This window comes from Nonomuraea sp. NPDC050786 (assembly GCF_040654115.1).
GTDB lineage: Bacteria > Actinomycetota > Actinomycetes > Streptosporangiales > Streptosporangiaceae > Nonomuraea.
The window spans coordinates 113,835-163,904 of the sequence record NZ_JBFAHJ010000029.1 but is presented as its reverse complement, the minus strand read 5'-3'; the positions used below and the strand labels follow the sequence as shown (position 1 = coordinate 163,904).

At 71.8% G+C, this 50,070-nt stretch carries 41 protein-coding genes (1 of these 41 cut by a window edge); 24 read left to right on the top strand and 17 right to left on the bottom strand.

Annotated elements, in window-relative coordinates; genetic code table 11:
* Positions 1 to 293: 293 nt before the first annotated feature.
* The gene (locus AB0H84_RS39795) at positions 294 to 1,313 is read right to left on the bottom strand and encodes a hypothetical protein (RefSeq protein WP_357616687.1); all 1,020 of its coding nucleotides are present in this window, start codon (positions 1,311 to 1,313) and stop codon (positions 294 to 296) included.
* Between the two features lie 132 nt (positions 1,314 to 1,445).
* On the opposite strand from AB0H84_RS39795, the gene AB0H84_RS39790 reads away from it, so the two are divergent.
* Both AB0H84_RS39790 and AB0H84_RS39785 read left to right on the top strand, forming a co-directional pair.
* Positions 1,446 to 2,624: a histidine kinase gene (locus tag AB0H84_RS39790; protein WP_357616685.1), complete on the top strand. Its 1,179-nt coding sequence runs from the start codon at positions 1,446 to 1,448 to the stop codon at positions 2,622 to 2,624.
* Positions 2,617 to 3,282 carry a response regulator transcription factor gene (locus tag AB0H84_RS39785; RefSeq protein WP_357616683.1) on the top strand — a complete coding sequence of 222 codons (666 nt, stop codon included), beginning with the start codon at positions 2,617 to 2,619 and terminating at the stop codon, positions 3,280 to 3,282. The genes AB0H84_RS39790 and AB0H84_RS39785 overlap by 8 nt, the downstream gene beginning before the upstream one ends.
* Here the strand turns inward: AB0H84_RS39785 and AB0H84_RS39780 are convergent.
* Positions 3,279 to 4,652 carry a serine hydrolase gene (locus AB0H84_RS39780; RefSeq protein ID WP_357616681.1) on the bottom strand — a complete coding sequence of 458 codons (1,374 nt, stop codon included), beginning with the start codon at positions 4,650 to 4,652 and terminating at the stop codon, positions 3,279 to 3,281. The genes AB0H84_RS39785 and AB0H84_RS39780 overlap by 4 nt on opposite strands.
* Positions 4,653 to 4,658: 6 nt before the next feature.
* Positions 4,659 to 4,922 (bottom strand): hypothetical protein, encoded by a 264-nt coding sequence (locus AB0H84_RS39775; RefSeq protein ID WP_357616680.1) that lies wholly within the window; start codon positions 4,920 to 4,922, stop codon positions 4,659 to 4,661.
* A gap of 200 nt (positions 4,923 to 5,122) precedes the next feature.
* Here AB0H84_RS39775 and AB0H84_RS39770 point away from each other — a divergent pair, with 200 nt between their 5' ends.
* The 5 genes from AB0H84_RS39770 to AB0H84_RS39750 all read left to right on the top strand — a co-directional run bounded on the left by AB0H84_RS39770 (position 5,123) and on the right by AB0H84_RS39750 (position 9,185).
* Positions 5,123 to 6,037: a helix-turn-helix domain-containing protein gene (locus AB0H84_RS39770; RefSeq protein WP_357616678.1), complete on the top strand. Its 915-nt coding sequence runs from the start codon at positions 5,123 to 5,125 to the stop codon at positions 6,035 to 6,037.
* A gap of 114 nt (positions 6,038 to 6,151) precedes the next feature.
* Positions 6,152 to 7,939 (top strand): bifunctional metallophosphatase/5'-nucleotidase, encoded by a 1,788-nt coding sequence (locus AB0H84_RS39765; protein ID WP_357616675.1) that lies wholly within the window; start codon positions 6,152 to 6,154, stop codon positions 7,937 to 7,939.
* Between the two features lie 138 nt (positions 7,940 to 8,077).
* Entirely contained in the window at positions 8,078 to 8,491 is a 414-nt protein-coding gene (locus AB0H84_RS39760; RefSeq protein ID WP_357616673.1) for a ribonuclease domain-containing protein, read from the top strand.
* Between the two features lie 7 nt (positions 8,492 to 8,498).
* Positions 8,499 to 8,867, top strand: coding sequence for a barstar family protein (locus tag AB0H84_RS39755; protein ID WP_357616670.1), 369 nt, complete (start codon positions 8,499 to 8,501; stop codon positions 8,865 to 8,867).
* A 123-nt stretch (positions 8,868 to 8,990) separates the two neighbouring features.
* A complete protein-coding gene (locus AB0H84_RS39750) occupies positions 8,991 to 9,185 on the top strand; it encodes a DUF5708 family protein (RefSeq protein WP_357616667.1) in 195 nt (64 codons plus the stop codon).
* Here AB0H84_RS39750 and AB0H84_RS39745 read toward each other — a convergent pair.
* Complete coding sequence (locus tag AB0H84_RS39745; protein WP_357616664.1) at positions 9,152 to 10,144, bottom strand: hypothetical protein; 993 nt, start codon at positions 10,142 to 10,144, stop codon at positions 9,152 to 9,154. The two genes, AB0H84_RS39750 and AB0H84_RS39745, sit on opposite strands and share 34 nt — an antisense overlap.
* Before the next feature lie 129 nt (positions 10,145 to 10,273).
* Between AB0H84_RS39745 and AB0H84_RS39740 the strand changes: the two genes are divergently transcribed.
* From AB0H84_RS39740 to AB0H84_RS39730, 3 genes are all read left to right on the top strand, one after another.
* A complete protein-coding gene (locus AB0H84_RS39740) occupies positions 10,274 to 11,407 on the top strand; it encodes a histidine kinase (protein WP_357616689.1) in 1,134 nt (377 codons plus the stop codon).
* Complete coding sequence (locus tag AB0H84_RS39735; RefSeq protein WP_357616661.1) at positions 11,347 to 11,976, top strand: response regulator transcription factor; 630 nt, start codon at positions 11,347 to 11,349, stop codon at positions 11,974 to 11,976. The genes AB0H84_RS39740 and AB0H84_RS39735 overlap by 61 nt, the downstream gene beginning before the upstream one ends.
* A gap of 235 nt (positions 11,977 to 12,211) precedes the next feature.
* Positions 12,212 to 12,583, top strand: coding sequence for a hypothetical protein (locus AB0H84_RS39730; protein ID WP_357616658.1), 372 nt, complete (start codon positions 12,212 to 12,214; stop codon positions 12,581 to 12,583).
* Here AB0H84_RS39730 and AB0H84_RS39725 read toward each other — a convergent pair.
* Genes AB0H84_RS39725 through AB0H84_RS39695 form a run of 7 tightly spaced genes read right to left on the bottom strand, consistent with a single transcriptional unit; the run spans position 12,546 to position 23,200 of the window.
* Complete coding sequence (locus AB0H84_RS39725; protein ID WP_357616655.1) at positions 12,546 to 13,298, bottom strand: alpha/beta hydrolase; 753 nt, start codon at positions 13,296 to 13,298, stop codon at positions 12,546 to 12,548. The genes AB0H84_RS39730 and AB0H84_RS39725 overlap by 38 nt on opposite strands.
* Complete coding sequence (locus AB0H84_RS39720) at positions 13,295 to 14,767, bottom strand: glycoside hydrolase family 43 protein (protein WP_357616652.1); 1,473 nt, start codon at positions 14,765 to 14,767, stop codon at positions 13,295 to 13,297. Before AB0H84_RS39720 ends, AB0H84_RS39725 begins: the two co-directional genes overlap by 4 nt.
* Positions 14,764 to 16,959, bottom strand: a complete 2,196-nt coding sequence (locus tag AB0H84_RS39715; protein ID WP_357616649.1) for a glycoside hydrolase N-terminal domain-containing protein — start codon at positions 16,957 to 16,959, stop codon at positions 14,764 to 14,766. Before AB0H84_RS39715 ends, AB0H84_RS39720 begins: the two co-directional genes overlap by 4 nt.
* Positions 16,959 to 19,841 carry a hypothetical protein gene (locus tag AB0H84_RS39710; RefSeq protein WP_357616646.1) on the bottom strand — a complete coding sequence of 961 codons (2,883 nt, stop codon included), beginning with the start codon at positions 19,839 to 19,841 and terminating at the stop codon, positions 16,959 to 16,961. Before AB0H84_RS39710 ends, AB0H84_RS39715 begins: the two co-directional genes overlap by 1 nt.
* Before the next feature lie 2 nt (positions 19,842 to 19,843).
* Positions 19,844 to 21,412: a DUF3502 domain-containing protein gene (locus AB0H84_RS39705; RefSeq protein ID WP_357616643.1), complete on the bottom strand. Its 1,569-nt coding sequence runs from the start codon at positions 21,410 to 21,412 to the stop codon at positions 19,844 to 19,846.
* Positions 21,413 to 21,440: 28 nt separating this feature from the next.
* Complete coding sequence (locus AB0H84_RS39700) at positions 21,441 to 22,307, bottom strand: carbohydrate ABC transporter permease (protein ID WP_357616640.1); 867 nt, start codon at positions 22,305 to 22,307, stop codon at positions 21,441 to 21,443.
* Positions 22,304 to 23,200: an ABC transporter permease subunit gene (locus AB0H84_RS39695; RefSeq protein WP_357616637.1), complete on the bottom strand. Its 897-nt coding sequence runs from the start codon at positions 23,198 to 23,200 to the stop codon at positions 22,304 to 22,306. Before AB0H84_RS39695 ends, AB0H84_RS39700 begins: the two co-directional genes overlap by 4 nt.
* Positions 23,201 to 23,529: 329 nt before the next feature.
* On the opposite strand from AB0H84_RS39695, the gene AB0H84_RS39690 reads away from it, so the two are divergent.
* Positions 23,530 to 24,516 carry a hydroxyacid dehydrogenase gene (locus tag AB0H84_RS39690; RefSeq protein WP_357616634.1) on the top strand — a complete coding sequence of 329 codons (987 nt, stop codon included), beginning with the start codon at positions 23,530 to 23,532 and terminating at the stop codon, positions 24,514 to 24,516.
* A gap of 235 nt (positions 24,517 to 24,751) precedes the next feature.
* On the top strand, positions 24,752 to 25,804 hold the full coding sequence (locus AB0H84_RS39685; protein WP_357616631.1) for a LacI family DNA-binding transcriptional regulator: 1,053 nt from the start codon (positions 24,752 to 24,754) through the stop codon (positions 25,802 to 25,804).
* Positions 25,805 to 25,828: 24 nt separating this feature from the next.
* Here the strand turns inward: AB0H84_RS39685 and AB0H84_RS39680 are convergent, their stop codons facing one another.
* Complete coding sequence (locus tag AB0H84_RS39680) at positions 25,829 to 27,019, bottom strand: esterase-like activity of phytase family protein (RefSeq protein WP_357616628.1); 1,191 nt, start codon at positions 27,017 to 27,019, stop codon at positions 25,829 to 25,831.
* Positions 27,020 to 27,274: 255 nt separating this feature from the next.
* Here AB0H84_RS39680 and AB0H84_RS39675 point away from each other — a divergent pair, with 255 nt between their 5' ends.
* A complete protein-coding gene (locus tag AB0H84_RS39675) occupies positions 27,275 to 29,521 on the top strand; it encodes a serine/threonine-protein kinase (protein WP_357616625.1) in 2,247 nt (748 codons plus the stop codon).
* Between the two features lie 40 nt (positions 29,522 to 29,561).
* Here the strand turns inward: AB0H84_RS39675 and AB0H84_RS39670 are convergent, their stop codons facing one another.
* Entirely contained in the window at positions 29,562 to 32,054 is a 2,493-nt protein-coding gene (locus tag AB0H84_RS39670) for a hypothetical protein (RefSeq protein WP_357616622.1), read from the bottom strand.
* Between the two features lie 106 nt (positions 32,055 to 32,160).
* On the opposite strand from AB0H84_RS39670, the gene AB0H84_RS39665 reads away from it, so the two are divergent.
* The 8 genes from AB0H84_RS39665 (at position 32,161) to AB0H84_RS39630 (ending at position 42,563) form a co-directional block, all read left to right on the top strand.
* The gene (locus tag AB0H84_RS39665) at positions 32,161 to 33,057 is read left to right on the top strand and encodes a glycoside hydrolase family 16 protein (RefSeq protein ID WP_357616619.1); all 897 of its coding nucleotides are present in this window, start codon (positions 32,161 to 32,163) and stop codon (positions 33,055 to 33,057) included.
* A gap of 157 nt (positions 33,058 to 33,214) precedes the next feature.
* Entirely contained in the window at positions 33,215 to 33,682 is a 468-nt protein-coding gene (locus AB0H84_RS39660) for a hypothetical protein (RefSeq protein WP_357616616.1), read from the top strand.
* Positions 33,683 to 33,686: 4 nt separating this feature from the next.
* Complete coding sequence (locus tag AB0H84_RS39655) at positions 33,687 to 34,814, top strand: glycosyltransferase (RefSeq protein WP_357616613.1); 1,128 nt, start codon at positions 33,687 to 33,689, stop codon at positions 34,812 to 34,814.
* The gene (locus AB0H84_RS39650) at positions 34,811 to 36,034 is read left to right on the top strand and encodes a glycosyltransferase (protein ID WP_357616611.1); all 1,224 of its coding nucleotides are present in this window, start codon (positions 34,811 to 34,813) and stop codon (positions 36,032 to 36,034) included. Before AB0H84_RS39655 ends, AB0H84_RS39650 begins: the two co-directional genes overlap by 4 nt.
* Complete coding sequence (locus AB0H84_RS39645; protein WP_357616608.1) at positions 36,024 to 37,076, top strand: glycosyltransferase family 2 protein; 1,053 nt, start codon at positions 36,024 to 36,026, stop codon at positions 37,074 to 37,076. Before AB0H84_RS39650 ends, AB0H84_RS39645 begins: the two co-directional genes overlap by 11 nt.
* A complete protein-coding gene (locus AB0H84_RS39640) occupies positions 37,073 to 39,349 on the top strand; it encodes a hypothetical protein (protein WP_357616605.1) in 2,277 nt (758 codons plus the stop codon). Before AB0H84_RS39645 ends, AB0H84_RS39640 begins: the two co-directional genes overlap by 4 nt.
* On the top strand, positions 39,346 to 40,239 hold the full coding sequence (locus tag AB0H84_RS39635) for a glycosyltransferase (protein WP_357616603.1): 894 nt from the start codon (positions 39,346 to 39,348) through the stop codon (positions 40,237 to 40,239). The genes AB0H84_RS39640 and AB0H84_RS39635 overlap by 4 nt, the downstream gene beginning before the upstream one ends.
* Positions 40,236 to 42,563 carry a glycosyltransferase gene (locus AB0H84_RS39630; protein WP_357616600.1) on the top strand — a complete coding sequence of 776 codons (2,328 nt, stop codon included), beginning with the start codon at positions 40,236 to 40,238 and terminating at the stop codon, positions 42,561 to 42,563. The genes AB0H84_RS39635 and AB0H84_RS39630 overlap by 4 nt, the downstream gene beginning before the upstream one ends.
* On the opposite strand, the gene AB0H84_RS39625 is transcribed toward AB0H84_RS39630, so the two are convergent.
* Positions 42,544 to 43,377, bottom strand: a complete 834-nt coding sequence (locus AB0H84_RS39625) for a glycoside hydrolase family 16 protein (protein WP_357616597.1) — start codon at positions 43,375 to 43,377, stop codon at positions 42,544 to 42,546. The two genes, AB0H84_RS39630 and AB0H84_RS39625, sit on opposite strands and share 20 nt — an antisense overlap.
* Before the next feature lie 300 nt (positions 43,378 to 43,677).
* Between AB0H84_RS39625 and AB0H84_RS39620 the strand changes: the two genes are divergently transcribed.
* Positions 43,678 to 44,469: a DUF1206 domain-containing protein gene (locus AB0H84_RS39620; protein WP_357616594.1), complete on the top strand. Its 792-nt coding sequence runs from the start codon at positions 43,678 to 43,680 to the stop codon at positions 44,467 to 44,469.
* Complete coding sequence (locus AB0H84_RS39615) at positions 44,466 to 46,025, top strand: phospholipase D-like domain-containing protein (protein WP_357616591.1); 1,560 nt, start codon at positions 44,466 to 44,468, stop codon at positions 46,023 to 46,025. Before AB0H84_RS39620 ends, AB0H84_RS39615 begins: the two co-directional genes overlap by 4 nt.
* Here AB0H84_RS39615 and AB0H84_RS39610 read toward each other — a convergent pair.
* The gene (locus AB0H84_RS39610; protein WP_357616588.1) at positions 46,002 to 46,676 is read right to left on the bottom strand and encodes a phosphatase PAP2 family protein; all 675 of its coding nucleotides are present in this window, start codon (positions 46,674 to 46,676) and stop codon (positions 46,002 to 46,004) included. The genes AB0H84_RS39615 and AB0H84_RS39610 overlap by 24 nt on opposite strands.
* Entirely contained in the window at positions 46,663 to 47,385 is a 723-nt protein-coding gene (locus AB0H84_RS39605; RefSeq protein ID WP_357616585.1) for a phosphatase PAP2 family protein, read from the bottom strand. The genes AB0H84_RS39610 and AB0H84_RS39605 overlap by 14 nt, the downstream gene beginning before the upstream one ends.
* Positions 47,386 to 47,459: 74 nt before the next feature.
* Between AB0H84_RS39605 and AB0H84_RS39600 the strand changes: the two genes are divergently transcribed.
* A complete protein-coding gene (locus tag AB0H84_RS39600) occupies positions 47,460 to 48,350 on the top strand; it encodes a diacylglycerol kinase family protein (RefSeq protein ID WP_357616582.1) in 891 nt (296 codons plus the stop codon).
* Here the strand turns inward: AB0H84_RS39600 and AB0H84_RS39595 are convergent.
* A protein-coding gene (locus AB0H84_RS39595) for a SpoIIE family protein phosphatase (protein ID WP_357616579.1) crosses the window boundary here: on the bottom strand, positions 48,316 to 50,070 show its 3' portion. Its footprint extends 360 nt past the window's final position; 1,755 of the gene's 2,115 nt are visible here — the last part of the coding sequence; its start codon lies beyond the right edge, outside the window; its stop codon occupies positions 48,316 to 48,318. The two genes, AB0H84_RS39600 and AB0H84_RS39595, sit on opposite strands and share 35 nt — an antisense overlap.

Below are 50,070 nucleotides of genomic sequence, written 5' to 3'. Positions count from 1 at the left end.
CCGAGCAGCCAGTCGAAAGACTCGGTCTGCAGGGCCAGAAGGTCAGGAACTTCGAGGGGCTCCTGGATGCGCGCGAAAGAGACGCGACGGGGACCGGCGGGTACGGCGGAGGCGTTGCGCGAGGCTGTCAACAGATGTCCTTCCGGGCAGCACGGATGGAATCGAACTGCGCGCACGCCAAACGCCCCGGCGGAAACCCGGGGCGTGGAAAGGCAGCGCGGACGAGCAGCATAACGCAAATGAGAAAGCAATGTCCACACTTATTATGAGTGTCAACCTCGCTGCCAAGGCCACTATTTCACGCCCGCAGCGCATTCGTCAATATCGATGCGGGCGCGGCGGCCGAGAATGGCCAGCAGGCCGCCCATGACCACTCCGAGCGCCGCCAGGGAGAGCCGGTCGGCGACGGTCTCCCCGTTGGCGATCACCCCGAACACCGTGTGCGCCACCAGCGCGCCGCTCGCCAGGGCGAGGCTGTGCCGGTCGCCCCACGCCCGCCCCCTCGTCCACCGGCCGAGCAGCCACCCTGCCGCCACCGCCAGGACCGCCGCCGCCACCATCGGCACCGGCACCCAGCCGCCCCGCGTGAAGGCCGGGTGCTCGGCACCGCCGAACGGGAAGAGCAGCGCCAGATAACCGAACACCACCACCCCGCCGAACCCGCCGACGAGCACCGGCCGGGGCGGCGGTCCCACGGCCACCGGCGGCGGGCCGGGGCGCCGCGGGTTGAGGCGCAGCGCGATCACGGCGAGCAGCGCGACCGCCAGCAGGCAGCCGATCACGACCGCCGGAGGCGCCTGGTAGCCGGGGTCGATGACGGCCGTCACCGTCAACCGCAGCAGCACGGCCCCCAGCACGAACACCACCCCGGCCGCCACCAGTCCCGCCCGTCCCAGGTACGGCTGCCGGCGCAGCCCGGGAAAGACCAGGTCCAGCAGCAGGATCGGCAGGGCCACGCTGAAGACGGCGTGGTAGGGGAGGTTCAGCTCGGTGTACGCGCTGTTCAGGCCGAGGACCCTGGGCGCCCACCCGGCCACGCCGTAGAGGGTCGGGCTGGTGAGCGCCTGCAGCGCCAGGCCCTCCTCGACGATCCCGTACGCGACCCCGAGCAGCAGGATCGCACCCCAGCCCCGCCCTGAACGGCGCACCAGCTCGCGCACCAGCACCGCGCCCGCGCCGTAGATCGGCACCCACAGGAGCAGCAGGTACGCCTGGCGGAGGGGCGGGTTGCCCAGCGTGAACTCGGCGACGACCGGGGTGACCACGGCCAGCAGAAGTGCGGCCCACCGGCCGCGTGCCTTGGATGAGACCATGCGCCCACACTCCCCGAGGAGAGAGGACGTCCGCTGCTGCCGGAAGGCCGATCCGTGGCCACTTCGGTCGCCTTCCGGTAGTGACTTCGGTTGCCTGCCGAAGGCCGGGGGCGGGGGCTACGATCTGCGGTTGTGTTCGGGGCCCGCGTGCAGGACGTGCGACCCGGCTGGATGCGGTCGTGGCGCGACTGGACGGCCGGCACCGCCAACTTCGTGCTGGCCCTCGCCGGGGCCGCCGCGGTCATCTGGGGAGACCTGGCTCCGGGCGTGCCCGGCTGGTACCTGGCGGTCGACGTGGCGGGCGGGGTCCTGGCCTGCGCCGGGCTGTGGTTGTGCCGCAGGTGGCCGGTCGCCGCGGGGCTGGCCGTCGTCGCGCTGTCCGTGCCGGCCGCCGCGGCGTCGGTGGCGGCGGGGATCGCCACGCTCATCGCGGCGGTCTACCGGCGCCCGCCGGCCGCCGCCGCGGTGGGGGCGGCGTGGGTGGCCGCGACGCTGGTCAGGTTCGCGCTGCGGCCGCCCGGCCTGGCCCCGTACGCGGTGTGGGCGCTGGTCGGGGTGCTGATCGGCGGGGCGCTCACCGGCTGGGGCATGCTGGCGCGGACCCGGCGGGAGCTGATGCTGTCGCTGGCGGAACGGGCCCGCCGCGCCGAGGCCGAGCAGCGGCTGCGCGCGGAGGAGGCGCGCCGCGCCGAACGGCTCGGCCTCGCCCGCGACATGCACGACGTGCTCGCGCACCGGCTCTCGCTGCTGGCGGTGCACGCCGGGGCGCTGGAGTTCAACGCGGGAGCGACGCCGGGCGAGGTCGCCGAGGCGGCCGGGGTCATCCGGTCGAACGCCCACCAGGCCCTGGAGGAGCTGCGCACGGTCATCTCCGTGCTGCGCGACGGCTCCTCGTCCGAGCCCGCCGGACCGGACCGGGGGCTGGGGCCGCTGGTCGAGGAGTCGCGGCGGGCGGGGATGCGGGTCGAGCTGCACGACCATGGCGTACGGCTCGCCGGCCTGCCGGAGGCGACGCGGCGTACCGCGTACCGGGTGGTGCAGGAAGGGCTCACCAACGCCCGCAAGCACGCGCCCGGCGCGCCCGTCACGGTGCTCCTGTCGGGCACGGCAGGCGGCGAGCTGGCGATCGAGGTGCGCAACCCACTCGGAGCGGCGGGGGGACTCGGTTCCACGGGACTCGGTTCGACGGGAGCCGGGGCGGGGCTGGCCGGGCTGGAGGAACGGGTCTCGCTCGTGGGCGGGCGTCTGGAGCGGGGGCGCACCGGCGACGGATTCCGGCTGCTGGCGCGGCTACCATGGCCCGGTGAGTGAGGCCGCCCCGATCCGGGTGCTGATCGTCGACGACGACGCGCTCGTCCGTGCCGGGCTGACGCTGATGCTCAAGGGCGCGCCCGACCTGCTCGTGGTGGGCGCCGTGGCCGACGGCGGCGAGGTCGAGGCCGCGGTCGGCGAGCACGCCCCCGACGTGGTGCTGATGGACATCCGGATGGCCGGCGTCGACGGCATCGACGCGACCGGCCGGCTGCGGAGCCGCCCAGGCGCGCCTGAGGTCATCATCCTGACCACGTTCGACGCCGACGAGCACGTGTTCAGGGCCCTGCGGGCGGGGGCGAGCGGGTTCCTGCTGAAGGACACGCCGCCCGAGGGGATCGTGGAGGCCGTCAAGCGGGTCGTGGCCGGCGAGCCCATCCTGTCGCCGAGCGTCACCCGGAGGTTGATCGCTCACCTGGTCCCCGAGGAGGAGAGCCGGCGGCAGGCCGACGCCCGGCGCCTGCTGGGCACGCTCAGCGAGCGTGAGCGAGAGGTGGCGCTGGCCGTCGGCCAGGGCAAGCCGAACGCGGTCATCGCGCGCGAGCTGCACATGAGCGTCGGCACGGTGAAGGGCTACATCTCGCGCATCCTCACCAAGGCCGGCCTGGACAACCGCGTCCAGCTCGCCCTCGCCGTCCACGACGCGTCGGGCCGTTAGCCGCCGGCCCTCGGATGCACCCGGCAGTTGGTGTGCAGGTACTGCGCGGCTCCGTTCTCGAAGTCGTAGATCGCGACGGTCTGGGTGTCCTCGAGCGGATCGTCCGAGGGCATCAAGAAGTGCGTCTCGCTGACCGGCAGCAGCTCGTACGTGGTGCGTTCTGGCCTGCCGAGCATGCGTGCCTGCATGGGATCCACCGCCAGGGTCAGCCAGAGCCTCCCGCCGTCGGCCTGCACTTCGTATCGGGCTCCGGGTCGCTCGTAAGCGCCTTCGTACGCGGACAGGTCGAGCTTCAGCGCCGGATCGGGTTCCGGCAGGTCCGGGATCGTGACCGCGCCGAGCTCGGCCAGGATCTCGTTCAACGCCTTCCTGGAGAAGCTCTCCCGCGGTCCTCCGTTGGTCAGCAGGGTGATGGCGATGCCGGAATCCGGCAGGATCCGCAGGCGGGCGTTCTGGCCGATGGTGCTGCCGTCGTGCGCGTAGACGGTCTCGCCGTGCCAGTCGCACACGATGAGGCCGAGTGCCCATTCAGCCCCGAACATGTACGGGTCGGGCACGGGAACCCGAGAATGCGTCATCTCGCGTACGGCCTCGGCGGAGACGATCCGCGTCCCGTTCGACGCCTTCCCCCCGTCGAGGAAGACGTGCGCCATCGCGAGCACGTCCCGGACCGTCGAGGTGACGTTTCCGCCAGGGCCGAAGGAGCGCGGCAGGTAGGCCAGCGGTGAGACGAAGGGCCCCTCGTCGAGGGAGCGGATCAGGTGGCCTGTCGCCGCCCGATCCTGGTCGACGTGCTCGGGCCGGCTGCTCGTGCCGGTCAGTCCCAGAGGGCCGAAGAGACGGTCCTTCATGATGTCGTCCCACCCCTTGCCGTCGATCACCTCCATGATGCGGGCGACGATCGCGTAGCCCAGGGCCGCGCTGTAACCATGGGTGTGACCCAGAGGATGGACCTGGGGTGCGCCCGCGATGTTCTGGAGGATGCGCTCGTAGACGTCGTCGTCCTCGCCGGGGTCGCCGTACGCCTCCTCGATGCCGTTGGTGTGGTTCAGGAGGTGGCGGGGCGTGACTTCGGCGCTGACCTGGGGGTCGGCGACCCGGAACCCGGGGAGGTACTTCCGCACCGGCTCGTCGAGGCCGGCCTTCCCCTCGTCGACGAGTTGCATGAAGGCGAGTGCCGTCCACGTCTTGGTCATGGAGCCGCACTGGTAGATGGTGTCGGTCGTCGCGGGCTCCCGCGTGGAGACGTTCCTGATGCCGACGGCGAAGTCGGTGACCTCTCCGTCGCGCAGAACGCCGACCGCGGCACTCGGGATCCCGTATTCGGCCAGGAGCTCGGAGAGCCGAGCTCGAATGCGCGTCACCTCCATGATCGCCTACTTCGGCAGGCCGACCGCGTTGGCGGCGTCGGCTTGGAAGTACTCCGTCGTGGCGAAGGAGCCCGCGTGGCCCTCGAAGAAGTCCCTGACCCCGTCGACCGAGTCGTGCACGATGACGTTCACCGCCCTGGTCCCGTCGGTGCTCGCCACCGCCAGGATCCACCTCGCCCCCTTGGGCAGCCGACCGTGCGCCTGCTTCAGGGAACCCCAGAACCGGTCTTCGTCAGAGATCGTGGAAACCGCCATGACGTGCATCCGCATGTCCTCCTTCAATGCCTTTCAGAACGGGGAAAGGCTACGTTGCATTTTAAAAGTCGTCAACAAAAGAACCGCTACCTACTAGGTATTTTCGGCTATCGTTGCACCAGCAATGCCGGTAAATGCAATCCGCCGTTGCAATGTCCTGTCGGTTAACGCCACACTGGACCGGAATCCCGTCGACAGCAGGAGGAGAGGCACCGATGCCCGGAGGCAGGCTGACCCATGAGGACCGCCTGCGGATCGCGACCTGGCTGGCCGAGAGCCTGGGGTACGCCGAGATCGCCAGACGGCTGGGCAGGCCGACCTCCACGATCAGCCGTGAGGTGGCACGCAACGGCGGCCCCGGCGCCTACCTGGCCGACCGCGCCCAGCAGGCGGCCGGGCGGCGCGCCCGCCGGCGGGGGCCGGTCCAGGTCGCGGAGCCGCCGGCCGACGAGGTGGTGCGCGGCTTCGTGGACCGGTTCGCGACCCTGCTGTCCGCGACCGGGCTTCCCCGGATGCCCGCCCGGGTGTTCGTCTGCCTGCTCACCTCCGACGCCGGCAGCCTGACGGCCGCCGAGCTGGGCCGCAGGCTTCAGGTCAGCCCGGCGTCGGTGTCCAAGGCCGTCGGCTACCTCGAAGGGATGGAGCTGGTCGGGCGCGGGCCGGATCCGGGCGGGCGCCGCGAGCGCTATTTCATCGACGACGACGTCTGGCTCCGGGCGTGGCAGGCCGACACCGGGGCGCACGCCGACCTCGCGGAGGCCGCGCGGCACGGCATCGAGATCTTCGGCGCCGCCACGCCCGCCGGGACCCGGCTGGGCCAGATGGCTCAGTTCTTCGCCCGCATCAGCGACCTGATGGGCGGCAGCCGCCTCACCGACGCCGTCGTGGGCGACGCGCTGACGATGATCGCGGCGCTGCTGCACGCCGCTCGGCCGCTCACCCCGGACCAGCTCGCCACGGCACTGGACTGGCCCCGCGAGCGCGCCGTCGACGCCCTGGACGTGATCGAACAGCGTCCGGTCATCGCCGACCCCTTCGCCCTGCACCGCACCGGGCACGGCACGTACGCCGTCACCACAAGGCCGGACCGCCTGAGCCCGGCGCAGCGCGAGGCCCTCCGCGCCCGCTGACCCCTTCCCGGCTTTCCCCAGCTCTTCACCTGCTCGGCGATCAGAGGCTCGACGCACGTCATCCGCCCGTGATCGAATACCGCGGCCAGCAAGCGAGAGCAAGTGAAGGTACACATGAAGCAGAGCAGCCTCCGGCGCTGGGCCATGGTCTCGGCGGCCACGGCTATTTCGGCGATCACGGTCCTGCCGGCCGGCGCGGCCCAGGCCGCGCGGTTACCCGTGGACGTCCAGCTCCTGTCCATCACCGACTTCCACGGCTACCTGACCCCGCAGAACGACGCCGCGAACGGCACCGTGAAGGACGCCGCGGGCAAGAGCATCGTGGTGGGCGGCGCTCCGTACATCGCCACGCACCTGAAGAACCTCCGACAGGGCCACGCGAACTCGATCACCTTCACCACCGGCGACGACTTCAGCGGCTGGCCCACCGAGGTGGCCTTCCACGAGGACGAGCCGACCGTCGAGTTCCTCAACGCGATCGGCGTGGAGTTCACCGCGGTGGGCAACCATGAGCTCGACCGGCCGCTCGAGTTCCTGCGCGACCACATGGGCAAGGGCCGCTGCTCCGGCGAGGTGGACGTGGACAGCTGCTTCACCGACTCCACCGGCCGCCGCTTCCGCGGCGCGGACTACCCGATCTCCTCCGCCAACATCACCCCGAAGGGCTCCACCAAGCCGATCTTCCAGCCGTACGTCATCAAGCACGCGAAGGCGGCAGGCGGCAAGGACGTCCGGATCGGCTTCATCAACCTGACCACCCCGACCACCGTCACCGGTTCGACGTCCTACCAGCCGGCGCTGGAGAACCTGCCGCTGGTGGAGACCGCGAACAGGTACGCGGCCGAGCTGAAGCGCCAGGGCGTCGAGGCCATCGTGGTCAACATGCACGAGGGCGGGACCGCGGGAGACGTCTACGACCGCTGCAGCAGCAACCCCTCGGGCCCTGCCTTCGACTTCGCCAGGCAGGCCTCCCCCGACATCGACGCGATCATCACCGGCCACTGGCACGCGCTGTTCAACTGCGTGATCCCGGACCCGGCGGGCAACCCCCGGCCGGTGGTGGAGGCGGCCAACCACGGGCGCCTGATCAACGAGATCAACCTGAAGATCGACCCGCGCACGGGAGACGTCATCCGCTCCGCCACCACCTCGGTGAACCACCCGGTCACCCGGGACGTCACCCCGGACCCGGCGGCGGCGCGGCTCGTCGACTACTGGAAGGCCAGGGGCGCGCAGACGTACGCCCGTCCGGTCGGCAAGATCAGCGGTGACATCACCCGGACCCGCGCCGCCGACGGCGAGAGCACGCTCGGCAACCTCGTCGCCGACGTGGAGTACGCCGACGCCGTGCGCACCTCGGGCGGGCCCGTCGACCTGGCGCTGGTGGCGACGGCGCCGCTGAAGGGCTCCAACAGCCTGCGCGGCGATCTGCGCTTCGCCAAGGGGAGCAACGCCGCGGACGCGGACGGGACCGTCCTGTTCGGAGAGTCCTGGGCCACGTTCGGCTACGCGAACCCCGTGCTCACCGTCTCCCTCACCGGGCAGCAGCTCGAACAGGCGCTGGAGCAGCAGTGGCAGGCGCAGGCCGACGGCACGGTGCGGTTCAGCCCGCTGGCCGTCTCGTCCGGCGTCCGCTACTCCTATGACGCCTCGCGGCCGGTGGGTGACCGGGTGGACCCCGCGAACGTGCTGATCGGCGGTGCCCCGCTGGACACGGGGCGGACCTACCGGGTGGCCGCTCTGGCGTACACGCTGATCGGAGCGGACGGGTTCGGCGCGCTGAGCGGCTTCACCGACCCGGTGCGGTGCTCGCGCGACTACGACGCCTTCCGCGCCTACTTCCAGGCCGCCGAGACGGTCGCGCCTCCCGCGCTCGACCGGGTGACCGCGACGGCACCCTGAGGGCCGTCCACCATGGCGCGCCGCACGAGGCGATCCCGATGGGCGAAAATTCACCATACTTTCGGACTCTTTGTCTTGGTCCGGCCTGGCGTGAGCAGTGATCATTGCGGTGTCCGTCGCACCCCACATGGAGGCTTCGTGCACAATCCGCAACGCCCCGGACCGTCCTGGACGGTAAGACTCACCGTCGTCCTCGCCGCCCTCGTCTCCGTCATCGGCCTGGTCGGCATCGCCCCGGCCGGGGCCTCGGTCTACAACTCCTGCACCATCTCGCGGTGCGCCGACGCGCGCTCGGCAAGCTCGATCTGGTCCTCCAAGGGCTATCCCACCTCGAGCGGCTGGTACTCGTGGCCGGACGGCAGGTACAACTACACCGGCGGGCGCTTCTACAACCGCGAGGGGCAGCTCCCCAGCGGCGCCACCTACTATGAGTACGACGTCTACTCCCGGGCGCGGGGCGCCGCGCGTGACGCGTACCGGATCGTCGTCAACCGCGGCACCGGCGCGGTGTGGTTCTCGCCCAACCACTACACCGACTTCTACCGGCTCTAGGACTCCCATGACCTCTGCCGAACGCCCACTGCCGCGCTGGCTGACGGTGTCCGCCGGCCCGGCGCCGGCGGTGGTCGACGGGCGGGCCTGCCGGACCCGCGCCGCCTTCTTCGAGGAGGTGGCGCGGGCACTGCGCCTGCCCGGCTACTTCGGCCGCAACTGGGACGCGCTCACCGACTCCCTGCGCGACACCGGCGCCGCCGCCCTGTTCGTGGAGCACGCCGAGGAGCTGCTCGGCGCCGAACCTCCCGAGCAGTTCGCCCTGTTCCTGGCGGTCCTCGCCGACGCCGCCGAGGGCGGGCTGACCGTGACGCTCTGCACCGACCCCGCCCACGAGGCCCTGCTCCGGCAGCGCGCCGCAGACGCGCTGACCTGAGCCGCGGAAAGGGGCCCGCGTCACCCGAAAGATGTACGCGATCTCCTCAGTCCGCAGGAAGCACCGCGACCGTGCCCTTCACTAGCGTTTCCGGAGGTTCCGCACGCTAGGAAGGGAGTCCCCATGGCCTCTGCCCGCAAGACGCTGATCACCGGTTCCGCCACCTTCGTGGTGGGGCTGGCGCTGTGGCTGTTCGGGCTCGACGAGGAGATCTTCATCTTCACGCCGTCGAAGATCGGGGTGGTCCTCATGGTCCTCGGCGGGCTGGAGGCCCTGTACGGGGTCTACAAGAGCGTGCGCGGCGACGACCCGGCGTAGGCGGCGCTCCTGCGGCGCAGGTGGTACGCGACGGTGGCGGTGGCCAGGGCGGCGCCCCAGACGGGCCAGAAGCACTCCGGGAGCCAGGCGCCCCATTCGTCCAGGGCGAAGCGGCCGGCGATCGTCCACCGGATGTATGTCAGCCCGGCCACGGTGACGATGATCGAGACGAACCCGGCCGGGATGACCGCCAGCAGCGGCGGCACCCGCCTGCCGCGCAGGCCGGGGATCCACCGGGGGAAGATCTCGCCCCACGGCTGCGCCAGGCCGAGGGTGAGCAGGCCGCCGAGCGCGCCCAACGTGGCCAGGTAGGCCCCGGCCAGCCACAGACCGCCCTCGCCTTCGGCGAGGAACTCCCGGCTCACCCCGAGCGGGATGCCCAGCGCCCAGGCCCACCGGGTCAGGCAGTACACCAGCGGCACCACGGCCGCCACGTACGCGGCCCCGCGCCCCCGCGCCGGGGTGAACCAGTGGGACCGGCCCCGGCCGTAGGCCAGCGCCGCCGCGGCCAGCAGCAGGCCGCCGAGCACGCAGAGGAGCTGGTTGAGCACGGGCCACGGCCAGGCGTCGGCGAACGTGGCCCCGCCCAGGCTCCAGCCGAAGACCGGCGCGACCAGCAGCAGCGGCGTGTAGGCGACACCCATCATGAGCCGGGAGTCGGGGATCACCAGGACCAGGAGCGCGGCGATCGGCCAGGCCGCGAGGAGCGGAGCCCGGCCGCCGCCCCGGCGGGTCAGCACCAGCGCCGTCACCATGGTGAGCAGCGCCCAGGCGGCGATCCACCAGCCGAAGCGCGGCGTCGTCCCGGCCAGGACGGACAGCGCCCCGTCAGGATCGGGGTCCGAGCCGCCCCAGGGGTATCCGGGCATCCCGAGCGCCCACGCCACGCCGAGCACCCCGTAGGCCAGCGCCCACACCGCCGCCGCGCGACCGGCCCAGGACGAAGTAAGAGTTTCCATGTGCTCAGCGTCGCGGCCCGCCCCCTTCCGGCGTGAGATGCCGTTCGGCACCCTCTGCCCTCGGTGAACGTGCCGTTCGGCACCCCGTGGACGCCCGCGCGCGGGCCTATCCTCGGTGCGGTGAGCTCGATGTGGGTGGCCGCCTCCGTGCCGGCGCTGGTTCCCGTCGCGGCGGTGGCGACCGTGCTGTCGCGCCGGCGGCTCAGGTCACGGCTGCCCGCGCTGGTCTGGCCGGCCGCCGCCGTCTCCCTGGCCGTCACGCTGGCCTGCGTGTTCGGGGCGATCGAGCCCGCGCCGGAGGCCGGCGTGCTCTGGATGGTCGAGAGCCTGGCGCTCATGGCGCTGACCGGCCTGGCCGTCCGGTACGCGCCGCCCCGGCAGGCCGCCGCGGCGGCGCCGGCCGCGGGACTGGCCGCGTCCGTGTGGCTGCTGCGCTCCTTCACCCCCGCGTCGCCGCTGGAAGGAGTGGGTGTCTGCGCGTTCTGGGGCCTGGGCGCGCTCCTTGCCGCCGCCGTCGGCGGCTACCTGCGCCACGCCGAAGTACGGGAGACCCGCGCGGTGGCCGACGCCCGCACCGCCCTGCGGCTGCGGCTGGCCAGGGACCTGCACGACTTCGTCGCCCACGACATCAGCGAGATGGTGGCACACGCCCAGGCGGGCACGGTCACGGGCGATCCGCTGAGCGCGCTCGAACGCGTCGAGGCGGCGGGCCAGCGGGCCCTGTCGATGCTGGACCGCACCCTGGACATGCTCCACCACGACCGGCCCCTGTCACCCGCGGGCGACCTGAGCGGCATCCGCGAGGCCGCCGAACGCTTCTCCGCCGCGGGCGCCGCCCGGGTCAGCCTGCGCCTGGATCCGGTCGTGGCGGTTCCCCCGGAGCTCGGGGCGCTGGCGTACCGGATCGTGGTCGAGGGACTGACCAACGTACGGCGGCACGCTCCCCAGGCCACCAGGGTGGACCTCGCCGTCACCGCCGGACCCGGCACGCTCGAGATCACCATGGCCAACGACGGCGTGACAGGGGCGCGCGGCGGGCGGCCCAGTAGACGGCCCAGTAGACGGCCCGGTAGACGCCACAGCGGGACCGGCCTGGCGGGGCTGGCGGCGCTCGTCCAGGAGCAGGGCGGCGACCTGGTCGCGGAGGGCGTACGGGACGGGTGGTCGCTGGCCGCCCGCCTGCCGCTGGCACAATCGCCGGGGTGGCCATCCGCATCCTCATCGCCGACGACCAGGAAGGCATCCGCGCCGCCTTCCGGCTGATCCTCGATGCCCAGCCCGACATGACCGTCGTGGCGGAGGCCGCCGACGGCCGGTCCGCGATCGACACCGCCAGGGCGATCAAGCCCGACGTCGTGCTCGCCGACATCCGCATGCCCGGGGCCGACGGCATCGAGGTGGCCCGCGCGCTGGCCGGCACGGGCATCCACGTGGTGATCGTCACCACGTTCGGGCTCGACGAGTACGTACACGCGGCGCTGCGGCACGGCGCCTCCGGTTTCGTGCTCAAGCGCTCCGGCCCCACGCTGCTGGTCGAGGCCGTCCGGGCCGCGATGGACGGCGACCTGCTCATCAGCCCCCAGCTCACCGTCCGGCTGCTGCGCGAGCGCGGCCTGCCGCACGAGCGGCCGGACGTCGTCCTCACCGAGCGCGAGGACGAGATCGTCGCGATGGTCGCCCAGGGCAGGACCAACGCCGAGATCGCCGCGGACCTGTTCCTCTCGCCGGGCACGGTCAAGAACCACATCGCGGCCGTCCAGCGCAAGATCGGCACGAGGAACCGCGTCGGCATCGCCGCCTGGGCCTGGGCCACCGGCAGGGCCGAGCCGTGAGACTCGTGAGCTGTTCGCGGCTTCCGGCGCGAGCGCGAAACGGTCCCGCTCTGGCCTTGTGATCCGTGTAGCATCTGGGACACAGGGGGACGAAACTGCGCGGCGGCGGTGGTCTGACTGCCGTGCGGAACGGCGTGAGACTACAGGTCTGGCCATCTTCGCCGTCACTCACCACGATGAGGCGATCTTGGAACGTTTGGACGAGCAGTCACATGAGGCTGAGGGTCTTGCGCGGATGCTGGAGAAGCTGCTGGACGACTGGTCGGCGCGCTCCGGTGTCGCGGTCGAGGTCTGGGCCCTGCCCAAGGGGGACGTTCCCGGCCTGGCCGCGCGCAACGTGTTCGCCGCGGTGCAGGAGGCGCTGACCGGCATCGAGCGGCACGGCCGCGCCCGGACGGTCTCGATCGCCGTCACGTTGAGCCTGAGCGGCCTGCGCCTCACCGTCAGCGACGACGGACACGGCCTCGCCGACGGTCAGGACGACCGGGAGGTGGCCGTGATGAAGGCGTGCTTCGCCGAGATCGGCGGGGAGCTCACGGTCAACAGGGTGCCCGGCGAGGGCAGCACCGTCACGGGGATCGTCCCGGCCCGCGCGCTCCGGGGCTGACGAGCCGGGCCACGGAGTTCAGCACCAGCTCCACGAACTTGCCGGGGTGCTCCAGGTGCAGGAAGTGCCCGGCCTCCGGCCACACCACGGTCGTGGACCGCGGGTGCCCGGGCAGGCCCGCCTCCCACTTCGCGGCCTCCGGCACATTGTGTACGGCGAGCACCGGGCAGGTCCGTCCGGCCAGGTAGCGCTCGGATGCGCGGCGCACCCCGAAGGCCCCCGGCACGGTGTACATCCCGGCGTAGCACTCGGCCAGCACATGACCGGGTGTGGCCAGCAGCTGTGCCTCGACCGGACCTGGCAGCGGCCCGAGCTGACGGAGCGCCGCGGCCGCACCGTCGGCGCGCAGCGCCGCCAGCCGCCCGGGGATGAGCCGCTCCTCCGCCTCGTCCGCGCCGTACGCGGGGGCGATGACGACCAGCGCGCTGACCAGCTCCGGATGCTCGACCGCCAGCGCGGTGACCACCTGGGCGCCCATGGAGTGCCCGATGGCCACCACCGGCTCGTCCAGCAGCGGCAGCAGGTCACGGGCCAGGTCTGCAGGCCGATATCCGGCCGCCGGGGCCGGCGACCTGCCGTGGCCGCGCAGATCGGGGGCGATCACCCGGCGCGCGCCGAAGTCGAGCGCGTGCCACGCCCGATGGTCACCGCCCCAGCCGTGCACCAGGAGCAGCGGGGGCCCTTCGTGCCCCCGCGTCTCCACGTGCACGTTCACGCTTCGTATCTGATCTGCTCGAACCGCGCCGCGCAGCCCTCGCCCGCCAGGTCCTGCACCCAGAGCCCGACGAACGCGCCGGTGAAGCCGAAGGAGCGCACATGACCGTCGACGAACTCGTCGGCGTGCTCGTCCGACAGGATCGTCGCGTCCAGCTCGGGGCCGTCGTTGAAGCGCACGACCGGCCCGTCGAACTCCACCCGCAGCCTGACCTCGGGTCCCGCCGGGCCGAGCAGGTGCTCGGTGCGGGTGCCCCGGTCGCTGGTGGTCAGCACCAGGCCCTCTGTGGTCAGCGCGAGGTAGTGCCAGTTGCGCGAGTTGTAGTACGCGGTGATGCCCGCCGACTGGTGGACGCTGTCCGGCTCGAACCGCATGACGGCCTCCAGCGAGCACTTCTGCGCCGTGACCCGGCGGGCGACCAGGCTCGGGGTGCGCAGGCCGTACGGAGACTGGCCGCCCTGGACGGTGAAACCGCCGTCGTCGGCGCCCAGCCAGTCGGGTGAGGCGGGCCGCCGCAGCGTGCTCCAGTCCGGCCAGAGCCCGGTCCCGTCCTCGGCCGCCGGCCACGGATGGGCGGGCAGCGCGGGCGGGAGCACGTCGACGGCGGGCACGCCGCCCGCCACGCGCGGCCAGCCGTCCTCCCAGACCACGCGCTGCAGCGCGGTCTCACGACCGAGCACGCACCTGCGATTGTGGTACGGCCGGGCCACGAGGTGGGCGACATACCACTCCCCCGTCTGCGTCTGCACCAGGCAGCCGTGACCAGCCTTCTGCAGCTCCAGGCTCGGGTCGTGCCGCGAGGTGAGCATCGGCCCGGCCGGGTCCTCCTCGTACGGCCCGGACAGCGAGCGGGAGCGCAGCACCGAGACCCGGTGCTCGTAGCCGGTGCCGCCCTCGGCCGCCATCAGGTAGTACCAGCCGTCGATCCGGTAGATGTGCGGGCCCTCGCTGATGGTGCGGTTGGGCAGGATCAGCTCGGGCTTGCCGCCGTCGAGAGCCTGCAGCTCGATCCCGGCGAACCCGCGTCCCGGCCGGGAGTCGAAGACCATGTTGAGCAGCCAGCTCCGGCCGTCCTCGTGGTAGAGGGCGGCGTCGAAGCCGCGGCCGGGCAGCCGCACCGGGTCGGACCACGGCCCTTCGATCGACGGGGCGGTGATGAGGTAGTTGGCGATGTCCTTGTACCCGAGCGCGTAGTTGTCCATCACGCCGTAGACGAGGTGGAACAGCCCGTCGTGGTAGGTCAGGTCGGGCGCCCAGACGCCACCCGAGTCGGGCACGCCGGACAGGTCGAGCAGCCTGCGCTCGGTCAGGATGCCGCCCAGCGGCCGCCAGTTCACCAGGTCGCGGGAGTGGTGGACGCGCACGCCCGGGTACCACTCGAAGGTCGAGGTGGCCAGGTAGTAGTCCTCCCCCACCCGCACGATCGACGGGTCCGGGTGGAAACCGGGCAGTACGGGATTGCGGATCATGCGATCTCCACGCTCTTTCCAGCTGGCAGCTCAACTTCTCGGCGCAGGCCCGAGGCACGGTGGATCACGGTGACGGTCTGGGCGACCGGTGAGGTGAGCCTGGCGCGTACGCCGTCACCCCAGGTCAGCTCCTCGACCGTCACCTGGCCCCGGCAGCGGACCCCGGTGACGCGGCCCCGCGCGAGCGCCGACGGCAGCGCGGGCAGCAGCTCGACGACGCCAGGCCGCGAATACACCAGCAGCTCCAGGAAGACGCCCGGCAGGCTGATGGCCGCGTCGGCGTTGTAGATGTCCCGGCCGGGGTTGTGGGAGCTCATCAACGAGTCGAAGAACATCTCGTTGTCCAGAATTTTCCGGACATTGGCCCAGGCCAGCTCCCCGTCCTTCAGCCGCGCCGCCGCCAGCGCCCGATGCAGGCTCCCGTGCGCCGACAGGTTCTCGTCGCCCCTGAGCAGGAGGGCCACGCGGGCGGCCTCGGCCAGCTCGGGCGTGTCGTCGGGGTTGATCTCGTGCAGCGGCCAGACCGGGTACAGGTGGCTGACGTGCCGATGATCCTCGTACGGCGCCACGTCCGCGATCCACTCGGCCAGCGCGCCCCTGCCGTCGATCTTGTACGGCGCGAGCCGCCCGCTCACCGGGGAGTCGCCGAGCGCGTGCCTGGCCGCCGCGACGTCCATGGTGGCGTTGACGCAGGCGAACGGCCCGCCACCCGGCCCCGCCTCGGGCGAGAACGACGGCACCACGCTCCCGTCCGTACCGGCGAGGAAGTCCTCCCAGAACAGGCGGCTCTCCGCCAGCCACCCCTCCAGCTCGGGGACCGGCTCGCCGGTGGTCTCGGCATGCTCCACCAGCGGGTACAGCAGCCAGTCCGCCCCGGCCAGCCACATGGTCCACGGCCAGTCGGCGTTCAGGTGGAACAGGTGGCCGTTCTCCCCGTCCGTGCGGCTCGGCGCGAGGATGCCCCTGGCGCCGTAGATCTCTCTGGCGTTGGTGCGCCAGTGGTCGATCTGGCCCCGGATGAGGTTCGCGTACCCGTCGATCAGCTCCGGCAGCGCGCCGATGTTGACGCCCGACATCTGGAGGTTGAGGTTGGCGTCGGTGGTGAAGTCGCCCGACCAGGCCGCTCCCCACGCCCCCAGCCAGAGGCCGGTCAGCCGGGGCGGGAGGATGCCGCTCGAGCTCAGCAGGAGGTAGCGGCCCGCGTGGAAGATCCGCTCCACCAGCGCGGCGCCGGCCAGCTCGCCGACCGGTCTGGCGCGCTCGTCCGGGGTCGCGCCCAGGTCGAGGGTGACGCGCTCGTACAGCGGGCGGTGCCGGGCGACGTGCCTGCGCAGCAGGCCGTCGTATCTGAGCTCGGCCAGCTCGCCCAGGCCGGCGGCGGGAAGCGGCTCGGCCGGGCTTTCGTCGTGCCGGGCCACCGTGGTCAGCAGCAGCACCTCGGCCGCGCCCGTCACCGTCACGGTGTCACCCTCGACGGCGATGCTCCCGCCGCGCGGCTTGACGAGGGTGAGCCCCTCGAAGCCTGCGGCGCCCCGGCCCTCGGGCGGGTAGGAGCCGCGGATCCGCAGGAAGACCTGGCCGTCCTGCTCACCGGCCGCCGTCTCGTAGCGGACCGTGTCCGGCCTGCCGGGCAGGTCGCCGGTCAGGCGGAGGGTGACGTCACCGGCGAGGCGCTGGACGACGACGGCGTCGGCCCGCGACACGAAAGCCCGATGCGACAAGACCGGGTGCGACAAGTCCGAGTGCGACTCCGTGGTGACCTCGCCGGTGGCGAAGTCGGTGGTACGGCGGTACTCCCCGCTCGGCGCGGGCTCTCCGCTCGGCGCGGGCTCTCCGCTCGGCGCGGGCTCTCCGCTCGGCGCAGGCTCTCCGCTCGGCGCGGGCCGGGAGATCACCAGCTCCCAGCCGGGGTGGAACGGCTGGGTCCACTCCAGGCTCCGGCCGTCGGCCGCCAGCGCCTGAGCCTCGGCCGGCCGTCCGGCCAGCAGCAGGGAGCGGATCTCGGGCAGCAGGTGCGCGATGGCGGGCGGGCGGCGGTCGCGGGTGCCGTTGGGCAGCACGAACCGGTGGTGGTTGACCACCACCCGCTCCTCCCGCGGGCCGCCGTACACCATGATCCCGACCTCGCCGTTGCCTGACAGGAAGGCGTTTTCCCAGGTGAGCGCGGGCGACAGGTCGAGCAGGGAGTGCATCAGTCCTCCAGGTAGAGCACCACAGTGCTGAGCGGTCCCACCTCGATCGGGCGGCCGAGGGGGACGCGGCGGCCGGTGACGAGATTACGGGCGTGGCCGGAGCCGGTCACACGCAGGGTGCGCGAACGGTCCTCCGAGGTGTTCATCCCGATGAGGTACCGGCCGTACGAGCAGCGGTAGAACTGCGCCTTGCCGACGAAGAGCTTCTCGACGCCGGGGAAGTCCACGCCGAGCGCCGGGTCGGGCACGTCGGCGGGGTGCGGGCCGACCTTGAGCACCTCGCCGGCGAAGGCCTGGTGCAGTTCGGGGCCGGGAGGCGGGAAGCCGCCGGGCGGGATGTGCGAGGCGGCGGGGTCGTTGATGGCGAAGGAGAAGCAGACCCAGTCGGCCTCGGTCCAGGTGTCGCCGGTGGGCGTGACCTGGCACTGCTGCCGGATGGTGGCGACCCGGTGGGTGTCCGGGGTGATGTGGTGGACGCGGGCCAGGTTGTTGACGGCCTGGCGAGCGCGCCAGTAGAGGGAGGCGTAGAGGATCTCCTTGCCGTTCTTGATGGCGACGACGCCATTCTCCTCGTCGGAGAAGACGAAGCCGGGGGCGTCCCAGTCCATGGGGAAGCGCGTGCCGGCCGGGGGAAGCGCCTGGAAGGCGGGCCAGTCGCGCTGGACGAGGCGCAGGGCGTTGAGCCCGACGCGGGGCCAGGTGTTGGTGAGCAGCAGGCCGAGGTGGCCGAAGAGCTGGTTGTCGGCGACCATGCGCTGGGCGTGCCCGGCGATCGAGGGGTCGCCGAGTACGGCGGCGGCCATGACGGGGTGGCCGTCCCAGGCCAGGCGCTGGGCGTAGACGACGTCGCCGGGATAGTGGTCGTCGCGCCAGCCGACGGCGGCCTCCATGCGCATGGTCCGGTAGCCGTCGTTGTCGACCTCGGGGTAGCGGAAGACGGCCCGCGCGTTGATCATCTTGATCAGCTGCGCCTTCAGCTCCGGGTCCTCGACGCCGTCGAAGCGGGTGACGGCCTCGTAGAGCAGGATGAGCCAGTCGGTCACCTCGCCGTAGTTGCCGACGTACCCCAGCTCCCTGGTCAGCCCCTTCTTGGTGACCTGGTAGAAGTGCTCACCGAGGATCCTGCTGGGGGTGCCGGAGGCGTCCTCGTGGCCGAGGAACGGCTTCAGGCCGACGGCCTGGTGGATGTAGTCGCGGGCCTTCTCCTCGGTGAGCGGCGCCTTGCCCGGATTTATCAGCATCAGGCCGCGGTTGCAGCGGTAGATGCCCAGCGCACAGATCTGCACCTGGTTGCTGTAGTGCGGCATGTGCTGACGCCAGTACGAGATGGACTCGGTCAGCATCCTGGTGTAGGCGTCCCGCCGTACCGGGAGGTCGCCCTGGTCCGGCGGGGTGGCCCCGTCCAGCGGCGTGACCTCGACGTCGTCGAACCAGGCGGTGCCGCCGCCCTCCACCCGGACGTCGAGCCGGAGCTCGACCGCGGTGGGCGGGGTGGTCAGCTCGGCGGTGATCCGGGTCCAGTCCTGGGTGCCGGTGGGGGCGTAGACCTTGTTGTCAGTCCCGACGATCTTCCCGGCGGCGTCGTAGAAGAGCACGTCGAGGTACGCGCCGGGGGCCGCGACCTCCTCGGTTCTGACCCAGACGCCGTAGCGGTGCCTGCCCTGGCCGATGAGGGTGCGGTTCTGGGCGGTGTTCCAGCCTGCGGCGGCGCCGGCGGCGGCGGTGACCTTGACCGAGCGGGAGCCGCCGCGCTTGACCGTGTCGTCCCAGAGCCAGGTGGCCGTGCCGCGCCAGACCGCGGTGTTCCAGGAGGCGGGGGCCGTGCCGCCGCGCTCGAAGCCCGGGTTGGGCGCGCCCACGGCCCGCCCGCCGACCGGGCGTTCCAGCCGGTCGCCCAGGACGTCACGGAGCAGCAGCAGCGCCATGCCGACCTTGCCGAAACCCTCCCACTGCTGGTCGGAGGCGGTCAGCACGGCGGGGTCGGCGAGCCACCTGGTGTAGCGGGCGTCGATGGCGGCCAGCACCTGGTCGATCGCGTCGGGGTTGTGGTACGCGGGGCTCTCGGGCCAGTGATAGCCCTCGGCCAGCCCCTGGAAGGCCCAGGGGTCGAGCGCGGCGGGATTGCCGTTCAGCCAGTTGCGGTGCTCGGTCAGCACCCTCGCCTTGATCCGCTCCAGCACCTCGGGTCCCGGCGCCGGCCGGGCGGGCGCGTCGGGCACGGGACCCTGGAGGTCGTCGCCGGGGAAGTACGGCTCGGCATGGGTGTAGATCCGGTAGAAGGGGCGGCCGGGCTTGTCCATCGAGCGGTAGAACTCGGCGGCGTTCTGCCCGTAACCCCAGATCCGGCCCATCGACCTGATCTCCAGCGTGACCTGCTCGCGGTCGCGCGTCATCGCCTCGGGCAGCGGCAGCGTGTGGAAGTGGAAGCGGCCCGGCGAGTGGGCCTCCAGGCTGAGGATGTCCAGCGGGTCGACCGCGCCCAGGTGGTAGTGGCCGACCTGCCTGCCCTCGCAGAAGAGCTGCAGCCGGGACTGGTCGGCCTCGCTCGCCGCATGGTCGTCGCCCCAGAGCTTGATCGTGACGTACGTGGTGCCGCGCGGCACGCACCTGACCGTGAAGGAGATCGTGCCGCCCCACACCCCGGCGGGCTCCTGCGGGTTGAGCACGCGGGCCGGCCGGCCGAGCCCGCCCGTCACGACCTCCGACCGGTCGGCGGTCACCGCGTGGGCGGCCTCGGAGGCCTCGTCACCGAAGACCACCACGTCGAGCGGCTTCTCACGGGGTGACGTGGTGGCCGCGGCCTCGCCGTTCCATAACCACGCGGCGGCGGCCAGGGCTCCGGAGGACGCCAGCACGGCCCTCCGGCTCATGGGCTGCGTCATGGTCACTGGCCCTTCAGGTAGGCGTCGGCCTGCTTGGCCATCTCCGCCTGCACCTTGGCCAGGCCCGCCCGGTCCAGCGCCTTCTTCAGCTTGTCCAGCCCCTGGTCGACATCCACCGCGCCGATGAACAGCGGGTTGGCGAACTGCGTCATGGCGGCGGTGACCTGGGTGTTCTCCCGCTTGATCGGCTCGGGGTCGGGGACGAAGCTGGCGTAGGGGTCGATGGTGAAGTTGTCGAGGTCCTGTGCCCAGTCGAACCACTTGGTCTCGGACTCGGTCATGCCCTTGACCCGGCGCTCCAGCTTGGCCCGCCAGGCGAGGGCGAAGCCGGGGAAGGTGTAGGTGGACACCTTCTCGTACTGGTCGTCGCCGATCGGGTTCCAGTCCTTACCGGTGATGCCGTAGTTGAGCAGGTCGTGGTTCTCCTTGATCGACGCCCAGTCCTGCAGCTGCATGGCCTTCTCGTTGCTCTGGCCCTTGGCGTTGAGCACGACGAAGTTGTCGCTCTGGAAGGTCTGGTACGGCTTGGCGCTCTCGCCGCCCTTGAGCGGCATCACGTTCGCGATCATCGCCCCGGGCACGTTCTTGGTCAGCTCAGGCAGGGCCGCGGAGGACAGGCCGTCGGTCATGGCCCAGACGGTGGCGACGCGGCCGGCCTTGTACTGGGAGTCCAGCGCCTTCGAGTCCAGGGTGAGGCCGTTCTTGTTGAACAGCCCGTCCTGGTAGTACTTGCGGACCAGGCGCAGGGCGTCCACCATGCCCGGGGCCTCCCAGAACGGGATGGGGTTGGATGAGCCGGTCTGCTTGCCGTCGGCGGCCAGGACGAAGTTGAGCGAGTCGCCGGTGAAGGAGGCGACGCTCATGGTGGGGTTGTCCCACATGTAGGGGTTGAGCCAGCCGACCGGGTTCCAGGCCACCAGCAGCTTGGGCATCCGGGAGCTGATCCCGATCGGGATGATGTCCTTGTTCTTCTGCTTGACGTCGTACCAGAACTTCTCCAGGCCGGCGAAGTCCGTGATGTCACTCATGCCGAGCTTCTCCGCCAGGTCCTGGCGGATGGTGAAGTGATGGAAGCGGGCGGCCGAGTTGATCTGGGGCACGCCGTAGAGCTTGCCGCTCCACCGGTTCAACTCGATGATCTTCGGATCGATCGTGGCGGCCAGGTTGGGGTACTTGCCGCTGGACAGCAGGCTGCTCAGCTCGACGATTGAGCCGCTGGCCGCGAGCTGGGTCATGTTGAGCCAGCGCGCCTGCAGTGCGGTGTCGAACTTCTCCCCCGCGGTGAACTTCAGCAATGCCTGCTGGCCGTAGCTGCTCCACGGGATGAACTGTGGCTTGATCGTGAAGCCCAGGTCGGCCTGGAGCTTCTTGTTGACCTCGGCCAGGACGGCGTCCCAGCCGGCCGGCGCGTCGCCGGGGAGCAGCAGGCTCAGCGTGAGGGCGCCGCCGCTCTGGGCGCCGGTGGTCTGCGGCTTCTGGGAGTCGTCCGAGCAGGCGGCGAGGAGGGCGGCGAGGGAGAGGCCGCCGCCGGTGGCCAGCAGGCGGCGCCGCGACATGAGGTGGTGGGACACGGTAACTCCTGAGGTGGGGGGAGCGGACTCAGCCCTTGGTGGCCCCGAGGGTGATGCCCTTGACGAAGTAGCGCTGGGCGAAGGGGTAGGCGAGCAGGATCGGGCCGATGGTGACGGCGGTGAGAGCCAGCCGGAGCTGGTAGACGGGCGTGGCCGCCTCGGCCAGCTGCGGCAGCATCTGCGTGAACGAGATGTTGGAGATGAGGTTCTGCAGCACGAGGGGCAGCGGGAACTTGTGCACGTCGTCGATGAAGAGCAGCGCCATGAACCAGTCGTTCCAGTAGTGCACGGCGTAGAAGAGGCCGACGACGGCGAGGATCGGCTTGGACAGCGGGATCGCGATCGTGAAGAAGATGCGCAGCTCGCCCGCACCGTCGATCTTGGCCGATTCGAAGATCGACTCCGGCAGCTGGCGGAAGGCGCTGACCTGGACGAAGACCAGGAACGGCATGACGAGCAGCGGCAGGATCACCGAGAAGTAGCTGTTCTGCAGGTTCAGGTACTGCGTGACCAGCAGATAGAGGGGCACCAGGCCGCCGGAGAACAGCATCGGCAGGTAGGCGAAGACGGTCAGCGGCCGGCTGATGCCGGGCAGCCGGCGGGCGATCACCCAGCTCAGTCCCGAGGTCACCGCCAGGGACAGGGCCGTGCCCACGACCGTGATGAAGACGCTGGCGAAGTAGGCGTCGAGCACCGCCGGACCCGTGAAGATCATCTTGTAGGCGGTGAAATCGAAGGCAGCCGGGAACAGGCTATATCCGGTGGTGGCCAGCACCGACTCGCTGGTGAACGACCCAGAGATGATCATCCAGAACGGGATCGCGCAGGCCAGCACGAAGAAGGTGACCCCGACGATGCTGACGATGGTGAACGGTTCCAGCTTCTTGCCGCTCATAGGATGCTGGTCTCCTTCGAGTACTTGCGCTGGATCAGCACCGCGATCAGCACGAGGACGAAACCCACCACCGACTGGAAGAGGCCGACCGCGGCGGTCGTGCCGAAGTCGCCGAGCTGGCGCAGGGCACGGAAGACGTAGGTGTCGATGACGTCCGTGCTGTCGAAGAGGGTGCCGTTGTCCCCGACGATCGCGTAGATGGTGCCGAAGTCGCCGTAGAAGATCCGGCCGACCCCCAGCACCAGCAGGACCGCCGCGGTGGGCTTCAGCAGCGGCAGGGTGATGCGCCAGGCCATCTGCGCCCGCGAGGCCCCGTCGATCATCCCGGCCTCGTAGACCTCCTCGGGGATGCCGGTGATCGCGGCGAGGAAGATGACGCTCAGGTAGCCGCCGAGCTGCCAGACCTTCACCACGGTGAGGATCCACGGCCACGGTCCGGGCTCGGTGTACCAGTCGACCGTGGGGAAGCCGAGGCCCCCGAGGGCGTCGTTGACCGCCCCGCCACCGCCGGAGGCCCCGGCGAGGAGCACCTGCAGGATGATGCTGATCACGACCGGGGAGACGAAGTAGGGGAAGAAGACGACGGACTGGGAGACCCGCTTGAAGAAGGTGCTGCGGATCTCGTTCAGCATGATCGCCAGGATCATCCCGGCGGCCAGCGTCGCGACCAGGAACAGGACGTTGAGGAAGAGCGTGTTGAACAGGATCCGCGCCGCGTCCCCGGACTCCAGGAAGTAGGCAAAGTTCTCCAGCCCGTTCCACGGGCTGCCGAAGATCCCCAGGTTGACGTCGAACTGCTTGAACGCCACCACCAGGCCGGCCATCGGCAGGTAGTTGAAGACCAGGAAGAAGACGACCGCCGGGAGCGCGAGCAGCCCGATCGACCAGCTCACGCGGGCTGCCTTGCGCCGGTCGCGGCGCCTGGGCGGCGGCCCCGCGGGCGGTCCCGTCTGAGGCTCTTGCCTCGTCTGTAGCGTGCTCATCACCGAAGTCCCGTCTGAGGCGGCAGCAGGTGGATCCGATAGAAACCGGTCGCTGCGAACGCTACGTCCGACCGGCGGACACGTTCAAGGCTGCGTTACGGAGACGTTACACATCTTCCCTGGACAGGGAGAGAACCAGGTAGTCCGCTCGCGGAGATCGGTCGGGTCGGACCGTTGACCATGCGAAGCTGTGCTTCTACTTTAGAAACCGGTCTCTATCCGAATGGAGGGCTCTCCCTGTGTCCCCACGCCCGAAGGCGCTGTTCGCCATGAGCGAGGAACATCTCGCCCTGCTCTTCCCCGCGCCCTTGCTGCGGCGGCTGGACACGCTGGCCGACATCGACGTCACCCTGGTGGCCGAGCGCTTCGACGACCCGCGGCTGCCCCTGGCCGACACCGAGATCCTGCTCACCGGCTGGGGCTGCCCGCCGCTCGACGAGGCCCTGCTCGCCGCCGCCCCCCGCCTGCGCGCCGTGCTGCACGCGGCCGGCTCGGTGAAGAGCCTCGTCACCCCCGCCTGCTGGGAACGCGGCCTGCTGGTCTCCTCGGCCGCCGCGGCCAACGCCGTCCCGGTGGCCGAGTACACCGTCGGCATGATCCTGCTGGCCGGCAAGGGGGTCTTCGCCCTCAACGAGCGCTACCGGCGCGACCGCGCCTTCACCCTGGCCAAGATCGAGCAGGGGATCGGCAACAACGGCCGCAGGGTCGGCGTCGTCGGAGCCTCCCGCATCGGCCGCAAGGTTCTCGAGCTGCTGGCGCCGTACGACCTGGACCTGTGTCTGTACGACCCCTACACCCGGGTTCCCGGCGTACCGCAGGCGTCGCTGGAGGAGCTGCTGCGCCGCAGCGACATCGTCAGCCTGCACGCCCCCGCCACCCCCGAGACCCGGCACATGCTCGACCGCGGGCGGCTGGCGCTGATGCCGGACGGCGCAGTGCTGATCAACACCGCGCGCGGGTCACTGGTCGACACCGACGCGCTGGTCGCCGAGCTGAGGTCGGGGCGGCTGTCGGCGATCCTCGACGTCACCGAGCCCGAGCCGCTGCCGTCCGGCTCGCCCCTGTTCGACCTGCCCAACGCCTTCCTCACCCCGCACATCGCCGGCTCGCACGGCAACGAGCTGGCCCGGATGGGCGCCGTCGTGGTGGACGAGCTGGAACGGCTGGCCGCCGGGCTGCCGCTGGCCCACCGGGTCAACCACGACGACCTCGACCGCGTGGCCTGATACCCGGGGCCTGACACACGGGGCCTGACACACGGGGCCTGATACACGGGGCCTGATACACGGGGCCTGATACACGGGGCCTGATGTGGCGGCGCGCCCCCGTGTGGCGCGGGGGGCGCGCCGTCCGCGACAATCGAGCTGCCCTGCTCCGCCCGAGGAAAGGTGCGTCTTGCCACGAAAGCCGGAAAAGCCCCAGCACGCCGCACAGGAGGCGACGCCGCGGAAGGCCGCTGCCGTGGATGACTCCGAGCGCGCCACCATCCGCGACGTCGCCGCCCGGGCCGGGGTCTCCGCCTCCACCGTCTCCCGGGTGATCAAGGGCGACTACCCGGTCGCGCAGGCCACCCGCACCCGCGTGCTGCGCGCCATGCGCGAGCTGGACTACGTGCTCAACGTGCACGCCCGCGCCCTGTCCGGGGCCAGCACCAAGATGGTCGCCTTCGTGCTCGACGACGTCACCGGCCCGTCCTTCGCCTACGTCGCCAAGGGCGTCGAACAGCAGGCCACCGCCGAAGGCCGCCTGTGCCTGGTCTGCACCACCCACGGCGACCCGGCGCGCGAGCTGACGGTGGTCGAGGCCATGCGCGAGCAGCGGGCCGACGCGGTGATCCTGGTCGGCGGCGGCTCGGCCGACGACGCCTACCGCCGCCGCATGACGCACTTCGCGCACGCCCTGGACAAGGCCGGCTCGCGGCTGGTGCTCTGCGGCCGTCCCCCGCTCGGTGACGACGTGCCGACCACCGTGGTCGAGTACGACAACGAGGCCGGCGCCTACGCCATGACCAGCCACCTGCTCTCCCGCGGGCACCGCCGGATCGTCTACCTCGGCGCCGCCACCGCCGAGGACCAGAACACCACCAAGATCGACCGCGTGCACGGCTTCCGCCGCGCGCACGAGGACTACGGCGTGCCGTACGACCCGGACCTCATCCTGCCGAGCCACTTCTCCCGCAGCGCCGGCTACGAGGCCACCAAGCGCCTGCTGGCGGTCGGGGCGGAGTTCACCGCGATCTTCGCCGGCACCGACATGGTCGCCGCCGGCGTGCTGGCCGCGCTGCGCGAGGCGGGCGTGCGGGTGCCCGAGGACGTGTCGGTCGCGGGTTACGACGACATCCCGCTCGCCGCCGACCTGGTGCCCGGGCTGACCACGGTGCACATCCCCACCGAGGAGCTGGGCCGCACCGCCGTGCGGCTGGCCTTGGACCTCAGCCGGCCGCAGCACGTCGTCCTGGGCACCCACATCGTGGTCCGCGGCTCGGTCGGCAAGCGGACCGTCACTCCCCTCTAGCGCGGCCGGTCGGGGAATCGAAGGTCAGCGCGCGTGCAGGCGCCAGGGCAGGCGGACGGTGATGAACTCATCGTCGTCCGGCCGGCCCGGCGTGCGTCCCGACGAGAAGGGGAAGTTGTTGTCGTTGAGGACCCCGATCGTGCGGTCGTCCAGGATGACGACGTCCTCGATGGTCTGGAACGGGAAGCGGAACGTCCCCCCTGACCCGCCGAGCCCCTTGGGGTCGGCCAGGTCCAGCAGGTCGGCGGCCAGGGTCTTGTCCAGCGCGCCGTCGTGGTCGCGGTCGCGGGTGTCGGCCAGGTAGACGCGCTTGAGCGCGGCGGCGTCGCCCTGGTTGTTGTCCCGCTCGATGATCAGGAAGCGGTGGTCGTCCACCACGATGGCGTCGCCGATCGCGTTGGCCGGGCTGTCCAGCCGGTACGTCCAGCGCCGGCCGGTGTAGGCGCGCCTGCGGACGTCGAACTCGTTCATCCGCAGCGTGCCCGCGGGGTCGCCGCTGACCGTCCCCTCCAGCAGCGGATAGAGCCGCCGCCCGTCGGCGGAGCGGGCCATGCCCTCGAAGCCCTTGCTGCCGGCCAGGTTGGGGGTGGCGCCGTTCAGCGTGGGGTTCTCGGGCGCCTTGACGCCGGGCAGCTCGATCGGCGCCTCCAGCAGCGTGCCGTTCGCCGAGAAGTGCAGCAGGAACGGGCCGAACTCGTCGCCGAGCCAGTACGTGCCGTCATCCGCCCGCACGATCGACTCCACGTCGAAGTCGGCGCCGGTGAGCCTTCGATCGGCCCTGGTCAGCGGCCACGACACGCGCCGGTCCGGGTCGGACAGGTTGAACCCGCCCAGCACCTGTACGGTGCCGGCGCGGAAGTCCGGCTTGATGCGGTGCACGCGCAGCAGGAAGTCGGCGCTGTTGTTCTTGGCTCCGTACCCGTTGTCGGACAGCACGTCGAAGGTGCCGTCACCGCGCCGGACGATGCCGCTGAACCCCTGGACCGGCTGGCCGGGGAAGGGCGGGGTGACCCCGTTGACGGGGGCCGTGCCGAGCTGCGATCCGGACGGCTCGCTGCCGGGCACGAAGGTCTGTGCCGGGAGTGAGGCGAACCCGGTCAGCATGGCCCGGCCCGTGCCCTCCGGCTCGGCGTCGGCGTAGGAGGCGGGACCGGCCGAGGCGGCGAGGCTCAGGGCGAGCACGGCGGAGCCCACCGCCAAAGGGATGCGTTTCATGCCGGGCAGGCTAAAGGTGTCATATGACGCGATTCCCAACACCACGTGCACAGAGCGTTCACCTTTGGCCGCCCGGCCGGGCCTGGTGAGTGCTGTCGCGCTGGAGCGGGCGTATCGCATTTGTCGGACATACCCCTCGTCGCCCGCTCCCTCGCCACACGCCCCGCCGGATAGGCCGGATGTACGCCTTATGAGAGTAGGCTCTTAATGCTGTATTTCGTGCGTAAGCATCCGTAAGCCATCATCCTGCTGAGCTTGGGGAAGGTACGTGTGCCCAGTTTCAGTCCTCTGCGGCCGACCGACCCGCGCCAGGTGGGTCCTTACCGGCTGACGGGCTATCTGGGCGCGGGCGGCCAGGGCACCGTGTACGCCGGAGAGTCGCCTGAGGGCCAGGTCGTCGCGATCAAGGTGCTGCACGCCCGGCTGTCGGAGGAACCCCAGGCCCGCGAGCGGTTCCTCCAGGAGATCGCCGCCACCCGGCGGGTACGGCAGTTCTGCACGGCCCGGGTGCTGGACGCCGACACCAGCGGGGACCAGCCGTACGTGGTCAGCCAGTACGTCGAAGGCATCTCGCTGAGCCGGCTCATCGCCACGCAGGGGGTACGCGACCCTGACGCGCTGGAGCGGCTGGCGGTCGCCACCGTCACCGCGCTGGTCGCCATCCACCAGGCCGGCATCGTGCACCGCGACTTCAAGCCCAGCAACGTCGTCTGCGGTCCTGACGGGCCCCGAGTGATCGACTTCGGGCTGGCGCGTGCTCTGGACTCCACGGTCGCCGAGAACAGCGACATTCTCGGAACGCCGGCTTACATGGCGCCGGAGCAGTTCAGTGCCGGCGTGGTGACGGCGGCGTCGGACATGTTCAGCTGGGCCGCCACCATGGCCTACGCGGCGAGCGGGCGGCCGCCGTTCGGGAACGACAGCATCCCGGTCATCTTCCAGCGCATAATCAACGAGGAGCCGAACCTCACCGGGCTCACCGAGCCGGTGCGGTCACTCGTGGTGGCGTGCCTGAACAAGAATCCCGCGGCCCGGCCATCGGCAACCGACCTGCTGTTCAACCTGCTCGGCCACGGCGTACCCGAACCCGCGAGGGAGGCGACAGGCCAGGAATCCCTCTTCTCGGTCGGGACGCGGCCGCAGGAGAGCGGTGGCGAGGGTGCCGCGTCCCAGACGGGCGCGCCGTCGCTCGCGGGATCGCCCTCGCTGTCCGGCTTGTCCTCGCAGTCGGGTCCGTCCTCACCGGGAGGTTGGTCGTCCCCGTCGGGCCCGTCGTCGCAGGGGGGATGGTCGTCCCCGTCGGGTCCGTCGTCACGGTCCGGTCCCACCTCGCTTTCCGGCTCGTCGTCACAGTCCGGTCCCACCTCGCTTTCGGGTCCGTCGTCCCTGGTCTCGGGCGGGGTGTCGCTTCCCGACGCGGGGATGATCCCGGTGACGGAACCGCCGGTGGGTCCGCGCGTTCGCGCCGGTCTCAAGTCGCGGCGCACCCTGGTAACCGCGTCCCTCGGGCTAGTGGCTGCCGGGGCCGTCGCGACGGGTGCTTACTTCGCCTTGGTCAAGCCGGCAGCGCCCACGGTCGTGACGCGACCCACCGTCGTCCCGGGGCCTACGACGCCGGTGATTGAGCCGGAGGTGACGCGGACCCTGTCTCCGGGCCCCGCCTACGCTGTCGCGTACAGCCCGGACGGGAAGACGTTCGTGACCGGCGGCGCCGAGGGGACCGTGCGGCTGTGGGACGCGGCCACCCGCCGCGTCACCGCCTCGCTCGACGGCCACACCAAGGGCGTCCACGCGGTAGCGTTCAGCCCGGACGGCAAGATGCTCGCGACGGGGAGCGACGACGGGACCGTACGGCTGTGGAGCCTGCCCTCGGGACGTGGCACGGGCACGCTCACCGGCCACACCGGAGGGGTCGGGTCGCTGGCGTTCAGCCCGGACGGCAAGACCGTGGCCAGCGCCAGCCACGACCGGACCGTGCGGCTGTGGAACGCCGCGACCGGCGACGGCACCGCGATCCTGGCCGGCCACACCGACTGGGTGGACTCGGTGGCCTTCAGCCCGGACGGCGCCACGATCGCCACGGGCAGCCACGACCGCACCGTGCGGTTGTGGAACGCCGCGACCGGCGAGGGCACTGCCGTGCTCTCCGGCCACCGCTACTGGATCTTCTCGGTGGCCTTCAGCCCGGACGGGAAGACCTTGGCGAGCGCGAGCGCCGACCGCACTGTCCGGCTGTGGGACGTCGCCGCCCGCAAGGAGCGGACCGTGCTCGCCGGTCACCGGGGGTGGGCCACCGCGGTCGCCTTCAGCCCGGACGGGAAGACGCTGGCCAGCGGCGGTTATGACCGCAAGGTACGACTGTGGGAGGTGGCGAGCGGACGCGGCACCGGCGAGCTGGACGGGCCGGCCGACTGGGTCTACTCGGTGGCGTTCAGCCGGGACGGTACGACCGTCACCGGGGTTGCCGGTGACGCCACGCTGCGAGTGTGGGACACGCCCTAGGAACTACCGGTCCTGTGCTCACAGGGTGGTGGTGTACGCGCTAGGGGGTACCGGTCTCGTCCGAGGACAGCGAGCGCCGCCACACGGTCGGCTCGTCGCCCTGGCCGGTGGCCGTGGAGCCCACGCCGACGAGCTCACCGTCCACCGCGGTGAACGCTGTCAGCCGCTGGTCGCCCGGGCCGGACATGCCGTTGCCGCGCGGCTGCTCCGGCTGCCAGGAGCGGCCGTCGGCCGAGGTCCAGATGACCACGTCGCCGGGCCTGCCCACGGTGCCGGCCACGATGAAGCCCCGCGGGGTCGCGGCCACGGCGGTGACGCTGGACTGCTCGCCGGCCACCACCGGCAGAGAGATCGACTGCCAGCTCCGGCCGCCGTCGACCGACGCGTACCCGAACGCGGCCGTGCCCGTGCCGTTGCCGGTGACGGCCGTACCGGCGGTCACCAGGATGTCGTCGTGGGAGGCGATGTGGGACAGCCAGCCCTCGTTGACGCCGGCCGGGATCGGCAGGCGTGTCAGCGACCACTTGCGGCCGTCCGGCGAGATCCACACGGTGGGGCGGCGGATGAAGACGCCGCCGTAGGCGTTGGGGTCGGTCACGCCGCCGGCGGCTACGAAGCCGAACAAGCCGCTGGTCACGGAGTTCATCCACCGCCTGGTCGTCGGCGTGCCGACGAGGTTGTCCTCGCCCGCCGGCATGCCGCGCTCCCAGGTCTTGAGGTCCGGCGACCACCAGGTGCCCGCGCCGAAGCCGTCCTCGCCCACGATCACGTAGCCGTCCGGTCCGGCGGTGACGCCGCGGGCGATCAGCGGGTTCGTGCCGCCGGGCTGGAACGCCGCCGCGCCGTCGGCCCGCCGCCAGCTCTCGCCGTCCGCCGAGGTGACGACCAGGGGGCGGCTGGGCGTCCGGCCGCTTGACCCGACCGCCAGCCAGCCGGCGAAGCCGGGCGTGACGCCGGTCAGCCGCTGCCGCCCCTGGCCGGCCAGGGTCTTCTCCTTGTCCTGGACACGCCGCCAGGTGTCCCCGTCCGCGGAGGTCCAGACGGCGGCATCCCCGTTGGCGCCGCCGACTGCGACCACCCGGCCGTCGGCCGTGCCGAGAGCGTCCACGACCTTGCCGCTCCCGGAGGTGTTCGGGATGCCGGTGGGGACGTCCTTCCCGGCCTTGTCGCGTACCGCGAGCAGGGCGCCCGTGCCGCTGTGGGCCGCGTCGGCGCCCACTACGACGGTGTTGTCCGCCACCGCGGTGGCGTCGCGTACCTCGACGCCGTCGGCCGTCGTGCCGGCCGGCTGCCAGGAGCGGCCGTCCGTGCTGCGGATCAGCCGGACCCCGCTGTCGGTCTCGACCGCTGCGACCGCGGTCTGGGACGTGGCAGTCAGCCGTAACAGGCTCCGGAAGCCCGGCATCTCGATCTTCGCTGCCGTCGTCCAGTGCACGCCGTCGGGCGAGGTGTAGGTCGTCGCGCGGGAGCCTTCCTGGCGTACCGCGAGCATGGTCGTCGCGGTCGCCGCGAAGGTAAGCTCCGGCTTGCGCGACTTGCCCGGGACGGCGAACGCCTGCCAGGTGTTGCCGGCGTCGGTCGAGCGCCAGGTGATGTCGTACGGCTTGATGGAGCTCTCGCCGCGGACCACGATGGCGTTCTTGACGCTCGCCACGTCGGTGAGGGCAAGGGTGCCGCCGGTCGGCGGGTGGAGCCGCCAGCCGGCCCGGCGTTCCCAGCTCCGGCCGTCACGGGACAGCCACACCACCGGAGAGGCGTCGGTGAAGTCGCCCTTGGCCGAAGTCTGTCCCACGGCGGTGAAGCCGTTCCCGGTCCACGCGACGTCGGCGACCCGGTCGCGCGGGCCGAAGGCGAGGCTGGCGGTGGCGTCAGGCTGGCGGGTCCACGCCGCGCCGTCCGGGCTCGTCCAGACGACGCTGCCGCCGACGCGGTCGCCGAGTGCGACCCAGCCGGCGGGGCCCGCGGCGAGCCGGCGGGGGATCTCGCCGGCGACGGGTGGCTCGCCCTTCGGGGTCCGGACCTGAGCGCGGGCGAAGGTGCGGCCCGCGTCCTTGGACAGGAAGAACTCGGTCCGGTAGCCGGAGTCGGCATCCTCGCCGCCCGCGATCACCACCGTGGCGCCCATGGCGGCGACGCCGTTGAGCTCCAGCTGCCGGCCGTCGGCGCTGCCGGCCGGACCCGCCGCGAACAGGTTGCCCGCCAGCTCCGCCACCGGCTCGTCGCTCTGCCGGGAGGCCACCAGCACACCGCTCGCCACGACGATCGCGAAGGTGACGGAGGCGCCGCCGATCAGCAGCGAACGGAAGCGCTTCTTCCGGCCCGCAGGCATCGGGTCGGTCGGCGAGTAGCCGACGTCGGAGTCGGTCAGCTCCGTGGTCGGTGGCAATGACGGCAGCGACGGACGAGAGAACGGCAGCGAGGGCTGGGAGAGCCGTTCTTCCGGTGGCAGTGACGGCTGGGAGAGCCGCTCGTTCACCTGCTCGGGCGAACCGTCCCGATCGCCCGTCTCGCTCCTCCAACCACCTCCGGTCACCGCAGCCTCTCCCTTTGGTATTCTCCCGGCCAGGACGGAGCCCCTCGCCGGAAGTCATTATTTATGGGAAGCGCGACGAAACGAAGTCCGAGCGCCAGCCGGTCCGATGACGGCGACTGACCGCCCGGCCCGTTCCCGCACCCGGATCCTCGCCGCGGCGATCTGCGCCACCGTGGTCGTGACCAGCGCGGCAGGGGTGCGCACCATCGGCGAGACGCCTTTGGACGGGGCTCGGAACAGGGCGACGACGCCGCCCGCCCAGTCGATCGAGCCTCCGCCGCTGGCACTGCCCGAGGCCTCCTGGCAACTGAGCTGGTCCGACGAGTTCAACGGGCGGGGCCGGCCCGCCAAGTGGACCGCCCTGTCCGGCACGAGCTGGTCGAACCGGAAGGCGCTGCACTACTACACCCCTGCGAACGCGGTGCAGGACGGCTCCGGCCGTCTGGTCATCTCCGCCCTGCGGACGCGGGGTGCGGACCGGCCGGCCTGCTGGTACGGCCGGTGCGACTACAGCTCCGCCCGGCTGGAGACCAGAAAGACCTTCGACCAGGCGTACGGGCGGTTCACCGCGCGTATCAAGCTGCCGCTCGGAAAGGGGCTGTGGCCGGCGTTCTGGCTCAAGCGCAGCGACGCGGGCCGCTCCGGCTCGACGACGTACGGCGAGATCGACATCATGGAGAACCGCGGCCACGAGACGCATCTCGTCAGGGCCTACACCCACTCCAAGGGCCGCAAGGGCGGTGGCCAGATCACCCTGCCGGAGCGGCTGGACGCCGGTTTCCACGTGTACGGCGTCGACTGGACGCCCCAGAGCATCACCTGGTGGGTGGACGGCAAGCCGTACGCCCAATACCCGCGCTATCCCGGCTGGCCGTTCGACAAGCCCTTCTACCTGATCCTCAACTTGCAGGTGGGTGGCAGCTGGGTGGGAAACCCCAGCACCGCGACGCGCTTCCCGGCGCGGATGGTCGTCGACTGGGTGCGGGTGTACCGCCAGCGCTGAGCGCACCCTTCACCGCATTGCCGGAATTGCGAAATGTCCAATTGGAACGGTCCCAAATAACCTTTGTACGGTTGTGACCGTCATTCTGGGGCGGTAGCCCCTTTCGGGGTATTACGATCAACAGTCCCATTAGCATCGTGGTGAACACACGCCGTAAATGACGCGATTATTTCCCCGTTTCCCGTCCTTAACGACTGCCGCCCTGGTCGGCGCGGTCGTCGTCGTGGCCGCGCTCGGCGCGCAGACCGAGCGGGGGCGCGACCTGCTCCTCACGGCAGGGCTGGCCGGCACGCCCGCCGGGTACACCGAGCTGGCGTTCGCCGCCCCCCAAGCGCTGCCGTCGCGCATGCCTGCCACGTCGTTCCTGGTGCCGCCCTCCTTCACCATCCGCAACGTCACCGGACGGCAGCGCGAGTACAGCTGGTCGGTACGCCTGGCGGAGTCGGGCAGGACCCGTACCGTCGCCAGCGGGCGGGTGACCCTGGCTGACGGGCAGCCGGTGACGATCACGCCGCCCACGAAAGCGCTGTGCGAGCCCGGCCCGATCGCTCTCGGAGTCCTGCTGGAAGGCGGCGAGGCCATCGCGTTCCGCGCTGCCTGCTCCGCGGACATCGACAAGGGGTAGGCGCGTGCCCAGACGGCCCGTGGTGGCGCTGGTCACCGATGCCATCCACCCGTACAGCTTCGGCGGCAGGGAGATTCGCTACCACGAGCTGTACGCGCACCTCACGCCGCACGCCGACCTCCACGTGTTCACCATGCGCTGGTGGGACGGTCCCCGGATGCGCACCGAGAGCGGCGTCACGTTCCATGCGATCTCCCGGCTGCTGCCGATGTACCGGCACGGTGTCCGATCGACCTGGCAGGCGCTGGTGTTCGCGGTGGCCTGCCTCCGGCTGCTGTGGCATCGGTTCGACGTGCTCAACGTCGACCAGATCCCGTTCCTGCACCTGTTACCGCTGCGCCTGGTCGCCACGCTGCGCCGCAAACCGCTGATCGCGACCTGGCACGAGGTGTGGGGCCCGGAGTACTGGCGCCACAGCATGCGCGCCGGCTGGCGGCCGGCGTGGTGGATCGAGCGGCTGGCGATGCGGGCGCCCGATCGCATCATCGCCGTCTCCCCGGAGACGGCCCGGCGGCTTCGGGCTGAGCTGGGCGAGCGGGCCTCGATCACGATCGCACCCAACGGGGTCGACCTCGACGGGGTGAACCAGGCCGCGCCCCACGAGCAGCGCACCGACCTGGTCGTGGTGAGCAGGCTGATGCGGCACAAGGGCCTGGACCTGCTGCTCGCCGCCATCGCCCGGCTGCGGGAGCGTGGCCGGGCGGTCACCTGCCGGATCATCGGTGACGGTCCGGAACGCGACACGCTGCGCGACCAGGCCGAACGGCTCGGCATCGCGCACGCCGTGGAGTTCCGGCACGACATCAGCGAGCAGAAGGACGTGTATTCGCTGGTCAAGGCGGGCCGGGTGTTCGCCTTCCCGTCCACCAGGGAGGGGTTCGGCATCGCCGTGCTGGAGGCGATCGCTTGCGGCGTGCCGGTGGTGACCACCTCGGCCAGGGACAACCTGGCCCAGCATCTGGTGCGACGCAGCCGACGGGGGATCGTCTGCGACCACACGCTGGACGCGTTCGCCGGAGCCCTGGCCGACGCCCTTGACGCGCCCGTGGAGGACGCGCCGGCGGAGCCGTGGGTCGGCGAGTACGCCCTGAATTCGATCGCCTCGCACGTGGTGAAGGCGATGCTGCCGTGAGGATCCTCTATGTCAGCCCATACCCGCCGGCCCGCGACGGCATCGGGACCTACTCCCATGTGCTCGCCCGCGCCGTGCGTGAACGCGGCCACGAGGTCGCGGTGGTCGCCGCCCGCCGGCATCCCGGCGCGCCCGAGGAGGTCATCGGCGCACTGGGCGGCGGGGTGACACCGCTGCGTGCGGCCGTGGCCCGGTTCCGGCCGGACGTGGTGCACGTGCAGTTCGCGGTGCCCGCGTTCGGCGCCCGTACCCTGGCCGTGGCACGCTGGCTGGCCGGTCCCGGGGTCCCGGTGGTGGCCACGCTGCACGAGGTCAACCGCGACACGGCGCTGCTGCGTGGGCCAGGGAGGGCGCTGTATCGGCACATCGCTCGGGGCTGCGACCGGCTCATCGTGCACACGCGGGGGGCGCGGGACACGCTCGGCGCCCTCGGGCTCGACGACAACGCCACGGTTGTCCCGCACTTCTCCGCACCGCCACCGCCCGCGACCGGCACCGCCGCCGACTTGCGGGCCCGCTTCGGGCTGGGTGACGCCCGCGTGCTGCTGGCCTTCGGCCACATCCACGTCAGCAAGGGGCTCGACGACCTGGTGCGGGCAATGGCGACGCTGCCGCCCGCGACGCTGGGCGCGGTGCGGGTCGTGGTCGCCGGCGCGGTACGGCGGCGGCACGGCCCGTTCCGGGTGTTCGAGGCGCGCGATCACCTGCACAAGGCGATGGTGCGCCGCCTGGCGCGACGGCACGAGCTGAGCAACCGGCTGGTGTTCACCGGGTACGTGCCGGACGGCGACATCGCGGCCTGGTTCGCCGCGGCGGAGGCCGTCGTGCTCCCCTACCGCGACGCCGAGCAGAGCGGGGTGGCCAACCTGGCCCGCGCCTTCGGCGTACCCGTGATCGCGACCACCGCCGGCGGGCTGGCCGAGCTGTTCGAGGGCTCCCCATGGGCGGTCCCCCCTGGCGCCCCTGACCGGCTGGCCGCGGCGATCGCCGACCTCCTCGCGAACGGTCCGGAGGGAGGCGGCGTCGCGCGCACGCCGGACATGGTGCCGGACCCGGGCACACCGGACACGGCGCCGGACCCGGGCACACCGGACATGGTGCCGGACCCGGGCACACCGGGCACCGACCTGAGCACGGTCACGACGCGGACGATCGCCGTGTACGAGGCCGTTCGCAGCCCGCTCCCCCGCATCCCTGGGAACCGTCCTGATGTCCCCTAGCCTTTCCGTCGTCATCTGCTCCTACAACGGCGCGGACCGCCTCGGGCGGACCCTCGACGCGCTGGCGACCCAGACCGCTTATGCCGAACTGGAGATCATCGTCGTCGACGACGCGTCCCTGGACGGGACCGGGGACGTCGCGCGCGGCCACGGGGTCACGGTCATCCGCCACGAGACGAACCGCGGCACGGCGGCGGCACGCGACACCGGCCTGCGGGCCGCGAAGGGGCGGGTCGTCGCCTTCATCGACGACGACTGCGAGCCATGCCCACGCTGGGCCGAGCTGCTGCTCGACGGCTACACCGAGGAGGGCGTCGCCGGGGTGGGCGGCCCGATCGTGCCGGTGGCCGGTGACGGCTTCCTGACGCGGTTCCTCGAACGCAACAACAGGCACGAGCCGCTGGGACTGGAGCTCACCGTCAGCGCGGCGCTGCCGTACCGGTTCTGGTTGTACCTGCGGCGGCAGTGGGCGACGGCCAGGGCGGCCGGCAGGCGGCGGGATGTCTACGCCTTCAGCGGCGGCAACATGTCCTACGAGCGTGAGCGGCTGCTGGCCGTGGGCGGGTTCGACACGAGGTTCCGGTACGCGGCCGAGGAGGAGGACCTGTCCCGCAGGCTCCGACGTGACCGGCCTGGGCGGCTGGTCTTCGTCCCCGACGCGTCGGTCGCGCACCGGTACACACCCACGGTGCGCGGGCTGCTGCGCCGCAGCCTGGCGTACGGGCGGGGCGCCGCGATGCAGTACCTCAAGTGGCCTGTGGTGCGGCCGACGTTGTTCCCGTGGCCGGTGCTCGTCGCGGGACTCGCGCTCGCGGCCGTCCTGTGGCCGGCGCTCGCGGTCGTGCCCGTGCTGCTGCCCCTGCTGCTCTACCCGGTAGGGCTGCGGAACGCGATGGCAGGCAGGATGGAGGCGCTCGCCGACCCGTACCTCCGGATCGCGCAGGAAGCGTGCGAGAATATCGGCTTCCTGCACGGTCTGTGGGCTTTCCGCCGCATGTTCGCCGAGGACAGGACCGGCCGGGGCGGGGGGCAGAGCACGTGACCGTCCGCGAGCAGGACAAGCGCATGGTCCTGTACGGGGCGGCCCTCGTCCTGATCGTCGGGTTGACCCAGGCGCGCCAGCTGTGGGCGGCCCAGCTGTTGCTCGTGCCGCTCCTGCTGATCGTGCCCGGATGCCTGCTGCTGCGCGCGCTGCGGGTGCCGGGCCACCGGGTGGCGGCGTTCCCGTTGTACGTGCCGGCCGCGTCGCTGATCGTGCTCATGCTCTCCGGCCTCGCGGTCACCCTGCTCGTGCCGCTGCTCGACGACGCCGTCCTCGACGCCGTGTTCGGCCCCGGCTCGGACCCTGGGGCGCCGCTCCGGCCCGGGCCGCTGCTCGCCGGGCTCATGCTGGTGTGCCTGGGGCTGTTCCTCGCCGGTGTGCGGGCGCCGCAGGAGACGGCCATCCCGTGGCGGTCTCTGCCCTCCGCCGGGTGGTTGTCGCTGCCGTTGCTGCTGCCGCTGCTCGCCGCGGCGGGGGCGCTGCGGCTCAACCACGGGTACGGCCCCGAGGTGGCGATCGCGGCCGTCGCCGGCTGCGTGCTCGTGCTGGCCGTCGGCGTCGTCCGGGCCGGGCGGCTCGGGTCCGGCCGGCCGGCCGTGCTGCTGTACGCCGTCTCGCTGGCCATGATGTGGTCGTACGCGCTCCGCGGGGACCTGGTCTACGGATTCGACATCGCCTCCGAGTACGCCGTGGCCCAGGAGACGGCGAACTCGGGGATCTGGGTGACCGGCCCGCACCCCGACGCGTACGGGGCGATGCTCAGCATCACCGTCCTGCCCTCCGAGCTGCATGCCCTGACCGGGCTGCCGGTCCTGCTGGTGCTCAAGGTCGTCTATCCGGCGATCTTCGCGATGTTCCCCGTCGGGATCTTCCACCTCGCCAGGCGCTTCCTGCCGGGCCAGTGGGCGTTCGCCGCCGCCGCGTTCGTGACGGCGCAGGGCGCGCTGTCCCAGCAGTTCCCGGCGCTGGCCCGGCAGGAGATCGCCATGCTGCTGTTCGCCGCGCTGTGCGGGGCTCTGCTCGACGCCCGGCTGCGGCACTTCCCCAAGGCGGCGTTGTTCTGCCTGTTCGGGCCGGGCATCGTGGTCTCGCACTACACGACCGCGTACTTCACGGCCGTGATGCTCGGCGGGGCGCTGGTCCTGCAGGCCGTGCTGTGGGCACTGCGGCGGCCGCGGATCGCGCCGCGGGCGGTCGGCGCGGCGCTGCTGCCCGGGCTGCTCGCCGGAATGCTCTGGTACGTTCCGATCACCCGGTCGACGGCCAACATCGGCGAGTTCCGCACCGCGCTGAGCTCTGAGGGCCTGCGGCTGCTGCCCGGCGCCGAGACTGCCGGGACGCTGCTCTCCGCCTACCTGCGGGGCACCGACGTGACGCGCATCCCGACGTATCTCTACGCCAAGCGAGTGGTGCCCAAATACCGTCCGCCCAAGGCCGCCGTGACCCCTGCCACCGACGCGGGCGATCCCCGATGGAGCCTCGGGGACGCGGGGGTGCCCGTCCCCCCGAAGATCGCGCCGGCGGTGAGCGCGTCGCTCGACCTCGGCGTGCTGCTGGTCCAGCAGCTGGCGAACCTGCTCGGCCTGATCGGCGCCCTGGTCATGGCCGTACGCCGCCGCTCGTCGTGGCTGGTCCGGCGGATCGGCGTGCTGGCGGTGCCGATGCTGGGCGCCCTGGTGCTGCTGCGCGTCTCCGGCACCCTCGCCGCCGCGTACAACCAGACCCGTGCCCAGTTGCAGGCGCTGACGCTCGTCACCATCGCCGTGTTCTGGCTGCTGCACCGCGTCTCGGCGGCCAAGTTCCCCGGCCGGCTCCGCCGGACGGTGTACGGGCTGACGGGAGCGGCCGTCGTGGTCACCTTCGCGGCCGGCAGCGGCCTGGACAACGTGCTGCTGGGCGGGGAGCGGGCGACCAACCTCTCGACCCGCGGCGAGGACTGCGAGCGGTTCTGCATGTACGAGGCCGAGCTGGCGGGGGCACGCTGGCTCAAGGAGGCGGCACGCGGCTCGCCCGACCGCCTCTACGCCGACCGGTACGCGCAGCTGCGGTTGTTCGCCGAGCTCGGGCCGGGGCGGCGGATCCAGACCGACATCACCCCCTTGACCCTGGACCAGCGGGCCTGGGTGTACGCGAGCTGGACCAACACCGCCGTCGGCCGGGCCAGGTCGCTGTTCGACAATCAGCTCGCCCTGTACGCGTTCCCGACCGGCTTCATCGAGGCGCACTACGATCTCGTGTACACGAGCGGAGTCACGAAGGTCTTCCACCGATGATCTCTATCGTCATCGTCAGCAAGGACGAGCCCGCCCTGGACAGCACCCTCGACGGCGTCACCCGCGCGGCCGAGTCCGCCGGCCTGCCGTACGAGATCATTGTCGTGGACGCCTCCGAAGGCCGGCTCGACGCCATCGCCGCCGCCCACCCGCACGTGCGGTGGACGGCCTTCAGCCCGCCGCCGGGCGTGCTCGTGACCATCCCGCACCAGCGCAACGCCGGCGTGCGCGCTGCCGAGGGCGAGATCGTCGTGTTCACCGACGCGGGCTGCCTCCCCCAGGGCGACTGGCTGCGCCGCCTGGTGACGCCGATCCTCGACGAGGGCGAGAGCGTCGCGTCGGGGCTGGTCACCGGCCCCGACGGGCATGACAGCCTCTACGACGCCGACGCCCGGCGCCGGGCCGCCGCCCGCTACCTCCCGGAGTGCGGCACCGGCAACCTGGCTGTGCGGCGGGCGGTCTTCGACGAGGTCGCCGGCTTCGACGAGACGTTCGGATACGGCTCCGACGTCGACTTCAGCTGGCGGGTCCAGGACGCCGGGCACCGCATCCGCAGCGCCGGCGAGGCGGTCGTCACCCACGAGTGGGGGGACCGCCGCCGGCAGCTCCGCCGCTCGTACGTCTACGGCAAGGCCCGCGCCCGGCTCTACCTCAAGCACCGGAGCCGCCGGGCGCAGCTGCTGCGCCGGGAGCCGATGGTCCTGGCATATCCCCTCTTCCTGCTCGGCCTGCCGCTGACCCTGTGGTTCCCGCTCTATCCGGCGCTGCTGCTGGTGCCGGCCTGGCGCAACCGGCACAACGGTCCGGTCCGGGTCCTCGCCGACCACCTGGTGTACGGCGCGGGCGTGCTCGCCGAACTCGCCACTTCCCGGGGTCGCGCCGGCCGATGAAGGTGCTGGTCTTTCCCCGTGACAGCAACCCGTACCAGGACCTGCTGTACGGCGGGTTACGCGGGACCGGCGTCCGCGTCCGCTACCTGGGAGAGCTGAGCTCCTCCCACACGCTCAACCTCCTGCTGCTGCCCGCCGAGCTGGCCGTCCGGCGGCTGGCCGGGGCCCGGATCGTGCACCTGCACTGGGTGTGGAAGTTCGCGCTGCCCGGCGGGGCCCGGATGCGGCGGCCGGCGCAGCTGTGGTTCGCCGCCGTCCTCGGCATCATGCGGCTGCTCGGCCTGCGGCTGGTGTGGACCGCGCACAACGTGCTGCCGCACCGGCCGGTCTTCGCCGACGACGCCGCCGCCAGGCGCACCCTGGTACGACACTGCGACCTCGTGATCGCCCACCACTCGGCGGCGCTGGACCGGCTGGCGGCCCTGGGGGCGGTGCCGTCCAGGGCCGCCGTGATCCCGCACGGCCCCTTCCCCGCGCCACCGCTGCCGCCGCCGGGCCGGTCGGGCAAGCCCCGCACGTTCCTGTTCTTCGGGCGGATCGAGCCGTACAAGGGGGTCGAGGACCTCCTCACGGCGTTCTCGGCGCTGCCCCGCGGGCCGGCCGTGCGCCTCGTCATCGCCGGATCCTGCCCGGACACGGCGCTCGCGGCCCGGCTGAAGGCGTCGGCCGCAGGCGACGACCGCATCGACCTGCGGCTCGGGCGGGTACGCGACGAGGACGTCGCCGGGCTGTTCGCGGAGGGCGACGTCGTCGTGCTGCCGTTCCGGGAGATCACCACCAGCGGCAGCGCGCTGCTCGCGCTCGCCCACGGCAGACCGCTGATCGTCCCGGCTCTGCCCATCCTGGCGGGGCTGCCTACCGCCGCCGTGGCCGCCTACCACGGCGGCGTCCCCGGGCTCACAGAGGCCTTACGGGCGGCGGCGGGCTGGGACGAGGCGACGCTGGCGTCGATGTCGGCAGCGGCGCTGGAGCACGCGAACGGCGTCGGCTGGACCGACATAGCTCACGCGACCCGGAACGGCTACGCCACTGTGCTGCGGGATCGAGGCGGGCGGCTGAGAGAGCGTGTGCGCTCGCTGTTACGCAACGTCCTGGTCCGCGGAACCGTCCTGCTGCTGGCGAACACTGTGCTCCTCGCGGCGGGCGGCTTCGCCTTCTTCACGCTGGCGGCGCGCAACTACCCGGTCGAGGCCGTCGGCTGGCTGACCGCCGTGACCGCGAGCGTCAACCTGCTGTCCACCGTCGCCGCCCTCGGCCTGCCCACCACATTGCTGCGCCATCTCGTCAGAGCCGACGACCCGCGCCGGCTCGCTGCGATGGCCGTGACCGCCGTCGGCGCGATCGGCGGCGTGCTCACCCTGCTGTCGCTGCTGATCCTGGCTCCGCTGCTGCCCGGCGGTCCGGAGCTGATCCGGCGACCGGGGACGATCATGCTGATCACTGTCCTGGTGATGGTCACCGCCGTGGGCGGGACGCTGGACGCGGGCCTGGTGGCGGTCCGGGGCACCGCGGCGCTGCTGACCAAGAACCTGGCGGGCACCGTGCTGAAGGTCGGCGCGTTGCTGCCGTTGGTCCCGCTCGGGTTCACCGGCCTGGTCCTCGCCTACGGCGGTGGCACACTGCTCGCCTGCTTGCTCGGCGGGGTGGCGCTGTGGCCGCGGCTGCGCCGCGCCGAAGACCGCGCGCGGCCGGTCGAGCTGCTTCGGCGGTACCTGCCGTTCTCCGCCGCCGGTTATCTGGCGACCGCGCTCGGCATGCTGCCGAGTACCGTGGTGCCACTGGAGGTGCTGGCCATCCGGGGGCCGCAGGCGGCCGCGTACTTCGCGATGGCCTTCCAGGTGGCGGCGTTCCTCAATTACATCCCGTCGACGAGCGCGCAGGTGCTGTTCGCCGAGGCGCAGCGGATCTCGCTGCGCCGGTACCTGCGCAAGGCCGTGGTGGGGATCTACGGCCTGCTCGTCCCCGCCGTCGCGGTGGTCGTGGTCGGCGCGCCGTACATCCTGCGGGTGTTCGGGGAGGGCTACTCGGCGCAGGCGGCGCAGACGCTGCGAATCCTGGGCCTGGCCGCGCTGGTCGGCGCGGGGAACTACCTGGTGGACACAATCCTGATCAGCAGGGACCGCACCGGCGCGTACGTTCTCATGAACGGCGCCAATGCGGCCCTGGTGCTGGGGCTGGTGGCAGCGCTGCTCCCGTACGGGCTGACCGCCGCGGCCCTCGGCTGGACGCTCGCGCAGGGCCTGTCCCTGCTGCTGGGAGCGGGCGTGCTGATCGCCAACTTCGCCGGCGGGCGGCGTTCGGAGGTCAGCGCGGCGGATCGGTAGCGGCGGCGTACACGCGGACGTGGTCCACGATCATCTGCTGCGGGAAGCGGGTCGTCGAGTCGGGCGGGCCGGGCCAGTCGCCGCCGACGGCCAAGTTGAGCAGGAGGTAGTAGGGCACGTCGAAGTCCCAGCCGCCGGGCGGGGCGTCGGCCTTCCGCTCTGTAGCGTAGACCTGCCCGTCGACCAGGAAGGAGATGCGGTCGGGAGTCCAGTCGACGGCGAAGAGGTGGAAGTCGTCGGCGAACCTGCCCCCGTTGGGCAGGCGGTAGGAGTTGAGCTCGTCGTAGCCCTTCTCCCCGTGCAGGTTGCCGTGGATGGTGTCCGGCTCGTGCCCGAGGTGCTCCATGATGTCGATCTCCCCGCGCCCGCTCCCCTGGGGAGAGCGCCGCGCCCAGAAGGCCGGCCACATGCCCTGACCCGTGGGTAATTTGATGCGGGCCTCGATCCGCCCGTAGCGCTGGACGAACTTCCCCGCCGTGAACAATCGGGCGGAGGTGGCCGCGCACACGCGGGGGCTGCAGTCGTAGGCGCCCGCGTCGTCGGACCGGGCGGTGATGACCAGCCGCCCCTGACCGTCCACGACCGCGTTGCGTGGCGTGTAGTACTCCAGCTCGTTGTTGTAGCCGAGATGGTCGTCGACCAGATTCCACTTCACCGGATCCGGCGGCCCGGCGGGCCCGTCGAACTCGTCCGCCCAGACCAGCCGCCACCCCGCCGGCGCCTTTGCCGGCGTCGGCTCGGGTTCACGCCCGGTCACCACGTAGAGCGTGGCCGCGACCGCGAACGTGAACGTGAGGACCAACGCCCCGGCCACCCACCAGCCCGTTCGATCACGGCCGGGCACCGCCCTGGCAGTGTGAGGTGAACCGCCGGCGCCTCGCGCTTGCCGGTGGCGCGCACCTTGGCGGGGATCCTGGTGCCATGCGCGGTCATCGGACACGGACCTCTACCCTCCCGACGGCATGCTGTGCCATCGTACGACGCTTCTCGGGCCGGAAGGCGGGCATATGGGGCGCCGCGCACATGCGGCAGGCGGCCAGGCCACGTGCCGTGGAGGTCTAGAGCGTGCGATCCCGGGCAGTTCCAGGTCTTTCACGGACTTTCGGGAGAACTCATGAGCGAGGCTACGACCATGGCTCGCCGGGCGGCGGACAGCCCGGCCATGGAGAAGCTTGCGCGGGTCGGCCTGGTCTGCCGTGGCGTGCTCTACGGGCTGATCGGCGTGCTGGCGGTTCAGATCGCGCTGGGTCACGGCGGCCGGGAGGCGGACAAGAACGGGGCGATCTCCACGGTCGCCGACCTGCCGTTCGGGGCCGTGCTCCTGTGGGTCATGACCGTCGGTTTCGCCGGGCTGACCCTGTGGCAGGCGTCCGAAGCGATCTTCGGGCACGGCAAGGTCCTGGACCGGGTGGAGGCGGGCAGCCGGGTGGTGGTGTACGCGTTCGTGTGCACCGCGCTGCTGACCCTGCTGCTGAGCGGCAAGAGCCAGTCCGATGACAAGAGATCCCACGACCTGACGGCCAAGCTGCTCGATCTGCCCGCCGGACAGCTGATCGTGGGCGCGATCGGGCTCGGCATCGTCGCGCTCGGCGCCTACTGGGTGTGGTACGGCGTCAAGAAGAAGTTCCGCAAGGAGCTGCGGCCGATGCCGCCCAGGGCGGGCAAGGTGATGGACCGGCTCGGGCTCGCCGGCTACCTGGCGCGCGGGGTGATCGCGGGGCTGGCCGGGATCTTCGTGGTCCAGGCGGCCGTCACGTTCGACCCGGACAAGGCCGGGGGCATCGACGCGACGCTCAGGGCGTTCGCGGACACCCCAGTGGGTCCGTGGCTGCTGGTGGTCGTGGCGCTCGGGCTGGTGCTGTTCGCCGGGTACTGCTTCGGAGAGGCGCGCTGGCGGCGTACATGAGACTCGACGACTGGTTCCTCACCGCCGAGGAGCGCGGCAACGGCTCCACCGAGCGGGCGCCCTGGACGGAGGGAAACCTGGTGCGCCCCCTCATCCACGGCTCGACCTACTTCGGCGAGCTCAGCGCGTGCCTGGCCGGCCTCGGCAAGGACGACCTGCTGCTGTTCGCCGACTGGCGCGGCGACCCCGACGAGCGGCTCACGCCGGACGGTCCCGCGGTGGCGGCCGCGCTGGCGGGCGCGGCCGAGAGGGGCGCGCTGGTCAGGGGCCTCATCTGGCGTTCCCACCTGGACTTCCTGCGCTTCAGCTCGGCCGAGAACCGGCACCTCGGCGAGGACATCGAGGGGGCGGGCGGTCAGGCGCTGCTCGACACCCGGGTCCGGCGCGGCGGCTCGCACCACCAGAAGTTCGTCGTCCTGCGGCATGACCGCGATCCCGGCAGGGACGTGGCGTTCGTCGGCGGCATCGACCTGTGCCACAGCCGCCGCGACGACGCCGAGCATCTGGGCGATCCGCAGGCGGCGCCGATGCCCGACTGCTACGGCGAGCGGCCTCCGTGGCACGACGCCCAGGTGGCGATCAGCGGCCCGGCCGTGGCCGAGGTGGAGAAGGTCTTCTGCGAGCGCTGGGAGGATCCGGCGCCCGAGACCCGCCAGCCGTTCAGGCGGCTGCGCGACCGCCTGTCCCGCATGGCCGACGTGCCGCCGCTGCCGAAGCCGGGGCCGCCGCCGCGGCCCGCCGGCCGGCATGCCGTGCAGCTGCTGACCACGTATCCGCACCTGCCCCGCGCGCTTCCGTTCGCGCCGGAGGGCGAGCGGAGCGTGGCCAGGGCGTACCACAAGGTGCTGGGGCGGGCGCGGTCGCTGGTCTACCTGGAGGACCAGTACCTCTGGTCCACGGAGGTGATCGAGCCGTTCGCCCGGGCGCTGGAGCGCGAGCCGGAGCTCCACATGATCATCGTGGTGCCGCGCCATCCCGACCAGGACGGCTGGCTGGCCGGCCCGGCCAGCCTGATCGGCAGGGCTGAGGCGCTGTCCAGGCTGATGCGGGCCGGTGACGGGCGGGTCGCGATCTACGACCTGGAGAACCACCGGGGCACACCGGTGTACGTGCACGCCAAGGTCTGCGTGGTCGACGACGTGTGGGCGTCCGTCGGCTCGGACAACGTCAACCTGCGCTCGTGGACGTACGACTCCGAGCTGAGCTGCGCCGTGATCGACGAGGAGCCCGATCCGCGCCCGCCCGCCGGGGCACGCAGGTTCGCCAGGGACCTCCGGCTGGAGCTCGCCGCCGAGCACCTGGACCGCGACCCCGGCGACGACCTGGCCGATCTGTGCGACCCCAAGAGCGCGTTCGAGGCGTTCGCCGAGTCGGCCGCGAGGCTGGAGGCCTGGCACCGCGGCGGCTGCCGGGGCCCGCGCCCGCCCGGCCGGCTGCGCCCGCACCCGCGCCCGGAGCTCGGCCGCATCCGCCGGGCGATGGCGCTGCCGCTCTACCGGATGGTCGTCGACCCGGACGGGCGCCCGCCCCGGTTACGCCGATCGAACGAGTTCTGAGCGCGAGGTCGTCCGGGCCGGCTGCCTCAGTATCGCCCGGGCGGCCGTCACGACGCAGACGACCCCGAGCAGCAGCCCCCAGCTGACATCGGTGAGGAAGTGCATGCCGCGGTACAGGCGGGAGAAGGCGACCGTGAGCGGCGCGGCGATCCCCAGCACCCAGATCAGCACCTGGAGCGCCCGGTTGCGGACGTGCGTGGTCAGGACGAGCGCGACCCCGCAGTAGAAGCCGACGGCGGCGCTGACGTGTCCCGACGGGAAGCTGGAGGTGGGCGGGGCGGGGTCGAGGTGCTGTACGGGAGGCCGGTGCCGCCCGACGGCCTCGGTGACGGCCAGGAAGACGAGCGACTGGCTCCAGACGGCCGCGACCAGGAAGACCGATTCGAGCCAGCGCTTGTACACGAGTCTGAAGACGATCGCGGCGATCGCGGTCAGCGCCACGATGTAGGGCGTGTCCGACAGGCTGCTGCCGAAGTCGGTGAGCGTGTTCCACAACGAGGTGCGGTCGGCGGCCAGCGACCGACTCACCGCCGCCTCCCCGGTGGGCACGGCGAGGATCAGCCTCCCCACGCCGTACGTGACCCCGCCCAGCAGCAGCAGCGGTAACAAGAGCGTCAACGCGTAGTACTTCACCAGCTCAGTCCTGGACATGCGTCACCCTCACCGACTCGGGTTCGACTCCTTCGGCCAGCGGCGCGGCGGGCCTGCGGCCCTCGCCCCGTCGCCACGTCTCAAATCCCGCCACGGTGGCGGCGATCACCGCCGCCCCCAGCACGATCCCCGCGACCACGTCGCTCACCCAGTGCACGCCCAGCGCGATCCTGGTGTAGCCGACCGACAGCACGACGAACGAGGCGAGCGCCCAGGCCACGTACCTTCCCCATCGGGGCAGCGTGGGCAGCAGCAGCAGGACGATCACGCCCGCGCCGAGCGTCACGTTGACCGCGTGGCCCGAGGGGAAGGAATCGCCCGGCGCGAGCGCGACGGGGTCGGGCAGATGCGGCCTGGCTCGGGCGACGATGATCTTGAGGGCGAGGCCGAGCAGCCCGCCCACGGTTATGGTGGTGACCGCCCAGACGGCCAGCCGCGGCGCTCCCTTGTACAGCAGCCAGGCGGCGTACGCGATGACCGCGATCCGCCACGGCCACGGCCCGAACAGGTCCGTCCACACGATGAGCAGCCGCGTCACATCGGGGTGGGCCAGTGCGTACCGGTGCAGTTCGTCGGCGACGTGCGCGTCCAGCCCGTTGACCGGCATCTTCGCCACGACCAGCAGCAGGCTGAACGGGATCATGATCAGCGCCACCGCCAGGGAGGCTATCGCCAGCCGCAGCCCCAGCCGCCTTTCCTCGTTGCGCATTCCATGCTCGGTACCCGAGAAGGAGGAGTTGATTCCTCGGTCTGAACGGCGGCGCCGAGGGTAGCCCGGAGCGCATGTCCCCCACTGTGGCGGTCGTCGCGCACCGCAAGAAGACTCTCGGCGCAGGTCTGGACCGGTTACGTGTGCTCATCACCGAGCAGGACGTGGGCGATCTCCTCTGGTACGAGGTCGGCAAGAGCAAAAAGGCGCCCAAGAAGGTCCGCCAGGCGCTCAAGGAGGGCGCCGAGCTGGTGTTCGTCTGGGGCGGCGACGGCATGGTGCAGCGCTGCGCCGACGTGCTGGCCGGCTCCGGCGTGCCGATGGCCATCCTCCCGGCGGGCACCGGCAACCTGTTCGCCACGAACGTGGGCATCCCCGTCGACCTCGAGGAGGCCGTGCGGATCGGCTTCCACGGCCGCCGGGAGCGGCTGGACCTGGGCCTGCTGAACGGCGAGCACTTCGCGGTGATGGCCGGGGCGGGGTTCGAGGCCGAGATGATCGCCGACGTCGACGGGCAGGCCAAGCAGCGCCTCGGCAAGCTGAGCTACGTCAAGGCGGCCGTCCGGCACGTCGGCGGGCCGCTGGTGCCGATGAAGATCAAGATCGACGGCGCGACCTGGTTCGAGGGAGAGGCGAGCTGCCTGCTCCTGGGCAACGTGAGCACGATCGCCGGCGGCATCGAGGCGTTCGACGACGCCCGGCCGGACGACGGCTGGCTGGAGGTCGGCGTCTCCACCGCCAAGGGCCCGATCCAGTGGGGACGGGTGCTCGGCAGGATGTCCGCGGGACGCTCCGACGAATCCCCGCTCGTCCGGATCTCCCGCGCCAGGAAGGTGTCCGCCCGGTTCGGCGCTCCGGTGACGTACGAGCTGGACGGCGGAGATCGCGGGCGCACGAGCCGGCTCAAGGCCAAGGTGGTCCCGGGCGGGCTCACGGTCTGCCTTCCACCGGACGCTCCCCCGTGAACCCGCGGAACGCCGGCTTGGCGCGGTGTTCCAGGAGAAGCAGCGCGATGTCGTCGGCGTGCTGGCTGGTGTGCGGGGCGTGGTCGAGGAGCGTCCTGCCGAGCTGCTCGAGGCTCGGGGAGCCGTAGACCAGGTGGCCGGCCAGGTTGGCGATGGCGTGGTCCAGGTCGGCGCCGGGCGTCTCGACGAGGCCGTCGGTGTACAGGGCGAGCAGGGCCCCAGGGGGGAAGGGCACCTGAAGCGTGGAGTACTCGGCGTCGGGGTCGACGCCGAGCAGCAGGCCGGCCGGCACGTCGATGATCTCGGAGGGCATGTTGGGCGGCCGCAGCAGCGGCGGGGGGTGCCCGGCGCTGGCCGCGCGGAGCGTGCGCAGCTGCAGATCGACGTAGACGAGCAGGCAGCTGGTGAACAGCTCGGTGTCCACGTCGATGAGCAGGCGGTTGGTGTGCTTGAGCACGTCGCCGGGGCTGGCGCCGGCGACCGCGTTGGCGTGGATGGCGGTGCGCACCTGTCCCATGAGGGCGGCCGCCGTCATGTTGTGGCCTTGCACGTCGCCGATGACCGCGGCGGCCGAGGTGTCGGTGAGGCGGATCAGGTCGTAGAAGTCGCCGCCGATGCCGACGCCGCGGGTGGCGGGCACGTACCAGGCGGCCACACCGAGGCCGGGGATCTCGGGCAGGCTCCGCGGGAGCAGGGCCTTCTGCAGGGAGTGGGCGAGCCGGTCCTTGCTGTCGTAGCGCAGGGCCCGGTCCAGGGCGTGGGCGACCAGTCCCGCCAGGGCGGTGAAGGTGGCGCGCTCCTCGACGGTGAACGGGTGGGGCTCGTCGAAGGCGAGCAGGCAGATGCCGACGCCCTCCTTGTCGACCTCCAGCGGCAGGCACGCCCAGGCGGCCATCCCGTCGCACTCCTCGGCCTGCGGGTATCTCCGGCGCAGCTCCTTCACGTCGGCGAAGAACGCCGGCTCGCCGGTCCGCGCGACGTCGCCGGCGGGCGTGCCGGAGGCGATGGGCAGGCCGTCGAGCCGTTCGAGGGCCTTCGCGCCGTAGCCGCGGGAGCCGATGACCCGCATCCGGCCGCCCTCGGCTATCAGGATCGCCATGGCCTTGACCTTGAACACCGGCATGACATGGTCGGCGGCCAGATCGATGATCTCCGGCACGCTCAGCGCCCGGGTGAGCGCCACCGCCAGCGGGAGGAAGCTGTAGAAGACCTCCGCCCGGGTGCGGGCCTCCCGGCCGGATTCGGGCTCGGTCACGTGGGCGGGGGCCTGCTGGCCCGCGTCGAGGAGCACGGCCCGCAAGCTGATGCCGTACGGATCCGGATACATGCGGAACTCCATCAGGCGGCCGTCGGGACATCGGGCCACGCATGAGGTCGTCCGCTGGCTGACCACGGCGCCGCGGCAGCGGTCCTCGAAGAGGGGATCCTTCAGCCAGGGCGCCACTTCCCACAACGGCCTGCCCAGCAGGGTCGTCACATCGCCGTCGAAGAGCTCGGCCGCCGCGGCGCTGGCGAACGTGATGCGGCCCTCCAGATCCAGGGTGAGACAGCCCACGTGGAGCTGATCGAGGTAGCCGCAGACGGCCGACTCGGGAGGCCGTTCGGGCGTCCGGCGCGGCGCCGGCGTCAGGACGCGTGGTTCGCCGGCGCGGTCCGGCGCGCGCTCGTCCTGCTGCTGGAGGATGGCGGCGATCTTGTCACAGGCCAAGGTGAGGGTCTG

Excerpts from the sequence above, each read along its gene's own strand:
- AB0H84_RS39700 (WP_357616640.1), bottom strand. The coding sequence starts at position 22,307 with ATGAGCGGCAAGAAGCTGGAACCGTTCACCATCGTCAGCATCGTCGGG.
- AB0H84_RS39765 (WP_357616675.1), top strand. The coding sequence starts at position 6,152 with ATGAAGCAGAGCAGCCTCCGGCGCTGGGCCATGGTCTCGGCGGCCACG.
- AB0H84_RS39665 (WP_357616619.1), top strand. The coding sequence starts at position 32,161 with ATGACGGCGACTGACCGCCCGGCCCGTTCCCGCACCCGGATCCTCGCC.
- AB0H84_RS39610 (WP_357616588.1), bottom strand. The coding sequence starts at position 46,676 with ATGTCCAGGACTGAGCTGGTGAAGTACTACGCGTTGACGCTCTTGTTA.
- AB0H84_RS39730 (WP_357616658.1), top strand. The coding sequence starts at position 12,212 with ATGCTGGAGAAGCTGCTGGACGACTGGTCGGCGCGCTCCGGTGTCGCG.
- AB0H84_RS39720 (WP_357616652.1), bottom strand. The coding sequence starts at position 14,767 with ATGATCCGCAATCCCGTACTGCCCGGTTTCCACCCGGACCCGTCGATC.
- AB0H84_RS39715 (WP_357616649.1), bottom strand. The coding sequence starts at position 16,959 with ATGCACTCCCTGCTCGACCTGTCGCCCGCGCTCACCTGGGAAAACGCC.
- AB0H84_RS39740 (WP_357616689.1), top strand. The coding sequence starts at position 10,274 with ATGTGGGTGGCCGCCTCCGTGCCGGCGCTGGTTCCCGTCGCGGCGGTG.
- AB0H84_RS39775 (WP_357616680.1), bottom strand. The coding sequence starts at position 4,922 with ATGCGGATGCACGTCATGGCGGTTTCCACGATCTCTGACGAAGACCGG.
- AB0H84_RS39605 (WP_357616585.1), bottom strand. The coding sequence starts at position 47,385 with ATGCGCAACGAGGAAAGGCGGCTGGGGCTGCGGCTGGCGATAGCCTCC.
- AB0H84_RS39795 (WP_357616687.1), bottom strand. The coding sequence starts at position 1,313 with ATGGTCTCATCCAAGGCACGCGGCCGGTGGGCCGCACTTCTGCTGGCC.
- AB0H84_RS39770 (WP_357616678.1), top strand. The coding sequence starts at position 5,123 with ATGCCCGGAGGCAGGCTGACCCATGAGGACCGCCTGCGGATCGCGACC.
- AB0H84_RS39620 (WP_357616594.1), top strand. The coding sequence starts at position 43,678 with ATGAGCGAGGCTACGACCATGGCTCGCCGGGCGGCGGACAGCCCGGCC.
- AB0H84_RS39645 (WP_357616608.1), top strand. The coding sequence starts at position 36,024 with ATGTCCCCTAGCCTTTCCGTCGTCATCTGCTCCTACAACGGCGCGGAC.
- AB0H84_RS39635 (WP_357616603.1), top strand. The coding sequence starts at position 39,346 with ATGATCTCTATCGTCATCGTCAGCAAGGACGAGCCCGCCCTGGACAGC.
- AB0H84_RS39660 (WP_357616616.1), top strand. The coding sequence starts at position 33,215 with ATGACGCGATTATTTCCCCGTTTCCCGTCCTTAACGACTGCCGCCCTG.
- AB0H84_RS39755 (WP_357616670.1), top strand. The coding sequence starts at position 8,499 with ATGACCTCTGCCGAACGCCCACTGCCGCGCTGGCTGACGGTGTCCGCC.
- AB0H84_RS39600 (WP_357616582.1), top strand. The coding sequence starts at position 47,460 with ATGTCCCCCACTGTGGCGGTCGTCGCGCACCGCAAGAAGACTCTCGGC.
- AB0H84_RS39710 (WP_357616646.1), bottom strand. The coding sequence starts at position 19,841 with ATGACGCAGCCCATGAGCCGGAGGGCCGTGCTGGCGTCCTCCGGAGCC.
- AB0H84_RS39615 (WP_357616591.1), top strand. The coding sequence starts at position 44,466 with ATGAGACTCGACGACTGGTTCCTCACCGCCGAGGAGCGCGGCAACGGC.
- AB0H84_RS39745 (WP_357616664.1), bottom strand. The coding sequence starts at position 10,144 with ATGGAAACTCTTACTTCGTCCTGGGCCGGTCGCGCGGCGGCGGTGTGG.
- AB0H84_RS39630 (WP_357616600.1), top strand. The coding sequence starts at position 40,236 with ATGAAGGTGCTGGTCTTTCCCCGTGACAGCAACCCGTACCAGGACCTG.
- AB0H84_RS39750 (WP_357616667.1), top strand. The coding sequence starts at position 8,991 with ATGGCCTCTGCCCGCAAGACGCTGATCACCGGTTCCGCCACCTTCGTG.
- AB0H84_RS39680 (WP_357616628.1), bottom strand. The coding sequence starts at position 27,019 with ATGAAACGCATCCCTTTGGCGGTGGGCTCCGCCGTGCTCGCCCTGAGC.
- AB0H84_RS39780 (WP_357616681.1), bottom strand. The coding sequence starts at position 4,652 with ATGGAGGTGACGCGCATTCGAGCTCGGCTCTCCGAGCTCCTGGCCGAA.